The following is a 57671-nucleotide window of genomic DNA, read 5'->3' as shown; positions in this document are numbered from 1 at the left end:
CCTAGCTGATCATAATTATTCGATCTATGACGGATCGGGCAATAAAGTCACCGTGAATGCATCAACATTAAGGCAGATCAATGAAAATCCTTATAACTATAGTATAACGCAATCCTCGGGTCAGGAAAATGCGTTGGGCGCTGTTGTCTTTAGATTTGAAAATCCCTATGCCGTATACCTGCATGATACCGCTCAGAAACAATTTTTTGATCGCGAGAAAAGGGCGCTCAGCCATGGCTGTGTACGTGTGGAAAATGCGGATCGTCTTGCCGCCATGCTATTGGCTTACGATGGTTCAGAATATAAAGTTTCAGAGCTGGAAAACGCAATACTATCTTACGAAAAGAGAGATTTTGTGCTGAGTGAGCCCGTGCCTATTATAATTACATACCTGACCTGCCTTATAGAAAACGGAAAGCTTATTTTGTACACAGATATTTACCAATTTGACAGATCGCTGGAAGGCAAATTTAATCAAAATAGATAACGGAATGAGGACAGCATAACATCGCAGCTTATATGAGCTATGTCTAAAATAAAAAGATTACTGCATAGTCAAAAATAATAATGATCGTCGTAAAAGATTGCAGTGATCATGATCTGAAAATTTTTATAGATCTAAATTTAAGGTATCAAATCATAAAACAAACTCATTATGAAAACCACAGAAACCCCCGATCAACCAGTTCAATCTTCACTTGTATCGCAGATAGAAGATTTTTGGAGTGAAAACGAACTCACAGATGCACTGGAAAAAATGCAGCCAACGATAAATATCATTGAAAAGAGTGGTGTTTATAAACTAAGAGTTTCAGCCCCCGGATTTAAAAAAAGAGATTTTAGGGTGGCAGTCGAGGATCGGTCACTGATTATTAGTGCGGAGCACAATGTTGAGAAAAAAGAAGAAAACGAAAATTATGTAAGGAAAGAATTCTTCGCGAATTCATTCTCCCGTAGCTTCCGCTTACCAGATAATGCTACCCTGGATCGCATAAAAGCCACTTATAAAGACGGATTGCTAAACATTACCATTAATAAAGCTAATGCGGAGGAACCAGAGATAAAAGACATCAAAATCCGATGAATTAAACTGATTGATATAGAAACACATGAGTATTTATTCTTTTAAGGTACCTATTTTCTGATTTTTTGGAATATCTTAAAATATTGGAGAAGGGTACCAAAAGTTAGTCGATGTTTGTCTCATAAATATTTTGAAACAAATTGCCAGGCAAACATGTTTGTTTTATAGCTACTTTGTTTTTGTGATAGATAATTTAGCCTATTTATTATTTGTCCTATTGGACCAACAGACATGAAGATTATCATTCAAAATATGGTGAGCCGTCGTTGTAAAATGATGGTAAAATCCGAACTTGACAAATTGGGGATAGTCTATACATCAATTGAATTGGGCGAAGTCAGATTAGCACAGCCTATTTCTGAGAATATCAAACTAAAGCTCCAGGAAGCATTGCATCAATCGGGGCTGGAATTGCTCTACGACAAGAGAGCCGAATTGATCGAACGGATAATCAGTATTATTGTCGAAATGATCCATTATTCCAAAGAAGTCCCGGAAGTTAATTTTTCGACTTTATTGAGTGACAGGCTAAAAAAAAACTATCATTATCTGGCCGAGATATTCTCCAAAACAAAAGGGATCACGATCGAACATTTTATCATACTGCATAAAGTAGAAAAAATTAAGGAATTGATCCTTTATGGGGAATTGAACCTCACAGAAATATCATACCAGCTTCATTATTCGAGTGTATCGCATCTCTCCAGGCAGTTTAAGCAGGTCACGGGGCTGACACCTACATTTTTCAAAAAGCTTCCACTAAGAAAGCGAACAAACCTAGAAGATCTTTAATACTCCTCGGTCTACCTACCAATTATACAACAATCCATGCGAATTGTATAACCTATATTGTTTTATTAATCAGAACTTTATTAGGAAGCAATAATCTAGTTGTTTCGTAAATTTTAAGCTGATGAAAACAGATGCAGAATTGCAGAGAGATGTCGAGCGGGCAATCCAATGGGAACCCCAGTTGCATTTGGCGGAAATCGCTGTTACGGTTGATGAGGGAATTGTTTCTCTCGCTGGTTATGTGGACAGTTATGCAAAAAAACTGGAAGCTGAAAATGCCGCAAAAAGAGTTCATGGCGTGCGGGCATTGATTGAAAATATTGAAGTTCAATTTCCAACTAACTGGGCAAAAACGGATGCTGAAATCGCAAATGAGGTGTTGGCTTCTTTGCGGACTGCCTGGCTAGTTCCGAAAGACAAAATCGGGATTAAAATTGAAAATGGATGGGTCACATTGGATGGTGAACTGCAATGGAATTATCAACGGGAAGCGGCGAAAAATGCTGTAATTTACCTTATGGGTATCAAAGGAGTAACCAATAATATAAAGGTTAAATCCGATACGAACAGCGCGATTGAGAAAAAAGATATTGAAGATGCTTTAAAAAGAAGCGCTATTGACGGTAGTAATCTCCTTGTGATGGTTTCAGGCAGCACGGTAACCTTAAGTGGAAAAGTAAATTCCTGGTATCAAAAAGAAGAGGCAGAACGGATCGCATGGAACACCCCCGGTATATGGGAAGTGAATAATGAGCTTTCTATTGATTATGAATATGCCTTTAGTTAATAAGAGATTGTTTACAAGAACAATCCAATAGAAAAGAGCCACCATATATACATAATACTAAATGCAACTATATTTAAGAGCATCCGTAAGCGAGATGCTTTTAAGTATATTGTTCAACAACTGTTAACTTGATCTTTCATGCTATCCACTAGTGTTTTTGAACTACTTTACTAAAAGTGCGGCACTCATCCTATCTCTTGTCTACGATATTCTTTTATGATCGGTAAAGGAAACACCTCTAATGGTATCATGCCGTTTTTTATTTGAGCTGTGTACGCTATTAAATCCTTTGCAAAAATTATTTTTTTTAAGAAAATGAAAACTTTAACACTATTTCTGATTGCCATAATGACCTTATTGGGGTGCAATCAGTCCGCCGACAGGCGAGCCACAATGGTAAAACAAGAAACCAAAGATATCGAGACTGGCTCCGATACGGTTAAAACAAAAAGAATAGCAGTCTGGCACCGATTTAAACTGGAGTCTGACAGTGCTATTGCGAAAATGGACAATGACCTTTTGAATCTACAGGCTAAGTTGGCCAAGGCAAATTCGAAAGATAGGGCTAAGCTCGATGACGATTATAACAAATTAAAAATTGAAATCGCAAGATTGAAGGAGAAAATTCGCCAAAAGAATGTAGCATTCGACAACGATATGCAACATGCTAAAGATATGACATTACAAGAAAATGAACAGTTTAAAAAAGATGTGAAAAATGATATTGATAAACTCGGAAAATCTGTCGATCAGCTTTTTAAAGATGACAAAAAATAAGCATTATTACTAGATGCTGATGCACTGAATATGATAGCAAGTAATAAAAAGCTATTGGACGAAATTTCTCCAGAGACAATTATTACACCTCATATCGACAGAGTTTGACAGGTTGTTTGGTGAACATCAGAATAACGATGAACGAATAAACACGGCCCTAGAGAAATCAAAAGAATCGATTATCATTACGGATATTATTAAAAATTTTGGAAATGGATTTAAGAAAATAAGAACGTAAATTATTTACAACTATTCCCGAAGATTTTGTCGGAAAATTACAGATATAGAAAATTATAAAATAAGATGGAAACCAGCCATATAAGTAAAAAGGAAATTTTACCTGGCGAAGAAATACAATGTAAGGACATCAGAACAGGTATTTTGAGTTTGCTGAAATCGGATTTTCCGGATATGTATAACGATGATTATATTTCTATAGATGAATTAAATCAATATAGAAGGCTTTATCTTACTTCGCTTGTTGTTCAGGAACGAGGAGAACTGGCGATTATAGATAAGGATGTAATAACAGCGATCCGAAACAATTCGATTCTCTCCGAAGATATTCAAGAAGAGTTGGAGGCACAGCTAACTGTAGGTCAAAAACTTGCTGATAGCGTTGCAAGATTTGGAGGAAGTTGGATATTCATCATTACCTTTTTTTCATTTATCCTTGTATGGATGATTGCTAATATTATTGTTCTAAGTAGGCAACCCTTTGATCCGTTTCCTTTCATTTTGCTCAATCTCCTGCTTTCCTGTTTAGCAGCAATTCAGGCTCCGATCATTATGATGAGCCAGAATAGGCAGGAGCAAAAAGATCGTGTCAGGGGCGAACATGATTATAAGATAAATCTAAAAGCAGAACTGGAGATAAAACTGCTCAGTGAAAAAATAGACCATCTGCTCATTCATCAAAGCAAAAAACTGTTGGAGATACAAGAGGTACAAACAGATTATTTGGAAGATGTACTAAAAGAGCTAAAGAAAAAATAGCTGTAATCGTCGCGCACCCCGACGATGAGAACTTATACCACTGAACTGATAAATCCCGTTATGATAAAGATCAAACCTGTACAATACAAAAACGTTGCATCATTTCTCTGACCGACTATGTACCTTTTGTGGGACCTGAGCTTTTTTGCAAAGTATAATTGAGCTTTTTTACCAAGTTGAATAAAAAGGGTACCGCTAAATTTGTGCTATAAATAATAACAAAATGAAAACAGTCAATACGATTTATAGCAACGGGGAATTTGTAAGCCCGCACGGAACGGATATTTATGAGCTCATCAATCCGTCTACGAATCAAAAGATCGGTGAAGTCACTTTAGCAGATGTAACCGACACAAAAAATGCCATTGCAGCGGCTAAAGCTGCCTTCCGAACATTTTCAAAATCCACCGTTTCGGAACGTATCGGTTATTTAACAAAACTGAAAACTGCGATTGAAAAGAGAAAGCAGGATTTTATAGATGCGATGATTGAAGAGTACGGCGGAACGTATCAATTTGTCACCATGAGCAACGCACATACCGGAGCCTGGTTTGACAGTATGATCGAAGTGCTTAACAATTTTGAATTTGAACGGACAATTAACGCCGCATCGGTGCGATTGCAGCCTGTCGGTGTTGTCGCTATCATTACGCCCTGGAATGCCAGCAACAGTTCGGTGGCCAGTAAAGTCGCTACCGCAATCGCAGCAGGATGTACCGTAGTCGTCAAACCCAGTGAAATGAGTGCTTTGCAGACGAATGTGCTCATGGAAGCTTTTCACGAAGCCGGTTTACCAAAAGGTGTTATCAATGTGGTAACAGGTCTCGGAAATGTAGTGGGCACGGAACTTACCGAGAATCCAGGAATTGCCAAAATTTCGTTTACGGGTTCTACAGCCGTAGGAAAATCCATCGCTAAACGGGCGGTCGATACCATGAAACGCATTACGCTCGAATTGGGTGGAAAATCGCCGAATATTATACTGGATGATGCAGACCTCGATAAAGCAATTCCGATGGCCGTATACGGCGCTTATATGAACAGTGGCCAGGCCTGTATTGCGCCGACAAGGCTTCTGGTGCCGCGGCATAAGCTCGATCAGGTTAATGCCTTAGCAAAGGCCACTGCCGAAAGTATGGTTGTCGGCCCGCCACAAAATGCCGATACCAACATCGGACCGATGGTGAGCGTGAAGCAGTTTGATAAAGTACAGCAGTATATAAAAACGGGAATTGAGGGAGGGGCAACCTTGTTGACCGGCGGATTGGGAAAACCTGAAGGTCTGGAAGAGGGTAATTTTGTGAAAGCCACCATTTTTACAAATGTCAGCAATGCGATGACCATTGCGCGGGAAGAGATTTTCGGTCCCGTTTTGTGTATTATTCCTTATCAAACCGAAGCGGAAGCCATAGAAATTGCCAATGATACGCCTTATGGACTAGCTGCCTACATCTCATCGGCGGATAGCGAAAGGGCAAAACGTGTGGCCGCAGAGATCGATGCTGGGCGGATCTGTATCAATGGATTCAGTCACGACCCGATGGTTCCGTTTGGCGGATTCAAGCAGTCGGGAATCGGACGGGAATATGGCGTATATGGTTTGCAACCTTACCTTGAAATCAAAGCCGTACTAAGCTAAATTTTTATACATTTGACAAAGCGTTGTCGTACGAACGGCGCTTTGTCTTGATCGATAGTCTTATGATAGAAAATTCGGATATTGTCTATTCCTGTTACCACCAAGTGAGCAGAAAAGGGGAAAATTTTGTGGCTCAGCATACGATTTCATATCAGCTTTCGGGAAGTTTTATATTGTCCGACAATAAAGATAAGCATATTGCGCATCCGGGCGATTTTCATCTCATCAGAAAAAACCAGCTGGTGAAATTTGCAAAGATTCCACCACCAAACGGCGCCTGTGAAAGTCTGAATATCTATTTGAGTGACGAAACGCTAAAGAATTTTGCGCATGAGTATCAGCTAAAATCCGAACACTCAACCGTGACGGAAGCGCTGGTTAAAATTGATGTCAATTCGGTTCTCGAAAATTTTATCGTGTCGCTGAAGGCCCTTCTTCAAAGTAATTTGAATAATAAATCACTCACCGACCTCAAAATCAAGGAACTTTTACTAATCCTCCTTCAGACGAAACCAGCGCTCAAAAATATCCTGTTTGATTTTTCTGAACCGCATAAAATAGACCTTGAGGCCTTTATGAATCAGAACTACAGGTATAACGTCAATTTAGAGCGTTTTGCCCGTCTAACAGGCAGGAGCCTTGCTACTTTCAAACGCGATTTTGAGAAAGTTTTTCAAACCTCGCCGCACCAGTGGATTCTGAAAAAAAGACTGGACGAAGCACATTATCTGCTAAAGGAAGAAAAGCGGTCTGCTTCGGATATCTTTGTTGATCTGGGCTTTGAAGATCTGTCGCATTTTTCCCATGCTTTTAAGAAACAGTTTGGCTACAGTCCGAAAAGCCTACCTAATACCGAAAAGCCTACCTAATATTTAGAGAACTAAGCGGCGTTCTGAACTTCTTTCTTTATTGATATACCCCTTAAATTGGCTCCGTCACTTGGTTTAATTTTGAAATACTCGATTAAGGATAGGAGTGATAAGACAGCAATTAACTGCAAGGCCAAGCTGAAATCCCGCATCTGATAAACCGTATCCTGATAATAACTGCTTGCCAGGTGTAGTGTCACTGCGCCTAGGGCGATACCCATACCAAGTGCCATTTGTTGTGCCGTATTGTACAGCGTATTTGCATTGCTCATCTGTTCATTGGGCACGTCTGCATAAGCCAGGGTATTTAGGCTGGTAAATTGGAGCGAGCGTGTAAGGCCCGAGAAAAAGAATACAATCGCCACCAGCCAGATCGGCGTTTGTACGGAAAGCAGGGAGAGTCCAGCGGTTACCAGTGTTAAAATAATACCGTTGCCGATCAGGACCTTGCGGAAATCATACCGCCGTGTTATCCACATGGCTACCGGTTTCATACTCATACTACCGAACATGTTGGCCATATAGAGGAGTCCGGCGTGAAAAGGGCTCAGTCCAAAACCCAGCTGTAACATAAGGGGCAATATAAAAGGAGCAACATTGATCACCATACGGGTGATGGAGCCAGAAAATACCGTAACCCGGAAGGTTTTTACGTTGAGAATACTGTAATCAATCAACGGATACTTGATCCGTTTGGAGTGCCAGATCGAAACGGCCATCAGCGCAAAGCTCGCCGCAATAGTTGCCAGTGGTTTTGTATAATCGCCTTTGGCTGCGCCGATCATTTCAGTTCCCAGCATAATTCCGGCAAGACCGATACCGCTGATAAAAAAACCGATGATATCAAGGGGACGGTTATTTTCGGAATCCATCGCTGGAATAAATTGATGCACTGCCCACAGCGCAAATACACCGACGGGTATATTGATAAAGAAAATCCAGTGCCAGCTAAAATAGGTTGTAAAAAATCCACCCAGCACTGGGCCGATAATAGGGCCCAATAACCCAGCCCAGGCAATATAACCGATCGCTTCAACCAGATCTTTCTTTTCGGTGTGCTTGAGTACAATAAGACGTCCCACCGGTACCATGAGGGCTCCGGCAGTACCCTGGCAAATACGTGCAATGACGAAAGATGTTAGGTTGGTACTCAGTCCACATGCGATTGAAGAAAGTATAAATCCGATAATCGCCAAATTGAAAACTTTTTTTGCGCCGTAGCGGTCGGCAATCCAGCCGCTGATTGGAATAAATACAGCTAACATGACGGTGTAAGAGGTAATACCTGCACTGAGGTGTACAACATCACTCTCAAAATCATGTGCCATTTTGGGTAAGGCCGTCGATATCGCTGTGGTGTCGAGCATCTCCATAAGTAAAGTGCCACCAACAATGAGCGATATGATGCGCGATTCTTTCTTCATCTTGCTCTTCTTAAATCCCGAACGGGAAACATTTGCGACAAAAGTAAGCCTATCGTAAAAAAGAAAAGTCATTTAAAGGCAATTAAATGTCCAACATGTCCGCGTATGTGTTTTCCGAAGAACCGAAGAAAAGAATTTATAATATTAAGATTATTGAGCGGGAAGCCGTACCTTAAATGTGGTTCCGCCCGCTGAATTGCTCTCCACAGCGATATGTCCGTTATGCAGTTCTACAATTTCACGGCAGAGATAAAGGCCTATGCCAAATCCCGAAATTGTTCCGACCTTATCTTTTCCTGCCCTGTAAAATCGCTCGAATATCTGATCCCGGTCTTCTTCGGCAATACCCATCCCTTGGTCGCTGACAAAAATTTCTATATCCTGATTTACCGTGGGCAAATAGCCAAATGTAATCTGGGTTCCTATCGGTGAATATTTGGCCGCATTTTCCACAAGATTTTGGACTACCTGCGAAATTTTATTCGGGTCAGCAGCAATGGACAAACTTTGCGTCAGGTCAGCGACAATCTGATGGGAGTTTATCCTCAATTTAAATTCATCTTCAAGTTCGGCAAATAATTCCTTCAGATCAAACACTTCTCTTTCTATCATCATTCTGCCGGAGTCGAATCGCGAGATGTTCAAGAATCCATTGATTAAGTTCTTCATATTGCGGACTTGTCGAAGGGATTTCATCGTAATGTCTTGATAGCTCGTGTTTGCTGTAAGGAATGCCTGACGCTGCATCAATTGAAGATAGGCGTTTATAGAGGTTAAGGGTGTCTTCAGTTCGTGGCTAACGATGCTTATGAAATCATTTTTCCGCTGTTCCTCAGCTTTTTGTTCGGTAATATCCCGTAAAGTACCGTTCAGACTTACTGCTTTTCCCTTGGCATCGTAAAATACTTTACCACGTGCCTGCACGAGTCTAACGTTCGGGTACTGCGAATGGACAATACGGTATTCAATAAAGTAATTGCCGTCCGACTCTTCGCGAAGTGCATCAGTTATGGCAGCCATTACACGTTGCCGATCCTCTTCTATGATGGAAGAAATAGCGGCTGATAAATCCAATTGTTCCTTATCGGCTAAACCAAACCATGATTTTAACAGGGCATTTCCGGAGAACAGATTATTTTTGGGCTCATAATAGAACGTCGCAAGCTCTCCGGCATCAATAGCCATGGACAGCATGTGTTGATCTTTTTCACTTTTCCGCCGTTCAAGGACTTGGTCGGTAATATCTTCAAGGATAATCAGAATTCCAGTGACTTTGTTGTCAGTTGAAAAAATAGGTTGATAGATCGAGTTTACGATAGCCTCTCGCAGTCCGTCATTGTGACGCAGCAATATGGAAAGTTCATTGTTTGTTTTCCGTACGCCTTTTTCGAACGCTTCCCGGAGCCACTGGTTCATGGGCTGGCCTTGCAGTTCGGGCCTTGCGATTTCGTGGGGCCGGCCCTGCACATCCGCTAATCGATGGCCCCAGATTTTTAATATGGTCGGATTGGCTATGTCAATAATAAGTTCCGGACCCTTAAGCATCGCTATGCCAACAGGTGCCTGCTCAATAATTGTCCGCACTTGTTCACGGCTTTCTGCCAGAAGTTGTAAGGAACTGTTGAGCTCATCATTTGTAGCGGTCAATTCTTCGAGCGTTGCCGCCATTTCCTCCATAAGCCCTTGTTCCTTTTTTTCTTTTTCCTGTATCTGTTGCTGATGCTGCCTTCTTAAAGTAACGTTGCGGGCAGTGTTTAAAATACACCAGGTTTTATTGTTTTGGTCTAATAGCGCTCTATATTCATAATCAAAATAATCAGTCACCCGAACACCGTTTTTAACGAGTCTGGCTGGTGCCTCGGTAACGGAATAGGATTTCCCCGTTCGCCAAACCTCTTGCAGAATAGCTAAGAACGGCTGATCTTCCAGTTCGGGGATAGCACTGATCAGCGCTTTGCCAATAACGGATGCGTCTTTGCCCCAAAGGGAAAGCATGCCTTCATTGGCAAACTGAATGGTCATCTCTGTTCCAGTATAGATTGATGTAGGCTCTGGAGAACAGCTCAGTGCCTGTAAGATAAGGTCTTCGCCAAATGAGGCACTACCAAATTTTTTCTTGATGTCCATTAGACCAAAGATAAAGAATACATTCTATAGCGTAACACATTATCTTCCGCTCTGGGAAGTAAAGTCTTGAAGAAAGCCGAACCGTCTGCTTTCTTTATAAAAATCCCAGCGAAAGGTTGTCTAAGGCTTCGCATAAGGTAATCGTTCAATCCGGCTTGTGGTATGATAGCTGTCAAGACCGCTAGAGGTAACTGTCCCGGCTTGTTCGATATCGATATAACCATCCTCTTTTAAACAGTTATCGGGCACGAAAGCTGTTTTTATTTGGCCGATGATCAATGTTGTGCCGTTCAGCTCAATGGCTGTTTTCTGAACAAAGCTGCAGGCGAATTTTATTTTGCTTTCTTGGACAAAAGGGACCGGAATATTTTCCAGGTATTCAGGGCTTAGTCCGACCTGTTCAAATTCGCTAACACCTTTTGGATATTTTGCACTACATTGGTGTGCCTCATGTACAAATTCGGGTGAGACATGATTAATCGTATACCATTTCTGCTCCAGGATATTATCCAGGGTGCTGCTAAAATCTGTCGCCGGCCGAAGTATAATGCCACAGAGTGCCGGATCTGCGCCCAGGTGGAACAAACTGCTGAACGTGGCAAGGTTTTCATTTCCGTCCCTGTTTTTTGTACCGATCAATACCAGGCTTTTAAAGCCGCCCAGCGAGTTTATAAAATTAGCTCTGTATCTTCTTTCAAATGCAGCAATTGCGTACTCATTATAAATCATCGTTTATGAATTCTTATTTTTAAGGTTTAGCTATTCTATTTATCATGCCCCTAAATATGAAGCCGTGAAAAGGCCATACGGCATACCAATAGAGCCTTCCGGCAAGGCCCAGGGGCCTAAAGGTCGCGGTCTGCAGCAGGATATTATCTTCGATTTTAAATTCTAGCCATGCTTCTCCAGGAAGTTTCATTTCGGCATAGAGCAGTAATCTTTTCGTGGTTCTATCGGCGATCAGTACGCGCCAAAAATCAAGTGCATCACCTGCAGCCAGATCACTTTTATTTTTTCGCCCCCGCCGCATACCCACTCCGCCAACTAATTGATCCATGAATCCACGGATTTTCCAGAGCCAGTTGCCATAATACCAGCCAGAATTACCTCCAATGGACCAGATTTTGGTCAATGATGCTTCACTATTGTGGAGGGGAACCGAGCGGACATCCTTAAAGCAACCATAACTGGGCACTTCCAGCAGCCTGCTGAGCCCGCCCGATAAAATGTGACTGGTCTGTGCGTCTTTCCAGCTGGAAACCACATTGTCGCTTTCAATTTTTTGAAAAGCTAATTGGATGGATTTCCTGTAATTGATCAACGTGATACCGAGTTCGTCCGCTAGATTATTGGGTTTACAGATCACTTCTACTTTCATGCTATCGACCAGGTTTTTGGCCAGGTTATAGGACGTCGAGGTAACAAAATAGAGCCAGTAGGAGGAAAGCCGCGGCGTCATGAGCGGGATAACAAAGATCTGTCGCCTAAGTTTTCGTTCGGCAGCATATTGCAGCAGCATCTCTTTGTAGCTAAGGATGTCTGGCCCCCCGATATCATAGCTTCTGCTAAAGGTATGCGGGTTGGCGATAACACCGATCATAAATTCGATCACGTTGCGTATGGCGATGGGCTGACATTTCGTCTGCAACCATTTGGGCGTAATCATAACCGGGAGTTTTTCCACAAGATCCCGAATGATCTCGAAAGATGCGCTTCCCGAGCCAACGATGATACCGGCCCGCAAGGTGGTGATCGGAATCCGTCCGCTGGCCAGGATGTTTTCAACGTTTCTTCTCGAGTCGAGATGCTTCGATAAGTGATCTGAATTAATTATTCCACTCAGATAAATGATCTGTTGCGCGCTGGTTTTTTCTATAAAGTTGCGGAAGTTGGTCGCACATTGCGCTTCCATTTGCTGGAAATCACCTGACTGCGTCGCCATGGAATGGATCAGGAAATAAGCAATATCAATTTCAAGTGGAATTTCTTTCAGACTTTCGTTATCTAGGAAATCGACTTCAACAACTTGAACATGCCCCGGAATTGCCGAGGTATCAAAACGATTCTTATCTCTTACACAACAAATAATTTCATGCCCCTGTTCTAACAACACAGGCAAAAGACGTTTTCCAATATACCCGGTCACTCCGGTTAATAGAATTTTCATAGCCTGATTTGTTAAGTTCAGCCGTTATTTAGTGTATACAAATATACCAAAATGCAGCCTAATTTGTTTTTATTTGGTGTGTTTTTATTCTATTTTGTCAAAAATTAGCGCAATTGCTCTAGAGGTAGCTTGTTTGGGTTTGAACCATTAAGGCGACAGCGGGCATCAGTCAAAGTTGACTGACCGGAAGGTCTTTTTAATGATAATCTTGGTATTCTCGGCCAATTCATCCAGTGTACAGTGGATGGATCGTAATTGTGTCCTCTGAATCGTAGCGTCGCTCAAGAGAAGATTAATGCGAAGACGTCTGCTGTCTGAGGCTTCAAGCTCACCGCGCAGTTCATCAAACAGTTCATGAATAATCTTTTCGCAGCTTTTTTGGTCAAAACTGGCGATAGTGATATATTGTCCGTGGCTGTACATCTGTAATTCAATATAATAATTGGATGTTTTCATAATCCTAGTATTAAAGATTGAAAAATAGGTTAGCCTCCAGCGGAGGCTAACCAAGTTAATGTTGCTATCTGGATTTTTAGGATATTTCGATCATCCGAGGTTCTTTCTGTTTGGCTTCTTCTTTCTTTGGTATTGTCAATCGGAGCATACCATTCTCATAGCGTGCCTGAATATTGTCCTGATCGACAACCTCCTTCTGAAGTTCGAAGCTGCGTTGGAAAGATTGGTAGCTGAACTCCCGGCGTGTATAGTTGTCGTGATGTTCCTCGTTTTCTTCTTGCTTAGCCGAAGATATAGTCAAGAGATTGCCGTCGAGTGTCACCTTGAAATCGCCTTTGGCCATGCCAGGTGCGGCGACCTCCACTTCGAAGCTGTCTGCGTTTTCCTTGATGTTGACCGCCGGAACGGTGGTACTTGTTGATGAGTAATTTTTGTTGTCCCAGTTTAAAAGCTCGCGGTTAAAATTATCAAACATGGGCGAAAAAAGTGAAAAATTGTTCCAGTTTCTTTTTGCAAGTTTCATAGTAACCTCCTTTTAATGAAGTATAACAATAATTTAAATCTATCAGCCGGCCGACTGTATTAAAAATCCCACAAAAAAAGTACCGAGCTTAAAAAACTGAAATTTTTGCAGCAAAACTGTCAAATTTTACCTGATAAATTGACAGAAAAGATAGACGCTCTGTACAAAATACCGAAAATTGATTTTTTTTTCAAACGATGTTCAGCTCAATATTGTCCTTATAATAATCCATTTGATGGATAACTTAGTTAGAAAAGACCGGGCTTCTTAGAGGTTTCTGGTCTTTTCTTTTTGGTGGAAGCTACCAACTTCTATGGCACATAAAGGCCATAGGGAAGGGACAAAGAAATGAAGCGACGCGCTAATAACTAGGTTATTTTGACAAGGCCTCCAGCACTTTTAAATGCGATCTAAATGCTGTCCAGAAGCTCCGAAACTCGTTGTATTGTATTTTATATTCCTTGCAGGTCTGCTTCACAATCCTATTGAGCGCAGGATAATGAACATGGCTGATCTTTGGAAAAAGATGATGTTCAACCTGAAAATTGAGACCGCCAAGCAACCAGGTAAGTACCTTGCTGCCCGTAGCAAAATTTGCGGTGGACTGAATCTGATGAATCATCCATTCTTCTTCGACCTTTGACTGGTCAATGGTTTTGAATTCGGTTTCTTCCACCACATGGGCCAGCTGGAATACTGTGGCCAGACTCATACCACACACAGTACCAGAAATCAGCAAACCGATAAGTGTGGGCAGCCACCCGACGAAAATGATCGGAATAATGATAAATAAGCTGAAGTGAATTAGCTTACTGACCCAAAAAATAATACGCTCTTTGACCGGAAAATGAAATTGCTCAGTTTTATGTCCCATGCGCCCACGGAAATATTTCTCATAATCCTGATAAAAGATCCACGCTAAATAGGAGATTCCATAGAGCAATGGAAAATAAAAACGCTGATAGCGATGGTGTTTCCGAAGTTTCTGGTCGTGGTGTATACGCATAAACTTTACTTCGATATCGTGATCTTCGCCATCGATATTTGTATAGGTGTGGTGTGCAATATTATGTTTGAGCTTCCAAAAGTAGATATTGCCGCCCAGAAGATTGAGCGAGTAGGAGAGCACAGTGTTCAGGTTTTTATTGTCTGAAAAAGAATTGTGCCCAGCATCGTGCATAATGTTAAAACCAATCGCAGCGAGGTTAGCTCCGAAAATGATACATAATGCTATTGCAATACTCCAATGCAAAGGTGCGAATACCAGAAGGAGGTACAATACCGCAAAGCTGATCAGGAGGATAGCGGCTTTCAGATAGATCTTACGATTCCCGGTTCTTGGCTGAAGTGAATTTTGAAAATAGTTATTGATTTTTTGTTTTAACGTTTTAGAGAACAATGTATTTACATTGCTGAATTTTACAGACTGGGACATTTGGATTTTTACTCGAGAAATATGCTTAATATTTATTACGTTCCATCTTGAGCGATAGAACAATGTAAATATACGCTATAAAATTTGAAAGATCGCGGTAGTAAAGTTAAAGATTGTTAAAGGTCATTCTGCCATCCTTGATTTCCCATGGCCAGGAAGATATACCTTTTGAATTTTTGAAGCCTCCGAAAACAATATTATGACTCCCGATAAATTCCTTCAGACCCAATAAAATAGATACATATTGCCTCCGGTATTTATCCTAAGGTCGATGATCCAGGCTTTATTTTATAGACCTTCCCTTCTGGGAAGCAAAGGTTGTTGTGCGTCCAAGCTGCATAAAGCAATTAGCGGTGGATTTGATTAAACTATTTTAGGCTGCACGCTGTTCTCAGAATAACTGTACATACATGTGACAGGCAGGATTGAAAACAAAAAGAACACCATATGAATGGATTCAATAAAAATATGCTGGGCGGACTGATCGGTGCGCTTGTACTCAATGTCGTCCATAGCGCGGCTAAAAGGTTTGATAATCAAGCGCCTGAAGTCGATAAAGTAGGCGAGGAAGCAATGAAAAAAACAGTTCGTTTTGCCGGATTTAAACCGCCAAAAGGCAACGCGCTGGTGGCAGCAACTTTTGGCACAGACGTAGCTTCCAACGCCATGTTATATACCCTCATCAGCTACGGCGGTCAGAAAAATCTGCTGCTCAAAGGAGCACTGCTCGGAACAGTGGTAGGCCTGGCGACATTGACCATTCCTGAGCAGGCAGGTCTGGACGCTACGCCGATAAAAAAGACCGACCGTACCAAGTTGATGACCGTGGCCTGGTATGTGATCGGAGGATTGGCCGCAGGGATGGCCATGAAAGCATTGGGGAAGCGCAGGTTTCTTTAAATGTAACACACAATACGCACTAAAATTTATTTTATACTGTTTTGTCAGTTAAACGATTGTCTGAACGCTAAAGGTGAAACATTGGTTTTTTTCTTAAACAGTTTGTTGAACGATTGCGGATGCTCAAAACCGAGCTTATAGGCAATTTCGGCAACGGAAAGGCTTGTCGCCGTGAGTTGTTCCTTGGCTTCTTCAATTAACTTGTCGTGAATGTGCTGCTGTGTGTTTTTACCGGTAACTGAACGTAGTAAATCGCTTAAATAGCGTGCTGATACATGGAGGCTTTCGGCTAAATACTCTACGGTTGGAAGCCCTTGTTTTAAAGTTTCTTCGCTGTCGAAATAATCGTCCAGCAATTTTTCCAATTGGGTCAGCAGCGCATGGTTAACCGCTTTCCGAGTAATGAATTGACGCTCATAGAAGCGGTTGCTGTATTGCAAGAGCATATCAATTTGCGACAAAATAATATCTTGGGTATGCTTGTCGATATGCTGATATTCTTGTTCGATTTTAAGAAAAATTTCTATAATGTCTTTTTCTTCGCGTTCGGAGAGATGTAATGCTTCGTTAAGCGCATATGAAAAGAAATTGTAGTTTTTTATTTTAGTGGCCAGGGGGTGGGTATACAAGAAATCAGGATGGAATAGCAGCATGTAACCTTTTCCGCATTCGACATTCATCTTTCTGATTTCGGCAATCGTCAACGATTGAATCTGCTTGGGCGCAATAAAGTTCATTGTTCCTTTGTCGAAATCGTAATATTGTTGGCCGTACTTTATTTTTGCAGTAACATCTTTTTTCAGCGAAATACTGTAGAAATTCACGCAGAACTGCTCCCAGATGTCGCTTTCATCGGGTTTTATTCCAGCTACATCAATTACGCTGACGAGCGGATGTAATGGGGCCGGCAAGGACAATTGCCGATGAAATTCGGATATGGAATTGATACTATGCATCCTGTTTTTGTTATACAAATTTACAAAAAACAACTGCCTCGCAAGGCAGTTGCTGATTTAAAAAATTAGGCCTCAAATTGTTTTGCAATTTCCTGCCTGAACGCTTCTTTTCCGATTTGCAATCGTCTTTCATAGAGTGCATGTGCATCTTCACCTGCCAGATAACGTACCTGATCTTTATTGTCCGTGGCGGCTTCATACACCACTTGGGCAATTTGCTCGGCTGTGGATGCATTTTGCATCATCAGACCCATTTGTTCGAACAGTTTGTCTTCGATGTCCTGATAGTCCGAAGCTCGGTTTAGATCCAAAGAACGACCTGCAAAATCTGTCGCTATTCCTCCCGGAGCAACTGTTTTGATGGCTATTCCAAATTTTTTCAATTCAAAGGACATGCTTTCGCTCCAGCCCTCCAGGGCGAATTTTGTGGCATGATACATCGAATGTAACGGGAACCCCATAAATCCACCAATTGATGTGGTTGAAATAAATAAACCACTTTTCTGTGCTCTAAAATGGGGGATAAAGGCTTGTGTAACCCGCAATACACCCAACAGATTCGTGTTGATTTGGCGAAGTATCTTTTCGTCGCTCAACGTTTCAAACGCACCCATTAAACCATAACCTGCATTATTGAAAACGACATCAATGTTACTTGTAGCGATTGCTTTTGCTACAGTTTCTTTGATCTGGGCCGGATCGGTAACATCCAATTTTAATAGCCTGATGTTTTCGATCCCGGTAAGTTCGGTTTCATTTTCGGGATTTCGCATGGTTGCGATCACATTCCAACCCGCCTGTTGAAATAGTTTGGCAGTTGCTTTTCCCAAACCGGAAGAAGCCCCTGTAATGAAAATTGTCTTTTGCATGTTGTTATTGTTTGATTCCATACCACAAATGTCTGAAGAAGGCATCGGGTACCTGTTGCCAAATTGAGCTTGATTGTAGCCAAAATGACGAAATCAAAATGTGTGAAAAAAATCATCGCCAATGCAGCAGGAAATTTATCGACTTTGGCACGATTATTTGTTGATATTCGTTATAAAAACGATGCAATGTTAAGTTGATTTTTGCTCGATTTTAAACTTTTTGGCGTATTCGTATTGGCGTAATTGCTGTATTTTAAAAATTTTAGAAGATCTATATTTATGCAAGGCACAATTGACGGGATAAGCGGGGAACCACATCGTTCACAGGTGTTCCGTTTAACTTACAAAGGACAGGATTATCAGCTGGTGTTGTTGAAAAAGTCTTTATCAAAGCTCGATACGGAATTGCCAATTTCGCTTGATGGAATTGATCAAAAAATCGTAAAAAAAGGCGACCACTGGTTTTTTGAAAATAGGCATTCAGATCAGCATTTTGCGACAGAAATCTGGCGCAATTTATCGCTTCGATATCGCCTCTAAGGCCAAAAGTCTGCTATATGGTGGTCCGCAGCTCAATATACAGCAGATTTTAAGGATGTTATCTTAGCTTGTAGCCATCTTCCGTCTAAACTCCAATGGTGAGAGCTCCGTTTTTTTTTTGAATAAACGATTGAGTGACTGCGGTTGTTCAAAACCCAGCTGATAGGCAATTTCGGCAACGGAAAGCTCCGACCTGGACAGCAGATCTTTCGCTTTTTCAATGAGCTTATGTTGGATATGGTTCTGCGCACTTTCACCGGTCTGCAACCGTAATAAATCGCTTAAATAGTTTTTCGACATATTCAGCCGCTCAGCAAAGTAGCCCACCTGCGGTAAACCCTTGCGTTCGGTTTCGGCTTCAAAATACTGATCCAGCAATTGTTCAAACCGGCTCACCAAGGGTACATTGTGTACCTTACGCGTAATAAACTGCCGGTTATAAAACCGCTGCGAATACACCAGCAACAGTTCGATGAAACTGACAATGGCATCCTGGCTATAGCTGTCGATCGGACTGTCATATTCGCTTAAGATCCCTTTTCCGATATTTCGGATCTGCTCTTTTTCCCGGTCGGACAGAAAAAGTGCTTCGTTGACTTCGTAATCGAAAAAACTGTAGCTGCCGATTTTGTTTGCCAGGTCATAGGTGCGGATAAAATCGGGATGGAAAACAAGGGAATAACCTACTTCGGCATGGGCAGTATCGGGATCAACACTGATCGTCTGCCCGGGTTTAAAGAAAGTCATCAGACCTTCCCGGAAGTCGTACTGATGTGGGCCATAACCCAATACGCATTGTGCATCTTCTTTTATGGAAATGCAGTACAGGTTGAGCTGAAAGGTGGTCTCGACCGTTGGATGTATATGCTTGTTTTTGGAGAAATCCGTGATGCTAAAAAGCGGATGCTGCGGTTTGGGCAACCGTAGCGCTTCATGATAGTCAGCGATACTATTGATCCTGATCAGTACGGGTTCTTTCTTTGACATGCTCTTTTTGCCTGTTAAATGATAGCCTAATTTAAGTAAAATGCCATGCGCTTTCTGCTGGCATGGCATTTATATTTTTTAAGATTGCAGCGGAATACTTACATCGCGGGATCCGGTATCCAGTCCGACCGGCAGAATAGCCTCAATGCGTTGCAGCTCTTCGGCGGTCAATAGAATGTCTGTAGCTGCGATATTCTGCTCCACATAGCGCACTCTTTTTGTCCCTGGTATCGGCACGATTCCTTTTTGGATCAGCCAGGCAAGGGCCAGCTGCGACGAGGTAACGTCTTTTTCTTTTCCAATCTGTTCGAGTTCACGCACCAGATCGAGGTTTTTATAAAACTGTTCACCCTGAAACCTCGGGATAAGCCTGCGGAAATCATCTTCGGGGATATCGTCCGGCGACTTGATCTCACCCGTGATAAATCCACGGCCCAAAGGGGAGTAGGCGACCAGGCCTATACCCAGCTCCTGTGTCAGATCGTATACGCCATTGGTCTCCACCTCGCGTCCGAATAGGGAGATTTCATTCTGCACAGCCGTGATCGGGAACGTGGCATGTGCCTTGCGGATCTGCTCGGCACTGACTTCCGAAATGCCCAGGTACCTGACCTTGCCCGCTGTGACCAGCTCGCCCATGGCACCTACGGTTTCCTCAATGGGTACATTGGGGTCGGGGCGGTGCATATAATAGAGGTCAATCACATCGGTATCGAGGTTTTTCAGTGAGCGCTCGATAGACTTTCGGATATATTCTGGCCGACCGTTTATGCGCCAGGTCACCTGGTCGTTATCATCAATCTCAAAGCCGAACTTGCTGGCGAGGATGTACTCGTTGCGCTTGCCCCGTATGGCCCTGGAGATCAACCTTTCGTTTTCAAAGGGTCCATACAGATCGGCCGTATCCAAAAAGTTACCTCCCAGTTCCAATGACCGGTGGATGGTGGCTATGGATTCTTTCTCGTCGGCCTTGCCGTAGATATCGCCAGTGGACGCAAAACTGCTCATCCCCATACAGCCTAAGCCGATCATTGGAATTTCCAGTCCCTGCGTGCCTAATTTTCTTGTTTTCATCTGCTTCTTATTTTTGTTACCCAAAATTACGAAGCAGCGCCTGCAGCATGTTTACCCCAATTACGGAAACTTGTAACCGAATTACGGATCTAATCGCTAATTAAGCTACCCTGAATTTTTCGTTATAAGCATCTTCCAGGTACTGTCCCAACGTTCTTGTCCGCTCCGTATCAATGGTACTGATGTAGCGATGAAACATCTGCTCAGTACTGTGACCTGTAGCTTCCATCAGTAGCGGAGTAGGGATTTTACCGTAAAAATTTGAGGCAAAGCTTCTTCTTCCGATGTGGCTCGTGATCGCTTCCCATTTTTGCACAAACATTTCTACGGCCCGGAAGCCCTTTCTTTTGCGGACTTTAACAAGGCTATTGATACCGGCAAGTTCCGCGACTTCCTTGATCTGCAGATTATACTTTTGCGCAGTAAGCTTCTCTGGAAATACGTTTAAATTGCCCGACAATATGGTCAATGGTACCGGATGTAAAGGCAGCAGAATTTCTTTTTGCGTTTTCTGCTGGACAAATGAGATACAGGGTTTTCCCTTGATTATCTCGAGGTTCTGGATATCAAAATTCATGAAATCTGAAATGCGCTGGCCGGTGTAGCAGCTGATGATCAGCCAGTCCCGAGCTGCCTGGAGTCTTGGAGGGACATCCGTTTCCTTGAGTTTTACCAGTTCATCCTCACTGAGGGTGACAAAAAGATTAACTTTCTTTTCCTTGGGAAGTTCAAGTTCATAAACGTAGGTTCTGACCCCTCTTTTTTCCAGAAAATTGAGCACCGTGCGGACAAAATGTATGGTGCGGCCGATCGTACTTTTATTGTATTCTTCCAGCTCGCCAAATTCAAGGAACTCTTTGACAAAGGATGCATTGACTTCGTGCAGCAAAAGGTGTCTTTTGCGATGGCCTTCAAATCGCTCAAGCAAATGGAGGAATACCCGGTAACGCTTGGAAGTCGGTTCAGAAATAAGGTGGGCACGGCTCCGGATATAAGCTTCCACATAATCTAGAAGGCTGTTGGCGGGGCGACAACTCTTTGTGCCATCACAATTTTCTTTTATGATCTTGCGGAGTTTGATATGCGAAATTTTGCTGTTTTTTGCCGTGACATTGCTCAGGTATTCGGCGATTCCGATTTTTAGCCTATCGAGCTTGGCATTTAAATTTTTATTTTTTTTGAGGTAAATATTGTGGGGTCGCTGTTTTTCAAAATCCCATAAATCCGGGCAAATTTTAAGGGGAGTATTGATCACATGTTCCGTCTGAGAATCATCAAGGATCGTGAGGGATATTGTTGAAAAGGGGGAGGAATATAGCAGCGTAAATTTGAAGTTTATCATTGGACTTGAATCTAATTTTCTGAAAATAAATATATAAGTTTTCCAGAGAAGTCCAATTCAGACTACAGTTCCAATAATCAAATGTAACTATTTTACCTTACAAAAAATAATCTAATAAATATTATTAAAAACTACACCTTAATCGCTATTCATTTCATGACAAATCCTATTCAGACAGATAATTTCATTTTTTTATCCTTTATGAATCAGTTAATTAAAAAAAAGTTGTAGTCTGAATTGGACTACAGTACTATGTAACTAACGCATATATTTCAAACTTAAACAGAATCGAAAATGAAGGATCAATTAAAGGCCAAAAGAGAATACATACCACCTGCAATTCATGCAACCAGGGTGGAGATGGAGAATGCTTTCGGGGCTATACAGGTTACTTTCGTAGCAGGAACTGAACAGGACTATTTGCCATTGGATATTTTGCAGAAGGGAGAAGATGGCAACTGAGATCGGAAGAAAAATAAAAATAGCATTTGTGGACGATAGTCTCTTTCAGCGGACGCTCATGAAAATAGTGCTTGTCAACAATGAAACATTTGATCTACGTTTTAATTGCAGCAACGGACTGGAGCTCCTGAAAAAACTCGAAAGTACCGCCGAGCTGCCCGACGTATGCCTTGCGGATCTTAATATGCCTGTAATGGATGGACATGAGGCCGCTCTTCATATCCGCGATCGGTTTCCATCGATTAAAGTATTCGGGTATACGACCACAGATAATATCACCGAACTTGAACGGTTTAAGGCCAACGGTGCACTTTTCATTTTCAGTAAAACCAACCTGAGAATGACATTGGACGAAATTAAATATTGGCTTGATGATGACATCCGATCTCCATTAAGCAAAGGATAGATACATAGCATAGCTCATTTATGGACAGTAAAGCGGCTGAATTTGAAATTATACCTTTAAAGGAATGGCAGCAGCAGCGGTTTCCCCACTGGTATCATGGTCAGGATCTTTTCAATATTCTGGTACCATTTGATGACATTGAGATCCGCTTGGCGAATGATTCTTTTTGCATGGAAGGCAATACATTGATTTTTATTGGTCCGGCGAAAGATTTTACGCTCAGTGGATCGGGCACTCCGAACGGGTATCTGATCCGCTTTACTTCACGGTTTTACGAAAGGTCGGCCCTGGATAGAACATTGATCAATTCGGGACTATTTTTTGACAGTGAAAGATTGCTCAAGGTTGTTAAAAGCCGGATAAAACAGGAAGAGATGAAGATGCAGATTATCGGAAATATCCAAGGTTATCAATCAAGAAACGCCGCGGTGACTTCGCTGATCGTGCACAACTTCATCGAGTCGGTCCTTTTACAAGGGATATGGGAAACAGATTTCGATAAGGAACTCAGCAGGGGTACGGACAGTACGGTGCAGGGAATGGCCAACCGTTTTTCCATACTTGTACACAAACATTATAAAGAAAATTGCAACGTCAAATTCTATGCAGACAAACTACATATTACGCCAAGAAAGCTAACCAACCTATGTACGGAAGTCTGGAATAAAACGGCTAAGAATGCCATTATCGACATCGTTCTGAAAGAAGCGCTGCGCTATATTGAACATACGGATCTTTCTATTTCCCAGATCTCCTATGAAATGGGGTTTTCAGAAGAATCCAATTTTCGGCATTTTATCAAAAAACATTCGGGCTCCAATCCACTGCAATACCGTGGAAGAATGCGAAAGGCCAGCGGTCCATATGCGCATTAGCAGCTGTTTTTTTGTGCGGATTCGTGTAAAAAAAATACTGGAACGAATCCCTTCGCCCCAGTGTCCATTAATATTATATTAAATAACAACCCGCAAAAAAGTTGTTATCCAAAAGTAGGGCGATAAAAGGTGTGAAAGTATGTGAATAGCGGCAATAAACGTGTAAAAAGTGGAAATCGAAAGGAGTGTGGGGGCATGTATAGCGGATCGAAGAAATAGAGATTGGGGCGAGAAGACAGGGGACTGATTCGGTATTGAATGGAATACTTTAAAATAAATTAAATTATGGAAAAATTTGAAGATCAATGGCAGGATGGTGATGCAGATGTGGGACGTAAGATTAGAGAAGCCACATTAAATGATGAAGAGATCGGCCGGTTAAGGGAGAAACTCAAATCACTTCTGGTAAAATTTGCCGAGCATAAGTTGGTCGAAGGTGAGCTGCATCCATTCTTTAGGGATCAGAAGGTTCAGGAGGAATACGATCATACGGTTCTTCTGATCGAAAAGAGACATGCGGAGATAAAAGGGCAAAAATAACCCGTCGATCAATGGGATCGGCGGATTGGCTGCAGGGCTGCCCATCAAATTTACCGCCGCAGTTTTTTATAGGCGAGCTTAATATGCGTCTTGATGGTATTGACCGAAATATTGAGGCGTTCGGAAATGTCTTTATATTTCATGTCCGAACAGACACTGAGCTGCAAGATTTCACGTTGCCGGTCCGGCAATTGTTGAAGATCGCTGTAAAGCCGATCGAGCTGCTGCTCGTAGTGCGTTCGGTAGTCGGCATCTTCGCTCTCGTCCAGCAGCTCGTCGGGTAGGCTGCAATAGATAGTTCTGGAGCGTTTCTTTAAAAGCGTAAGGCAGCGGTTGCGAACCGAGGTTTTGGCATAATGCCCAAAGTCTCCCTGTATATTGCACAGCAGTTTACGCTCCCATAAGGAAAAGAAAAAATCCTGGACAATATCTTCGGCTTCGGCTTCATCTTGCATATACTGATAAGCAATCCGGCAAAGACTGGGGTAATGCTCCTCAAAATGATCCTTTAAATCTGCTACGTCTACACTTTTCTTTCGGCTAAACATCTCTTCTGTATTATTATATTAATTTAGATTAATTATAAATAATATGCAATGATACGATTTAATATCGGCTCAGACAACTTAATTTGGCAATTTAGGTCGTTCCACTGTAATGGGCTGGGCACTCAGCGCTTCCAAAAACCGAATAATCGCTTCACGTTCAGCAAGATTGATTGCTAAAGGTTTCAATAGCGGTGACTGCTGCGGGTAGAGGCTGTCGGCAAGTTGACTGGCCGAAGCCTTGGGTTGGGGCATTCCTGCCGTGTACTGGTTGAGCAGCATAGAAAGATCCGAGAAACGGCCATCATGGAACCAGGGGAAAGTACGGGCTGCATCGCGGAGGGAAGCTGTCTTAAAAGCGCCCACATCTTGTTTTTTGCCGGTCACCTCATAGCGCCCCAGATCGGCATTGGCTTTGCCATAGTTGCTGAAACCCAGATTGTGAAACTTGCCGTCTTGAAAAAATGGGCCATTGTGGCAGTTGAAACAGCGTGCTTTGGTACGGAAGAGGTGCATACCCCAGATTTGCTGGTCTGAAAGTGCGCGGTATCGTCCCTTGAGAAAATTATCAAAACGGGTGATATTACTTGATATCGAACGTTCAAATACGGCCAATGCTTCTTCAAGCTGCGGTGCCTTAAGCTGTTGGCTACCAAATGCCGCCTGTATAAAACTGCGATAACCTTCAATAGCATTGATTTGCGCCAGTGCAATGGGCAGCGGTGTATTCATCTCATTGGGGTCTTCAATAGGTGAATGGGCCTGCTCTTCGAGGTTCGAAGCCCGGCCGTCCCAGAACAGGAGTTTTTGTGACCATATATTCTGTAAGCTCGGGCTATGTCGTCTCCCTTGGCGGTGACTTTCTCCAATGGCGCGCTTGCGTCCATCTGCCCAATGCATATCGGGATCGTGGCAGGAGGAGCAGGAGATCTGTTTTGAGGCACTCAGCCTTGGATCGAAAAACAGGCGCTTGCCAAGCTCGATTTTCGCTCGGGTCTGTGGAGTCTGATCGCTCCATATCGGGGGAGCCGGCAGGGGAGCCCACTCCACATAATCAACTGCAGCATCCACTTCGGCCTTGGGCCAGTCGGCCAGAGGACGCTCATAGCGGGAACGTAGCCAGGTAAAGTTGGGCTGCTCTTCCTGCTGCTGTGAAAAAAAAGAAGAAAGCATTACGGTCGTTGCCAATAAGGTGAATAGCACAGTGATTTTCTTCATAGCGGGATTAAAAGTAAAGATGGAAGCTGAGGCTGCTCTGATTACGGCTACGCCCTCCGAGCAATGCGTCTGCATGGCCGGCCTGTAGCTGCTGCGTTTGTATGTAAGCCATCCATTGCATGCCGGCAAAACGAAAATATTGCTGAAAACCTGCCTGCAGCTGCCAATAGTTGGTCTTGTCGAGCGCGACATCGTGTTTGATAACCTGCTCAACAAAGGCATTGCTGCTGCGCGGACTTTCGCTAAATGCGGTATTGTAGGGATTTGAATAAGCTATTCCCAATTCCAACAGCTGGTCACGCCGCATGTTGAGGGGATGGCGCAGCTGGAGATTGGCCAGCTGCCGGCCTGCTTCCCGCCGGATCAGCATATTGCCATCCACTTGGTTGTGGTAGCTGAAGCTCTGGCGAAAGGTAAGTTGAGTAGGCCGTCCCCACAGGGGCAGGGTATAATAGAGCTGTAGCACTGCTGCGCGTCGCAACACCGCATAGTTGTTGCCCAACAGCTCTATGTTGTAGTCTTTCCCCTCGGATTGGGTCGCCTCCAGACGGATGCCCCATTGCTGCTGTACATCCTGCAACTCAATATAACCTTTCCATTGATCCACATTGTAATCCCCATACATGTCATAGCCGTCGTAGCGACCTGAGGAATTACCGCGGTCGTATTCTTCGTGGATATGTTCGTAGTTGAAGTTTGCACGACCCGTCCAGCTTTTATGCTTGTAAAAGATGGCCAGTCCGCCGCCCGTAAAGTCCTGGTTGTTGGTATAGACGCGATCGGAAAAAGAAAGGGCATTGCGCATGGTTCCATAACCATTGATGAGCCAGTTGAGGTATTCGGGATACTGTGAGGACTCGTAATATTCCTTATTTCGGTAATCGACCTGCGACTCTTGTTGTCCGTAGCCCCATAAACCACGGACTTCAACTCCAAGCTGTTTGTTTTTCCATTGAAGTGCGGGTGTCAGGCGGAGTTTAAAATGCTTGAGTACCGCACGTGGATCGTTGGTACTGAAATGATCGCCCATGCCGTAATCGCCAGATAAGGAAGCCGTGAATCCCTGGGTGAGGCGATGCATCAGATGGGTGCGTATGGCGTAGTCGGTTTGTTGATAATGTACCGCCCGCTGGGAGCCATAATAAAAAGGTGTGGTAAAATCGGCATCTTTACGATGGCCCCAACGGATGCTGTCGAGCTGGCTGTTGTTGTAGCTAAAGCTTCCCCAAAGCAGCATTTTAGCTGTTTGTTTACCACCTTCAGCCCTAAAATATGCGCCGCGCTTATGTTCGGCTTCCTGATAGGGACGATATTTGCCTTGTTCGGTTTGATATCCTAAAGTGCTTATGCTGATTTGTTTACCCATGTCCTGTTGTAGTAAGAGTACGCTTGATTCTTTACTGAGGGCATAATTGCTGCTGCGCAACATAGACTGTAGTAGCACCCGGGTGCTGCTATCGGGTAGGCTCCTGTTGTTTTGCTCCGCTGGAACGTCAGCTGTGTTATTCTGCGCCAGGAGTACCGGTCCATGAAACAGGATGCCTAGTCTTAGGCAAATAGGGATAATGCGAATGATAGTCATGTCTACTTACTTAATTTCTTTAAATCCTCCGGGAACGGCTGGCATGATCGATTCAAAGTCATTGCTTGAATTATTGGTATCCTCAAGGATACGACGGCCATCGCGGACTTCCTTTACCTTGCGGATCACCGCCTGCGAACTGTAAGAACCGAGTGGTGCAAAGGTGAAGCCTGCATCCAGTTCGGCACTCAGCTTTTTGGGTAGTCTTCTGTCTGCGGTATTAGGCTGTGTCTCCACGGCATCGATGATGTATTTTTTGGGTACGCGGGTGTAGAGTGTTTTCCCTTCGATGGTGCTTTCTTTGACTTCGGCATATTTGGGCCAGCTGCCCATATCTGCCGGTGCTTTGAAAAGGGCATAGCCAATACGGCCAATATTATCCATCATCATGGTCTTGCCGAATTTTTGGATCACAATCAGGCTCTTTTTCCCAGGGGTAGGGATATCGATCAGGGACGCACTTTCGCCTTCCTCGAGGTAAGGTGTGGTAATGACCTCAAAATCGGCCTTGCTCAGATCTACTGTTAGATCCGGACGGCTCACTTCGTATACTTTCCCGTTTTTATTGGTAAAAGGTGCCTGATGGTTGATGGCGCTGCGTGCTACGACAAGCCCCTGACCGGGTTGTACGGGGTAGCTCTTGCCGTCTCCCGGAAACATATAAATGGCCTGTGCATACAGGTAGTCGGTATTGGCATTGCTTGCTGCAGGTGCGGTGCCCACAGCCTTGGTCCAGTCAAACTGACCGCTTTCCAGCAATTTGTCGGCAGCACGGTAGGTGGTCGACATGCGACCGTAGACAAACATCATGCAGAGGCTGTCGGCATAGAGCACTTTGTCGGAATTGTTGTAAATCTCGAAAAAATTGTCCCGCAAGGCCGCGGCTTTATAGAGGTCTGAACCTGCATAGTAGAGTTGTTTGATGACCCAGTCGCCGGTGATTGAGCGGCGGAGCGTCAGTGTGAGCTTGGTGACCGAACCGCCCGAAATACCGATCTGATAGCTGGTGGCAGCGGCATTGAACGTCACCTCGCTGTCGACCTGTTCGCCGAACAGCTGCTGATAGGCTGCGGCAGAAAAACGCTTGGTAACCTGAATATCGTACTTGCCATTGCTCACATAGTCAAATCGCGCGATACCATCGGCATCTGTGCGGGCGCTGTCGACCTGATTGGTGATCAGGTTTTTGAGTTGCACGGTGTATTGATTACTATAATTGATAGCGAGTGTGTTATCGTAGGAAACCTGAACCTCCAGTGTAGTAGCTTTAAGCTCGGAATCGAGCTCGCGCCTACAGGAGCTTGCTGCAAAAAGGGCCAGCAGGATGCAGCAAAAAATAGGTAGGATTAATCTTTGCATAGGAATGTTATTAAAGTTTTAAACTGATCTCCCCACCGAATGAAGGGGGAGCATTGAGCACGACACGATTTTCAGTTCCCGGTACGATGTAGCTGGGACGCCAGTTGAGCATATTGTAGACATTGAAAGAAAAGCGTAGCTTTTTGTTGATGTCTTTGGATACGCGTAAATGGATATTGCCATATTTGATCGCATGGCGTTCGCTGTTCTTCGTATTGGTCTCACCGAGCACGGCCAGATGTCCATAGATGGGATTGTCGGGCTCGTAGTTTTCAATCGGATGGAAGTTAAACTTGTTGTCGTAGTAGCCGATGGGCTCGCCTGATTTTCCATAGCGTGTCGTATGGGTCATCAAGGGGAAATCTGTCACCAGGTTGATCATCAGCGCCAGGGATGGAATATGGGTCTGCGAAGACAGTGTGGCGCGTATCTGCTGATTGCGGTTATTGTCGGGCGCAAAGACACCAAAGATCGCTTCCTGCGAATAGTCTATGCCATCCAGCGACACGTAGTTTAAATAAGGGGACTTATCGTAATAATACGAGTTTGTATAACCAGAGCTCACGGTGAATGATGTAGCGAGCCAGCTGATGCGCGGTGTAGTAGCCATAAGCTCAATACCGTAATTGGTCGATTCAAGGCTATTGATAATCTGCGAATAGGAGCTTGTTTTTTTGTTGGCCAGGCCTGTTGGGCTATAGGTAGGTTTGCCATTGCCATCGAGTTTATACTGGTACTGCGGTATAATCCATTCCTTAAAAATACTTTTGGTCGAATAACCATTGCTGCTGACTTTACGGTAAGCAGTAAGCGAGAAATTGGTTTTCCCCTTGCGGTATTGATAGCTCAGTTCCTGCATATTGGAAGTCGTGGCCTTCAGGTTTTCATTATTGGCATAGGCAAGATCTGCATAGACGAGGTAAAGCCGTAAATTGGGATCATCGCTTGGGAAATCGATCACGGGAATCTTAAAATAGACGGGGCCGGGATAACGGTGTGCCAGGGAAGGTGCCTTGCTGGCATAGCCCCAGGCAAAACCCAGGCTCGAGGTTTTACTGAGCTCGTAACGCGCATTCAGCCGCGGAGATAGATTCCAGGCACCGGCCTGATGATCGGCACGCATGCCTAATCGGAAGTATAGGGGGCGTTCGGCGATTTTATAACGGAAGCTGTCTTCCAGGTACAGGCCGGTATTGAGCATGCTCGGCACCTGTTTATAGTTGTAGCTCTGTTCTTTCGAACTGCTGAACAGCGGTCGCTCGAGATCAATAATTTGACCGAGCCCCTTATTGGCCGAGTAATAGGCATTACCACCGATGCTCAATGCATGTACGGTATGGAGAAATGGTTTAAGCGCACTCAGGCTGAAGTTGGCATTTGCCGTAATCGGTTTGCCCTCAATAGCGGTAACGCCCAGGTAACTTCCATTGGCCCACTGGGCTTCATAAATGCCTGGCGATTTGATGTCTACATAAGGGAAGCTCTCTTCATTCATCAGGTACTGCATGGAAGAATACTGCCTTCCGGCAGAAACGCCGGCACTGATATTGAATTGGTCAAACCAGCTCTTTTCGGCAAAGGTATACTGATAACGATCGGTGATGCTTACGTTGAAATACTCGAAAGTCGACTTCCGCATGGCACGATCATCAAGATCCTCCTTGGCGCCGTCCAGGTTACCGGAGAGCGTCAGTGAAAAATTATTTTTGGAGCGTGGATTCAACTGAAGCGTATGGGTCAGTGAACCGGTGAGCCGTTTGTAAGCTTTGAGGTTGTCCCGCGGATCATTGTTGGCCAGTAGGTAATTACCATTAATATTCAGCGCCCCCCACTTCTTCGGAAGCAGGAAGCCTTTGCCCAGGCTATACTGTGTTGTCCCTTTGCGGAATGAGGTGCGGAAATACCAGGGGGAGCGCCCGGCCTGAGTGTTGATAATGACGGCTCCGTCGGCATAGTCTCCATATTTGGCCGAAGCAACTCCCGAGACCACTTCAATGCTTTCGATATTATCTACCCCGATACTGCGCATATCGATGCCACCATAGGCATTGTCGCCCGAGGTTGTGTTGCGGTTGTTAAGTCCGAGCCCGTATTCGCCAGCGATATAAGGGTTGAGAAAACCGTTGGCTCCGGGGTTTAGGCTTTGCATATTGGCATTGTTGCTCAGCTGAACGCCATCCATGTAATAACTGACCGAAAAGGCATTGTTGCGATTGAAGATGTCCGTATCCCAGCTATCACCGGAGACCGATCGAAGCGTCAGCATATTGGTTTTTGCCATATTGGTCTCCGTTACGGATTTCCCCGGAAGCATATTAAGCACATCGGCGAGACTAATGGCCTGCGTATTTTCGATCATTTCGCGATCGAAAATAATGGAGCTATTGGATGAACGGCGCATATCACGGTTGCCGTCTATATCTACCGATTCAAGCTTCAGGGTGGCATCTTTTAAGACGATGGAAATTTTATCCTTCAGCGCCGATGGACTGAGCTGGGTGCTTAGGCTCTGCTTGCCAATGTAAGTGAATTCGAGCAATAGGGCTGTATGAGCTGGTGCCGCGAATGAAAAGTTGCCCTGTTCATCGCAGTTGGCCCGCCATTGTAATTCCGGTACGGTGACTGTGGCAAAGGGTAAGGGGCTGTTGTTTTCATCACGCACCTGTCCCTGAACTTTTATTTTAGCAAGTTCCTGTCTTTTGGGTGCTCTGGTCTGCCGGGTAATCAATAGGGTATTGCCCTGCCATTCCCAATGCAGGACATTGGGATCCAGCACCGCATGCAGATAGTCATTCACATTTTCGTTTTTGGCCGATCTTCTGATGCGGGGATGGGCATTAACTTCCTGGGGTAAATGGATCACGTTGATCTGATACCGATATTGCAATATATTGATCAGCTCGGAGACGCTACGTTTATCACCGTCGAGGGTGAGCTTTTGCTGCTGGGCAACACTCAGCCCGTGGATACTGATGCTTAAAAGGGCTGCAAGGAGACTCTTCCTTACAACCTGGGATCGTATGTTCATTTTAATAGTATGCTTTTCTGGTCGAATTGAATAGTGGATTTCCCCATGCGCTGTAGGAGGGCGAGCAATTGGGGCAGGCTCATGCCGGCTTTATCCTGATAGATCGTGATTAGAGGGTATTGTTTTTCCGGTCGGCTATTGACAAAAGAAAGGTTATATTGTGCAGCCAGCTGAGCGAGCACTTCATCCAAGGGCATTTGCTGAAATACCCATTTGCCGCTGCGCCAGTCCAGTACTGCAAGAGCGTCGAGCTGCTCGCGGCTAGCTTTCTGGCTGGCCGGATCGAAAGAAAGACGTTCGCCGGGAACCAGCATACATTGAAATGAGTCTTTCTTAAAGCGGATGCTGCCTTCGGCGAGGGTAACTGCCAGCTTGGAGCTGTACGCATTGACATTGAACAGTGTGCCCAGCACTTCGATCTCGGCCTGTTCTACGGCAACACGAAAGGGGCGCTTGGCGTCTTTGGCAATGTCAAATGTTGCCTCGCCATGAAGTAGTTCCACTTTTCGCAGGTCTTTATCCAAGGGTTCGGCATAGCGTAGGCTACTGTTTGTATTGAGCACCAACGTACTGCCGTCCGAAAGACGTATTGTTTTTGTTTCCTTACTGGAGGTGGTCACTTCAATCAGCTGCTCGGGCGGCTGTATAAAAAAAGTAGGATAGGCGATATAGCCGACAGATAGACAGACAATCGCTGCTGCTGTAAATAGGCTGCGGGCCCTTTTTCTGCGTTGCGCGGTTTTGTGTGCTATACGTTGACTGATTTGTTGCCAAGCTTGCTTTTTGTCAAATTCCATAAATACGGATGCTGATTTATATAGAGGACGAGCTTTTTAAAAAAAGGGTGAATCAACATTCACCCTTTTTTTATTTTTTTAGTCCTATAGGCAGAACAATACCTCTATAAAAACAATGAAATATATCAACAAGCAGGTTATATACCTCACCACATTAGCCATTGCTTTAGGCAGTTGCAGCAAATCAAAGATCGACGAAACGACTACACCTGGACCAGATCCAGAACCTCAGCCACAGGAATATTATTGGGCTTCGGTATCTTCAGGACAAGCACATGCACTGGCACTGAGTGAGGAGGGCGGCATTTATGTGTGGGGTGATAATTCTGAAGGGCAGCTGGGCAATGGAAGTCAGGCCGTAATTGCTAAGCCGACTAAACTTACAGGTACCCAAAAATGGGTGAAAGCGACAACAGGATATGCACATAGCCTGGCGATTGCCGAGGATGGAACCCTATGGGCTTGGGGCAAAAATGACGAAGGCCAGTTGGGATTGGGTAATTTCGGTGATGACGTGCTTGTGCCGACGCAGGTAGGAACGGATAAAGACTGGACGACACTGGCTGTAGGCGGCAGTTACAGTCTTGCGCTCAAAAAAGACGGTACGCTATGGACATGGGGCAGCCACTCGAGCGGTAGTCTCGGTAATGGTCAGACCAGTGGCCGCACGACTTCACCGACAAAAGTGGGCGCCGATACGAACTGGAAAGCAATCTATGCCTTCAATAACTGGGGGGCCTCTTTTGCGATTAAAAGCGACGGGTCGCTTTGGGCATGGGGCAAAGGACAGAATTATATGCTAGGAACAGGCAGTACAAGTAATCAGCCTGCACCTGTAAACGTCGGGATTGGAAAAAAATGGAAGACCGTAGCCAGTGACCGGAGTAGAAATACCTTTGCCATTGCGGAAGAAGGTACACTATGGGCAGTAGGACGTAATAATAAAGGCCTATTACAATTGGGTACAACAGCGGCACAGACCGAATTTGCACAGGTAGGATCAGATACCGATTGGGAGAATATTGCAACGTTTAATCTTTCATTTTTGGCCACAAAAAAGAATGGCGACCTGTATGCATGGGGTGAAAATACGTATGGTGAACTGGGAAATGGTACGATTAATTCGACATCCAATGATGAGCTAGCTTTGAAGTCAATTACAAAAATTGCGAATCAATCTAACGTTAAAGCTTTGGCTGTTGGCTTCAACTTCTCTGTCTTATTGAAAGACAAAAGTAAAAGTCTGTGTATTGCCGGCAGCAATATCGGCGATTTTCCATCATTGGGTACAGGAACTGCGACCTCAGCACCGATATTGACACATCAATGTGATATCACCTTGTACTAAGCTAGTCGCGCAATGTTAGCTTGGTATCGACCGTTTAAGAAAATGCAATGGTTTATTGAACGGCCGATAGCGTAACGCTAGCTTGGTACCGACGGTTTAAAAAAAATGCAATGGTTTATTGAACGGCTGAAGATGCAGGTAAAGCCATTGAAAGGAGTGATCAAAGCCCGAGTTTTTATAGCTCGGGCTTTGATCACTCCTTTTTGGGTACTGTACGCTACGCGGCTACGGTTCAATGGTAGTTAGCTACTGCGCCGTAGCGCTATTGCCTTGAACTGATTAGCCAACTGTTGCGAATATGAATTAATATCCAACGGATTGTAAATGCGATTAGCTAAATATTTATCAATAGCAGAAAACAACTGACAAAAAGTGTAATTTACATTAATATTAGGTCTCAAGATCAGATTTTAATCGTTTTGAAATCGCTAAATTAAAACAATCATGATGAGAAAATATGTTGGTATAATGCTCTTTTTTATTGCTGCAGCGGGTAGCCTACATGGGCAAACGCTGACGACTAAATTGATCCCGATGCGTTTAGCTGCAAGTTTTGACCGCGTAAAAGAGGGCATCCCCGATATGTCCGGCCAGTTTGTCGACAGCAAAATTAAAATCACAGCCTTGGGAAGTACAGATTCGACTGCCCGCTTTGAAATCGAAGAGCAGGGGATAAGCATTGAAACGGTTGTGGATAACGAAAAAGAGTACCATAAATTGGTCACGGCTGCGGCAAAAGATGTTTCCAAACCAAGTATTCATATGCTGTATACGTACTCGTTAAAGAATAAAAAATTGAAAGTACCGCCGCCAAGAAAAGTCTTTTTCTCTCCGGAGTACGGGGTAATCTGGACTTTGACGTTAAAAAAAATAGCCGAAAATGAAACCGAAGTTGTACTTAACTACAAATCACTATCGCCTGCATTCGCCGAGAAAATCGAAAGTGAATTTGAAAGCGACAGCTATTACAGCCACAAAATCGTAAAAATCGACGTCAATGATAAGCGAATGAATCACCTGATCAAGGAGATTTTGATCAATCAGATGCATGTCGACAGGGATTATCCCGCGCCAACCTATCCCGCGCGCAATTAATCATTCCACATGAATTGAATTTTATCTATGGCTATTTCATTTCTTTATCTATTTAACTACTTTACCCATGATAAAGTGTCACGACGGGCAGATTGGTGTGGAAAGTAAACGGGAAGAAGGCGGTGAATTTTGGTTCACACTTCCCTTGCGTTAGCAGTATACTGTAAACCTTTATTTTATGTAATTTCTTTGCCGGTAGCTGGGTAGCAGGATCGGCTCCTTGCACCATAATTTGTGTATACGATAGTTTAAAAGCAGTTTATTCTTCCAATATGGCACTATTTGTGTGAATGTATTTGAACGATATTTCCATATTTTTTGATTTATTTTTACACAATTAGTTAATTATGATGCGCAACGATCAGTTTTTGCTGCCGATACTTGATATGTCTCCCTTGGCAACTGCTATATACAGCAGCCCCGATCTACATATAGCCTACGTCAATAAGTCTATGCTAGAAACCTGGCGAGCTGATAGCAGTATAGTCGGCAAAACGTTTTGTTCATGTTTTCCGAGTTTTCATAAAGAAGGGTTTTCATCCATATTGAAAAATGTTTGGAAGACGGGAATCACGTACACTGCAAAGGATACTCCAGCAGATATTGTCTGTGGAAATCAAGTTGTAAAGCGTTATTTTGATTTTGAATACAAAGCTCTCCTGGATGATAATGGGAATACCTATGGCATTCTTCATTCTTCGTGGGATGTGACCGAGCGAAAGCTAGCTTATGACATTGCCGAAAGTCAAAATGAGCAGTTGATCTTTAATAGAAAGCTTGATGCTTTTGCAAATACGTTATCTCATGATTTAAAAAATCCATTGTCAGTTCTAAAATTGGGAAATCATTTTTTGAGCAGAAATATTAACCTGCCACAAGATGTTAACCAAAAATGGCTTGAAAACATGAACATGGCTATACAGAATATCGAATCTATACTTGATAAAAAACTCCAGCTAAATAAAATAAGAGACCACAAACCTGTGATAGAGTACTTGGAGATGGATAAAAGAATGATGGAATGGACGGAAGAAGTCAATTTGATATATCCAAATTCGCAGGTGAAATTTAAATTGGGAAAGCTTCTCGCACTGCGTACAGATGCCAATGCTGTTTATCAGATATTTTTTAACCTTATTTCAAATGCCATAAAATATGCAGCACAGACAGCCCATGATTATCTACATATCTACAGTGAGGAGACAAGTAAAGGAATTGTATACTATTTGGAAGACAATGGCGTCGGTATTCCCGATGTAAATCTCAATCTGGAATTTATGGCCCATGAAAGATTACATCTCCAACCGGATCAGGTTTCAGGAATAGGCCTTCCTCTTGTAAAAGAGCTTATCGAGCGTTTAGGTGGATCTATTAATATTTCCAGTAAAATAGGGACAGGAACCGTTGTCCGTTTATTTTTTCCTACAATGCAACTCAACTGAAGTTTGTCAGGTTTGTAGGTTAGCGGTGAATTTATATCTACCCTTAATTTGGTTAGAAATATCCTCAATTCAGCTACAATTGACCGCCCATAGTTGCGGAACTTTGTCCTGTTACATTTAAATAAGTTTAACATGCAGACAAATGAAATAAAAGTAGCCCTAGTTACAGGTGCCAATACAGGTGTTGGTTTTCAGATTGCCAAAGCTCTTGCTGAAAATGGATATCATGTGTTTGTTGGATCACGAGATTTAGAAAAAGGAAAGGATGCCGCCAATCAGATAGGAGGTGAAGCGCATGCCATTCAACTGGATATTACCGACAATAATTCAATCAGGAATGCTGTCGGTAAAATAGAAAATGAGTTTGGGCACCTTACTTTGCTGGTCAATAATGCGGCGATTTCAAACGCAGGGATCCCCGGTCGTACAATGTGGGAAATTCTGAGTGCGCAGAAGGCAAGCGTCACATCCATAGCTGAAATGCGCCAGGTTTGGGAAACCAATGTCTTTGGCACGCTTGCCATAACACAGGCCTTGTTGCCTTTACTTCGGAATGCAAAACAATCTAGGATCGTAACCGTTTCAAGTTCTCTAGGCTCACTGACCCTGAATGCAGATCCGGACAATGCATTCCGTAGTGGATTTGATGCCGTATATGGCGCTTCGAAAACCGCTTTAAATGGTGTTTTCCTTTCTCTTGCAAATGAATTGGAAAATACCAATGTTAAGGTACATCTGGTAAGTCCGGGTTTTACAGCGACAGCCTTGAATAACTTTGAAGGTACAGATACAGTGGAAGAAGGCTCACTTGAGCCGATACGCGTGGCACTGGCGGAAGATATACCCAATGGAAGCTTTACGGGACCGGCTACCTATCGCACAGAACAAGGCGGTCGAGTGCCGTGGTAGAATTACACAAAGGAAGACCTGTAGCTATAAGCTACAGGTTTTTTTATAAATTTATTGTATGAAAAAGAAAGAGGATAAGTTAAAACGCTTTATATCCATATCCGAGAGTCACGCAGCTTTTGGCCTACCAAAACCGCAGCATCCCCTGATTAGCTTGGTCCATTTCAATCAGGATAATCCATTCAATACCGCTATGGCTCCAATATACGATGTCCTGAGTTTCTACAAGATAACTTTTATAACAAAAAACAGCGGAAAACTCAAGTACGGCAGGGGGTACTATGATTTTAATGAAGGAAGTATGCTTTTCTTTGCGCCCAATCAATTGGTGGGCAGCACAGAATATAATAGGGATACCTATGCTTATCTGCTGCTGATCCATCCTGACTTTTTCCTGGGTTCCGCTTTAGCCCATAAAATTAGGAAGTACGGCTATTTTTCCTATTCTGTGAATGAAGCGTTACATCTATCTGATCAGGAAAGAGAAACAATGATAGCGATCTTGAATTTCATGAAAAATGAACTTGACAATCGGATAGACGAATTTAGCCAAGAAGTCATTATCTCGCAGGTGGAGTTAATGCTGAGCTACGTCAACCGGTTTTACAAGCGGCAGTTCATTACGCGAAGAAATATAAACAATGATATTCTACTGAAGGCAGAAGCGCTGTTGGATGATTATCTGGATCATGATCATTCGGTAATTCAGGGAGTGCCAACGGTCCATTTTCTTTCGGAGCAGTTGAATGTGTCTGCGGGTTATCTAAGCGATATGCTACGGTCGCTCATTGGCCAGAGCACGCAGCAGTATATCCACCATAAACTTATTGAGCGAGCAAAAGAGAAATTATCAACGACACAACTTACCGTAAATGAAATTGCTTACGAACTTGGTTTTGAGCATGCACAGAGTTTCAGCAAACTTTTCAAAAAGAAAACGGCTCAGACGCCACTGGAATTTAGAGGGATGTTTAAGTCAAAGTAAAACGTTGATCCTTTATCCTTCTCGCTTTCCAGCTGGATCTTTGTGCCATGGCAGCGCAATATTTCAGCCACGATATACAGGCCAATGCCAAATCCTGATATATAAGAGGTGTTCAGATTATCTACGCGATAAAAAGCCTTGAATAAATTTTTCTGATGTTTCTTTTCAATGCCTAATCCCTGATCGCGTACAAAAATGCGAATTTTTCCATCGACGCTTTCCGCACCGATAGTTATTGTGCCACCCTTAGGAGAATATTTCACGGCATTGCTCAATAGGTTCCCCAACACCTGGTCTATCTTTGGCCGATCTGCGAAAAGTTCGCTGGAGGCATCGCAGCTCAGTTCAATGCGGTGGTTATGTGTACCAAGATCTGCTATGCAGTCTCGCATCAGTTCCCTTAGGTTGAAAGATGATCTGTTGAGCTGTAGTTTTCCCTGTTCAACTTCTGCAACACTGAGAAAATCGCCGATCATAAGCATCATCTTTTTTACCTGGTTTTCGATTTTTGATCCCATCGCCGCGCTCTTTTCCCCGAACAGTTCTTTATGTTGCTGCATAATTTGTGCGCTCAACAGGACACTTGTCAGCGGTGTCTTGAGTTCATGGCTGGCCATAGAGATAAAGACATTTTTGCGATGCTCTTCTTGTTTTTTCGCTGTGATATCCCTGGCGATCTTGGAAATCCCGATGATTTCTCCCAAATCATTTTTTATAGGGGATATCGTCAGTGATAAATCGATCAGTTTGCCTGATTTTGTCCTACGCACTGTCTCAAAATGCTTTATGGAATGTCCTCGGCAAAGACGGTCCAGAATGTAATTTTCTTCCGTATGTCTTTCTTCAGGGATCAATTTTAATATAGACTGACCGACCATTTCCTTTGAAGAATACCCAAAGAGCTTTTCGGCTGCTGCATTCCAGCTTGTGATGATTCCCTGTAAAGTCTTTCCGATTATTGCATCATAGGATGAATTTACGATCGCCACCAGTTCCGCGCTTCTTTCGACCGCTCTTTTCTGGTCTGTTATATCTATGATTGTACCGATTATTCTTCCGGCATGTTCGCTTCTACTAAAATAGGCCGATCCCTGTACCCGGATGAAAGCAATTAGACCATTGTAGCCGTTAATGATCCGACAGGTAAAATCAAAATGGCCGTCAGTTTTACGCTCACTTAGCTCTTTAATCTGTTTAAAGATCGTAGGCCTGTCTTCGGGATGTACAAGGTCGATAAGTTGTTCTTTAGGGCATAACTCATTGGGCAGGCCTAATATATGTTGCGAACGTTCGGAAATACTGACCTTTGCAGATGCTGAATCCCAGTCCCAGGTACCCATTCCTGAAGAGACAATGGCAAGCCGCAGGCGTTCTTCCTTTTCCCCCAACATCGCTGTGAGTTTATCTTTCTTTTGTTCAGCCAGAACAGCTTCGGTGATGTCTTTGGTGAAGCACATGGAGTGGACAAACTCCGAGTCTTTCATCAGTGCGCTCGAATTGATGTTGACATACTTCAGATCACCATTCTTGCAAATGAGTGTCGCACGGCGGTCTATAATGCGCTGATCTGCGGCAAGCATCTGCAAGATATCCGCAATGATCTCCTGGTCGGCATGAAAGTTCCTGATCGGCTTACCGATATATTCCTGCGGAGTATAACCGAGCAGATCAAGTTCTGCCTGATTGGCCCAGATGATAATCCCTTCGCTGTTGACCCAATGCAGGGATAGGGAGGCTTTGTCAATAAATTCAGACAGTTCAGAAACGCTGTTCCTCAGCTTCCGGTTTTCCTGTTGCAACCCTTCAATGGTATTGATGTCCGCCATAGATCATTCAGATAGAAAATTTTATTAATGAGCCTAAAATAGGTATTACAGTCCAGTTTTGAATGGGTAAAATTACGTACTCTGCAAGGGTAATAATAACGTTAAATTGTGCTATAAATACAGGTTTTAGCTAATACATATGACAATATTATGTTTTGCACAATATAAAATTACTTTACCTTTGTTTTGTATCAAAGCACCATAATCTTGTTCTACAAGATACAAAACACACTAGACACTTTTACTTTATTAAAACAAACAGTTTATGCGCTATGTGTGTTTTAAAATGCATAAAATCACAAACAAATGACTACAGAAATTAAAAACAGAATAAAAGAAGTATTCGAAAAACAGAAAGACTTTTTCGGCACGCAAGCAACGAAGGAAATCACATTCCGTAAAAGACAGTTGCAAAATTTCCGTAAAGTTTTTGCGAGTTATACGGATGCGATCTGTGAAGCAGTGAATATCGATCTTGGAAAAAGCAGGGCAGAAGCGGAATACGTCGAAGTTCAGATTGTTCTCGATGAACTCGACGATATGATCGAAAATATGGAAGAATGGGCAAAACCAACCTATGTCAAATCAAAACCGCATGCTTCGGGAGCGGAAGTCATCAGTAAGTACATTTATGAGCCCTACGGTGTAAACTATATCATAGGTCCCTTCAATTATCCGGTGCAGTTGACTTTCAGTCCGCTGATCGGTGCCCTGATGGCCGGAAATACGGCTATCATCAAACCTTCTGAAAACACGCCCCATGTTGCCCAGGTTATTGAAGATATTGTTAGCGAAGCTTTTGATGAAAAATATGTTGCCGTTTTTCAGGGCGCTATTGAAGAAAACACCTACCTATTGAGCCTTCCTTTTGATTACATCTTTTTTACGGGAAGTCCGAATGTTGGTAAAATTGTCATGAAAGCCGCTGCCGAACAGCTGATTCCGCTTACCTTGGAACTGGGCGGAAAATCCCCAACGATCGTACACCATGATGCGGACATCGAAAAAGCAGTTCAGCGCATTTCTGCCGGCAAATGGATCAATTGCGGACAGACCTGTGTTGCTCCGGATTACGTTTATGTGCATGAATCTGTGAAGGGCGCCTTTATTGATCAGTTGAAATCTTATCTTAAAGCTACATACAACGACGAATCTTTAGGGAAAATCGGCAAGATTGTAAGCCAGCATCAGATCGGGAATTTAGCTGGATACCTGGATGCCGCTCCCGAAAAAGTTATTTATGGGGGGAAATATGATTTGGAAACTCGCCATTTTGAAGCAACTTTGATGGACGATGTCAACTGGAATGATGCGGTGATGCAGCAGGAAATTTTTGGTCCGATCCTTCCTATTTTAACTTACAGCAATATTGATGAAGTACTGAAAGAGATCAATAGCAGACCCAAACCATTGGCGCTGTACGTGTTTTCTGAAAGTCAACAATTTGCCGATGACGTGATCGCAAGAACCACCAGCGGCGATGCGGAGATCAATAGTACATTGATCCACGTCGGATCGCATTATCTTCCTTTCGGTGGCGTAGGTGCTTCGGGAATGGGAAAATATCACGGCAGATTTAGTCTGGAAAACTTTAGTCACCAGCGTTCGATCCTGCAGGTAAAATAGCGATAATTTACGCAATGGCTATAATTCACGCATACAATTAATCAATTAATCAGGACCACCTCAACGGGTGGTCCTTTTTTTTGGATATTTACGGACGTTATATTTCCGTTCCAACCTCAGATCGGGTTAGTTAACTGTTTAATGAAAATCACTTTGACCTATCTACTCTTTCTAGCTATCGAAGCATATGGATTGATAACCACGGGACTACCTGCTATTTTGATAAGTGTGATAGCATTGTGAAACCCTGTTTTTTTTGATTGGCAGCTCAATTATTGATATTTGGTTTGAGAGATTCTAGCGGGGTAAAATGGCTTTGAGAGGCCAGAATAAGCGCTGATAGAATCTAAACCTGTAATCCAGCGCATCCACGGCAAATCAGTGGGCGATGGATTCAAATTTTCAAATTTATGGCAAATCAAGAAGTAAATGGAAAAGTAGTTTTGATCGCAGGTGGTGCGAAAAACTTAGGGGGGCTTTTGAGCCGGGATTTTGCGGCACAAGGAGCAAAGCTTGTCATTCACTACAATAGTGAGAGCACAAGAGCCGAGGCAGAAAAAACATTGTCGGATGTACAGGCGTTTGGTGCCGAGGGACTGCTTGTTCAGGGCGACCTTACACAGCTATCAAATATAAAAGCGCTATTTGACAGAGCCGAAGAAAAGTTCGGTAAGGTTGATATCGCAATCAATACGGTCGGTAAAGTACTGAAAAAACCGTTTGTAGAGACGTCAGAGCTTGAGTACGACAGCATGAGTGATATTAATTCGAAGGTCGCTTATTTTTTTATTCTCGAAGCCGGCAAGCGGATCAATGATAACGGCAAAATCTGCACTGTCGTTACGTCTTTATTAGCAGCCTATACAGGCCTTTATTCGACATATGCGGGAATGAAAGCCCCTGTAGAACATTTTACAAGGGCTGCTTCTAAGGAATTCGGATCGCGTGGAATTTCAGTTACGGCAGTAGCTCCTGGTCCGATGGATACACCTTTCTTCTACGGACAGGAATCTGAAGATGCTGTAGCCTATCACAAGTCGGCGTCTGCACTGGGTGGACTTACCGATATTAAGGACATTGCACCACTGATTGAGTTTCTGGTAACGGATGGCTGGTGGATAACCGGACAGACTATTTTCGCCAATGGCGGGTATACCACAAGATAAAATATGTAGGCAAAAGGCAGTCAAAGCTGACTGTCTTTTGATACACAGATAACAGCGCATGATAACATAGCACAGCTTCCAATCCGATGTGGGTTCCAAACAGGATCAGCTTACGATCTCAGACAAGTGAAGATGATCTGCAGGAGGTTCTAGTGCTGATAACTGTATAAACGCTTATTGAGACGAAGATGAATAGTAACGACCTAGAAATAGGGCTACAGGATTTTGGGATTTGTACACTCGCCGAATTCCAACAAACTGAAAGTGATATAACAAGTGATACTTATTACATCATAAAAATAGATGAACCGATCGTCATTGCTGTAAATAGGGAGTTTTATACGCTGGATAGCGGACAGCTACTATTTGTAGGGCCGAGAAAGCGAATCAAATTCATGAACGATGCGCCAATAGGGGGCTATGTGCTATCATTTACCGCAGCGTTTTATCTGAGATCGAAATCCGACGTGAAGATTCTCAACTCCATATTGTTCTATGGCATTCAGAATGCCATACAGATTGAGGGTAAAATGGGAAATCAGGCCTATTTTGATACGGCTATTATTGAACGCATAAAAATGGCGCGGGTACAGGGACCGGAAATATTGGATCTGGTCGCTCATCACTGTGTCGAGTCAATTTTGCTTGAAGGGCATTACAGGCTCTCTCTTCAGGGTATCTTATCAAAGCTGTGCAGTTCATCGGAACAGATCGTGTTTAATAGCTTTAACATTCTGGTATACAAGTATTATCGTGAAAGTACCTCAGTCAGTTTTTATGCCAATAAATTAAAACTTACAAGCAGAAGGCTTTCCGAGCTCTGCGCAGCGAATAGCGGGAAATCTGCAAAAGCATTTATTTCTGGAATTGTAGTCGGGGAGGCTATTCGTTTGATCAGACATTCGAATTTATCCATTTCGCAGGTTTCTTTCGAAATAGGTTTTAGTAATGTCGCAAATTTCAGAAGTTTCATCAAGAAACATACCGGCAAACAACCCCATTTGCACCGTAACGAAAGAGATCAATAATTTTGGATAACGTGTATCATTTGCGGTCTAAGGGCTGGGATGAGTATAAACCGGACAGACCGGTGAGGGTAGGCAACCGCAAACTCTAAGCGGCATTTCGCAAAGACTATTTTTTCAATGACGCAGCCCCCGAATAAAAATAGCGATCCCATCGACATTCCCAATAATAACGCTGTGTATATTTCTTAGTTAGGAAGAGGATCGAATTATTCGGGACAATGGTTCAGTTGCACAGTAAACACGCTAAAAATTACTGGATCCGTCGAAAATGCTTCCTTCAGTATGCAGCAGAAAACAGTAAACGACACAGCGACGGCGGCGCCATGGTACAGGCGCGTTCTTTCGATTTCCCTTCGTTGCATTGCTGAAAATTAAATGCTGGGATAAAAATTTTGAAAACAGGAATTGTCCTAACCTTTCGCAGAATCGTCCTGATTTTGCGTTTATCTCCGTAATACTTTTGCAGCGGTAAAAAATTCATCGTCCAATGTACGCTACCATTGGACTTTTGAAAAAGCCTTGCCTAGCTGACCTAGATTAACAATTAGGATACTGTAAACTTTATAAATAATAAAATGAAAAACGGAAAACAGAAAAACAAGTACATTCCGCCAAAGATCGAGATGTTTCAGATTGAACTGGAGCAGTCTGTGGCAGCGGGTTCGGCCAACATCAATACGGGCTCGCAAAACGCCGGTCAGACCCCATCAGAACGGGAATTTGAATCGGGATGGTCTAATAATAAAGATTACGATATTTAATAGCAATGAAAAGATATTTTAGCAATTACAGCATGGCGCTGATCCTCGGAGTGAGCTCCCTGGCGGCGATGTCCTGTTCAAACAAAGAAAATACAGAAGATATACAGGCCAATAAAGGTAATGTCTCCATCCGTTCGGTCCGTTTTGTCAACGACGACGATGTGATCGATGTGAACGCCACGGCAAAAAAAGGAAGTGTTTCGACCAGCCAGCAAAGTGCAGTTGCATTACAGGCAAGCATGACTTTTGAGTCAAAAGCAGTCTCCCCATTGAATATACAGTCTGCCAGCGAATTTGACTTCGCTACGGATATGCAGAGCAATGCGCTGACACAGTCGGACAATAACCTACGCGCATCGACAAACTCAAATAAGCTAAGGGCTGCAGATGTCCCTTTGAGCGACAAGAAAAAGTTCCGCCTGATCTTTATCAAAGATGGCGCTTCCAAACCATTGTATAATGAGTTGCTCAATGCTGGCCAGGATCCCGATCTTAAGGTAGAAGCCAATTCCAAATATAGATGGTATGCCATTTCGATCAATGATGTGTCTACTGCACCGGATATCGATGCCAATGGTCGTATTGCGGGCGCAGATCTTGCAAACAAGGATTTTATGTTTGCTTCCGGTGAGATCACCACGCAGACAGACAACAATTACCTGGATATCCTGTTCTTGCGCCAGATGGCAGCAGTGGAGGTCGATATCAATACCCGGGGAGCCTTTGGTGGCATCACCGACAATTCCGCTTTCTCGCTGGGTAAAGGTGCAGGCAACACTTTTGCCAACATCATTCAGACCGGTGATTTCAGCATCTTCAATGGAACGTTTTCCAATCTGCAGGATGTAGCGCCGATCAAGGGTTCAGAAATGATCGTAGTGGACAGCCGCTGGGGAAATGCTGAGAAAAAAGCGTATTTCTACACGGCCAATACAAGCGCTATCTCGGCCAATAATTTGCGTGTACGTCTTAATAGCCTTCATATTGCACTGGATGATAATAGTATACGTAATTTTTCGGAAAATACCATTGTACCGATCAGTCACAGTGAGGCACTGAATATGACTAAGGGGACCCTGTCCAAAACCAATGTACGGTTGATTGAATCTGGAGTGAGTGTGAACGGGCTGGTATGGGCGCGGACCAACCTCGTATACGACAGCCAAAAGCTATATGGTGGAAGCTATACAGCGGGAGCCTCTGACGCTTACCGATTCCGTACAGATAACAACTATTCTTACCCAAGCATCAATACGGAATACTGGAACTTTGGTGCAACAACACCGCGTGGAACAGACTACCGTACAGTCGATCAATGCAAAAGGGTATATCCCGAACTGACCTGGCGATCGCCACTTGAAGGTGATCCATCTAATCCAAAAGCAGAGTATACTAAACTTACAGAGAATAGCAACCGAAAGACTTCCATCACCAAGGTGCCTGACGGTTATAGACATACCATTACCTGGATAGGTACGCAGGCAGCCAATTCAGCTTATCCGGATAATGATCTGGTCTTGGGTTTTTATGGCTATATTGATGCCAATGGTATCCGTCAGCAGATTCCTTCAGGAAGTTCTGCCGGTACAGGAATCCTTCGCTACAAAAGTGCAACTTATAATACGGGCAGTAACGAAAATCGTATTCTTTATGTGGAAGTCAGTAATGGAACCTTTCAGAATATGTCCATTCAGTTAGTAGCTTTTAACCAGGGCAATACCATCCGTTGTGTGCGTAATGTGGTTAATAATTAAATGAAGATTTTCCTAGGAGAACGCCGTTCTTTAGGTTGTTTAATGGTTAGTGCACCGTCTTTCGATGGTCTATGTTTGAGGGTGGATCAGCTATGCTGGTCCGCCTTTTTTTGCTGCGGTATTAACGCTGGCTGAGGATCTTTATTTTTTGCGGAGGTATGAGCCCTGATGGCGGATCTGCTTGCTGGTCATACAACTTTCCAAACCAGTGGGCCACCCGATTTTTCTGCTTTCATACAACAGATTTTGCCGCTATCGCTCAGGTTTAGAAAATATATTTCTATTCCAAATCATTACTTTACTTATCCGTATTATAACTCGTTTAGACTTTTTCTGTAAAGCTCTTTAAATTTCCACCATTAAATATAAAGAATAGGCAAACGCTAGGTGGTTCAGGCTATGGAGCTGCACTTGCTGGCGAATAATTAAACATTTAATTCAAGTAGGATGATGTATTCCAGGACGGGTTTTGAAGTCTTAAACAGGGAAATTGTAACGGAAGAGGAAGTGATTTTTTTCCCGCTAGCGGAATGGGAAAACTGGACGAAGGCCAAGTCGCATGATTCTTTTATGCTCTTGCTTTTTGAATCGGGAAGCGGTACGCATCGGATCGATTTCAAGGATTTTGAGCTCTGCCCTAAACAATTTCACCTGCTGCAGCCTCAGCATACGCATGAGTTTAAATTCAATAAAGATGTGAAGGGATATGGTTTACGGGTACACCGGAGCATTTTTGAACTGTTTTCGATCGGTTTTCATTTTGCGCTGCCCATGTTTATAAAACATCCTGTGCTGAAAATGAATTTATTAGAATTTGAATACCTTCAAAAGGAATTTGAGGGAATTGCCGAAGAAATCCATTCGAAAAAAATTAAGGATCTGATTATCGCGCGCCTCTTCGTCATTGCTTTTCTGGTCAGCCGAATCTCCAAAGCCTATTTCAGGGAACTGACGCAGGTTAATGAAAACCCCAAAGTCTATACTTTTTTGAAACTCATTGATCTTTTTTATCAATCTACCCGGGCTGTTTCTTTCTATGCGGAAAAACTCAATATCACCACCAGCCACCTGACCATCCTCTGTCAGCGTTATTTTGGTAGTACAGCGACACACCTGATCGACGCCCGCATCCTGTTGGAGGCGAAGAAATTGCTGGCCTCAGGCATATCGGTCAAAGAAACGGCTTATGCACTTAATTTCCGTGATGTCTCGTACTTCTCCCGATATTTTAAAGTACACACTAAAATCACGCCACGGGAATTTATAGCCGAATGCCGAATTGATTAGCATTGCGTTTTGCCTCGAAACCCTTGTTCTTGGCGATGATCCCCTTGGATGCCTTTACGGTAGACCGGCCTAACCACGCACTAGTGGAGCCTGCATGCTGTGCTGGCTTCTCTTGTGATTTATGGTGGTCTCGTGCGGAGCATTTTCAACGGGCAGGTTAGGTATTAAATGACGCATAAATGGGGCCTTCCGATCGCTTTGGATAAACGCATTTGTGGTACATATGGCAAGAGTAATTTCTATAAACCGATATTTGTCTACTAATTTTATTAGTATGTTAATCGCTTTTAGTATATTTGTTTAGTCAACGAAACGTTTCCCCGGATGCAATATCACGCTCAAAGCATTAGGAATGTACATAGCGCAAGGGTGAGGGGCACGAATAAAATAGATACAATGCACGCAAAGTTTATTCAGCTTATCAAACAACACAGCAAGTTATCGGAGCCAGAGATTGATCTGTGTAAGAACTATATGGAGCCAGTGCGCTATGCCAAACATCAGATCATCGAAGAGGAGGGAAAGGTACCGGCTTACCTCTATTTCGTTGTGTCGGGCTTTGTACGTCTGTTCCATTACAACGATAAAGGCGACGAACTGACGACACATATTAACTGCCCCCCGGGATTTATATGCTCTTACCAGAATTTCAGCAATCAGACGCGTTCTGAAGATAATCTGGAAAGCATCACCGACTGCGAACTGTTGCGTATCTCCAAAGCAAACCTCGATCTGCTAACAGCACAATCGTCTGCATTTAAAGATTTTAGTATGTATGTGTTTCAGCAGGCCTTAAGCTACAATGAGAAGAGATCGAAAGAGCTAGCCACGCTTACGGCCGAAAAACGCTACCTCAAGCTCTTGGCCGAACAGCCAGATCTGCTGCACAGCGTACCCATGCAATATATCGCGTCGTTCCTCGGCATGAACCCCAAAAGTTTGAGCCGTATCCGCAAACAGATCATTAGGTAACATTTGTGAACTGGTTTTGAATGGTCAAAGTAGAACTTTGTGCTATCATTTAAAATCAGACACATGACAACAAAAAAATTGGTACTGGTATCGGGCGCAAATGGGCACCTGGGCAACAACTTGGTGAGACTATTACTTTCACGGGGTTTTCAGGTACGCGCTTCTGTGCGAAATCTCGACAATAGCGCTGCACTAAAGGATTTGCCCTGCGAGCTTGTGGCGGCAGATATCACCGATAAGGCTTCTTTTATACGGGCGTTGCAGGGAGTGGATACCTTCTATGCCGTAGGTGCAGCGTTTAAACTATGGGCCCGGGATCCGCAAAAGGAAATCTACGACGTGAATATGCAGGGGACCCGCAATACCATCGAAGCGGCTGCGGCGGCAGGCGTCAAAAAAATCATCTATGTAAGTTCCATCGCAGCACTGGATTATACGCATACCCCCACACGGGAGAGCAATGGCTATAACCCCGACCGGAGGGATGCCTATTACAATTCCAAAAACGATGGCGAAAAGTTAGCCTTTCAGCTAGCACGTGAATTGGGGATCGAACTGGTGTCGGTCATGCCCGGTGCCATGATCGGCAGCGAAGCCGCTCTGCCCCTCAATGTATCGTACGATGTGCTACGCCTTATTCTGACCAAGCAGATTCCTGTCGATACGGGGATAGCCCTCAATTGGGTAGACGTCAAAGATGTCGCTGAGGGCTGCTACCTTGCCGCCCTAAACGGGAAAGCGGGAGAACGCTATATCCTCGCCAATGAAAAGTGCATGAGTATTAGCGATACGACCCGGCTGGCACAAAAGCTATATCCACAACTTCAGCTCAAGATTCCGGCAGCTGTTCCCAAAATATTGCTTTATACGATTGCCGGCCTGATGCAATTTGCGGCACGGCTGCAAGGGAAAGCTCCGGTGATCACCACCAAAGATATTGCGATGTTTTCGGGGCTGCAACAGGATTTTAACATCAGCAAAGCGCGCACGGAACTCGGCTTTAATCCAAAAAGCAGCGAGGAAGCCGTACGTGAGGCATTGGCCTACCTGATGGAACACCAGGAATTACTTTAGTGCAGATCTTGAAAATTGAATCCCACACGGATCGCTTTCAGGCCAACTAGTCCCTGTAGATCTTCCACCTCAAACTGCTCGATATTATCGTCTAGTAATCCTTTGTGCTGTAGTAGGTTGATGTATCCCAGATATTCTGTTTCTTCATGTACATTGGAGTAGACAATAACCAGTTTGCCTTTTTGTGTGATGCGCTCCGTCGAGCCCTTGATCTTGGCTTTATCAATGCGTTTCTTGGCAATCTCGTAGCGCACATTGTAGGAGCCGTCGATATCGAACTGCTTCTCGTCCATGCGAAAGCGGATGGAAATGGGGGTGGCAAAGACCAGCACCAATGAGGTCACCTCCAGCTGATGCGGAAGGGCGGGCTGGAGCTGCCTAAACTCGCGTTCCATCGCACACATCACCTGCAGCTGCCACAGCCGTAAATTGCGTAGGTAGTAGAGTTCAAAATTCCGACCGGGAGCGATGGAGGCCCCGATATACATGTTGTGCTCGATACCATCTGTCTTGTAGCGCTCATAATAATGAGGAAAGTATTCTTGGGCTTCCACCTGCTTTTCGTCGAGGATGGCTACCAGCTTTTTGTTGATCAGCGTGATGGAGTTGTCATAATCCTGTCGGGCCTCGTAAAAACCGCCGATAGAGAGGTTGATCCGCTCAAAATAGCGGCCGATGGCTTCGGTGGCGACGCTATTTTTGTTGTTTTTCCTGAAATTCTCCAAAATAGGGTGAATATCCTGGTTAAAATAATCGAGCATAAGCTGTTCCGTATCGGTCAGCAGCGCTTGCTGCAGCGTCGTCAGGTTTCTTTCCAGGTCGAAGACCTTTTGCTCAAAGAGCGGTAATCGCTGCGTTTGGTTGACCGCCGTGAACAATGCGATCAGTTCCTTGCTCTGATTGATGAGGTCCTGACGGATGGCCTGATTGCGGGATTCTGAGGAGCCCTGTACGTCGATCTGTCCATAGAGCGGATAAACATGGTCAAAGACGATTTCCTGCAGGGCATAGTCTTTTCCAAAGGCGCGGTCGTTGAGGAAATGCATGGCTTCTTCCTGAAACCGCCATTTGACACTCGGGTGTATAGCGGTATATTCCTTTTGGATCACCGCTTCGATCTGATTTTCAGTTTCTGCAAAGGCTTTCGAGACTTTATCTTTGATAAAGGGCAAGATGAAGTTGAGCTTGTTGGCATTGACCGAATTGAGTTCCCGCACCTTGGATGAGGACATTTCCAGTAGACCCAGCACTTTGTCGCCTTCGACGAGGGGAACAAAAATAAAGCTCTTTACCTGTTGCTGCTTGAGCTTGTTGATAAAATAGGCCTGCTTTGGATCATCCAGTGGCAGCTTGTCAATATCCGGTACAACAAAATATTCGTCCTTGGTGAGCAGGTTCTCCAAGGTCTCGCTGCAGAGCATGTTTTCACATTCCTCGATCGTCGAGTCGTAAAGCAGATGACTGTACAGCTGTTTTTCGACAATCCGTAAGTTGTACTCGTTCCTGACCTTTTCAAAGGAGGTCAATCCGATGCGCAGATCATTTATTTTATAAATCGACCTGAAAATGCTTTCTATTTCTGCCAGCTGGACAGCGCTTTTTTCGCGCAGCAGATTGCTCTTGAAGCTGGATACCGCATTTTCAATGGTCGCATCAAAAAGCGTCATAATGGAAAAGCCTTTCAGGATCCAGCTCTGCTCGGGGAATTTGGACTTCCATAGGGCAATATCCGAAAAGTTGTCGACCAGTTCGGTAATATCTTCAGCCGTAAGATCGAGCGCCCATTCTGTCGGAAGGACATCGATAAAATCGGCATTGAATAGGACGCGGTAATGATGGATGATATTATTCTTGTCTGGAATATCCAAGAAGAGGGGAGCATCCATGGCATCCACCTTAAAGCCATAATACTGACTAATGATAACGCAACAATTGAGAATATAATAGGTATCGGGCGAGATATCACGAAGGCTAAATTCATAGTGATCGCCGGCATCCGCTAATATTTTTTCCAGTCTTGCGGTATGGTTGAACGTATAGAGATGGAAGGGAATGGTGACGGCCTTGATCTCATTATGTGTCAGTGAGCTCGGGAACAGGTCGGCCAGCAGCACCTTGATAATAGGCTCATAGCGCAGCAGGTCTTCTGCTTTTTCGACCCCATTGATAAGTTCGGGGTATTTGCTGATTTCTTCCAGCAGCGCTCGGGCATAGCTGGCCTGAAAGCCAACCGGTGATAGGGCCGCTGCTTCAAAGGATGGTATAATCTTATGAAAAGCGATCAGGGTTTTAAACGGACTGGAATCAAAGGCGAAGTTAAACTGCATAATGGTTGTTCCCGACTAAATTAGATTATTGCTGGAAGATGTACAAAAATATAAAATAATCGGCGAAAAGAAAACCCAAAGCGGACGGATAAAAACAATTCAATGACATTGACGCCATTGAACTGTGCTGCTTTGCCGATACCGTCTTTGCTGCTGTTGGTCGGGTTGTTGCCACCGACAATGGTGGTCACTACACCATAGCTATTGACAACCCGGATACTATAATAATGGTTGTTGTAGTCGTTATCACAGACGACAATATACTGGTCTGACCACAGGGCTATACCCATCGGACTGCCAAATAATGCGGCATTGCCCTGGCCATCCTTGGCGGGTTTATGGTTGTTATTATTGGCTCCGGCAAGCAGGTAAAAGCAAAACTGCACAAATTTGTTGTCGGACGGCGACGCTAGCTATTCGGTAAGCCAAGTTCGTCTGATGTTATCCTTCAGTTCAGCTAATCTGTCCTGGCCGCTACTATCGTTTGCAAGGATGATAATAGCGGTATTCTTTTCGGGGTATAGGTAGCATAGTGCAGTGAAGCCACAGCCGTCGCGCCCTGTGTGCATAAGATAGGAGAGACCATCTTCCTCCTTATCCATCATCCAACCCAATCCCAGGTCCATACCGTCGGGCCTTGTAAACGTAGTTTTATGGCTTAGTGCGATGGCTGCATGGTTGTTATTTAGATTAGCGGATGCATACTTGAGCATATCACCGATTGTTGAAAACATGGAGGGAGCAGCTCTGTAACCATAGTCTGGAATAAAGGGCAACGCTTTTCCACGGTCGTCATGACCGGCGATGAGCCGCCGCTCATCCTTTGCTGAGAGTTGTGGTTTTGTATCCTTCATGCCCAGTTGATCTTTTAAATATGATGTTACCAGATCGTTGTAGGGTTTGTGATAAACGCGTTCCAATAGGGCAATCAACACCATCATCGCATTTCCATTGTAGCGGAATTTTGTGCCAGGAACCGTATCAAGCACAAATCTGTGCATATCCCGGAACAGGCTGTCGGCGGTATAAACACGGTAAAACTCCCGAAATGCTTTGTGGGGCAATTTGGTGATGCTATCGAGATATTTATCATCATAATTTCTCGACATCGAAGGTAGGGCTGAAGTGTGGTTTGCCAGATCTACCAGTCGAACAGGATGTCCCTTATACTGCAAATTTGGATAATCCCCAGGCAAATATTTTCGGATATCATCCTCAAGATTTACTTTTTTTTCGATGACCGCCTGTGCAAGCATTATGCCGACGAACGTTTTTGCAATGGAACCTAAACCGAAAATGGTATTGGTACGACTCAAGTTGCCCGTACCACGGTGAAAATCGTATTGCTGTGCTAAATCGCCCGTTATTATTCCGATCGATAGGTCAACGGTAATCGGGGATTGTAGATAGTGTTCTGCCGACCGTTGAACTAAGCTATCCAGCGAAGTTTTCAAAGGGTTGCTGCTTAAAATCGAGTCCTGAGAAGTTTGTCCGAAACAGAATTGTATCGTGAGAATGAAAAAAACAATAACTTTTAAAGGAGTTGATTTCATATAGATCTAACAATGATAGCATAAATATAGCCAAAGAATTCGTATTCAATAATTCCGCAAACGAAATTAAGATTTCTAGACTGTTCGTTGTCAGGGAAATAGAACATACAGACTGAGCATGCTACTGACCGGAATGCTTATATTGTCGTAACCGTCTTTGCTACATGCTTCGGCTATGGTCACGGCAAGAGCCAGGGTACATATCATGGTGATTTCGCTCATGTGCAAGCTTGGCTCTTGCATATAGTGTCCAATTACAACCACGGTAATCAAAGCGCATACAAAGAACACTGCGGACCCTAGTAGTGTTTTTCGCGCACCAAATAGGCGGTAAGAACCATAAGGCCATTTTTTGCCAGATAATGCTGCCATCGGATCACATATTGCCAAGGTGAGCAAGGGCAAATAATAAAAAATAGACCCTTTGTCCAACAATACCTGTGCGAGAAAGCAAAGATAGACTGCCGCAGGATAGGCCAGGCTACCGACAGATTTTCGGTCGATTGCATGGATAGATTTCAATAAATCGAACTTGATGGACAGCAATAAAATCAAAGTGAACAATCCGCATAGGGTGAAAACAGACCAGTGGCTGCTGATCAAAATCGGGAACGACATGCAGATTATCCCTGTACCTACATGGACGAGTTTTCGGGTAAACTCAGCTTTGACCTTAAACTGTTGATACAATAGTTCAGCAAGTCCGAATAGCAGCAAGAAAAGGGTGCCTAATAGGAGCATGTTCTCTAAATCGTTTTTCATAATGTTGTTTTTAAAGATAAATTAGTCCGTACATGGCTCCACTGAATATAAAGCTGTCAAATCGATCCAGTATTCCGCCATGCCCTGGAATGAGGGTGCCGTAATCTTTAATTTTACAGCTTCGTTTGTACCACGAAGCCAATAGATCGCCCAGCAATGCGGAAAAGCAAATAAAAAGGGCGGTCTTTAAAGTTTGCGTGATGGACAGGTCGATGGATGGAAAGAGGAAAAGGCTGGTACCAGTGGCAATGACCAAAGCGCCAATTAGACCCTCAACAGTTTTATTGGGACTAACCGAGGGAATAAGTTTTCTTTTGCCGAATAATTGACCGCAGAGCTGGCTGAATCCATCAAAAATCACCACCATAAAATAGATAAAACAAACCTTTTCTGTCGATGCCCTGTGCCCGAAGTTTATAAATGCAGCGATAAGAGCGACGTAAAGGACCACTACGGGACATAAGAATAGCAGTGGTCGTTCTGAATATAGGTGGGCCTTGACAATTTCGTAAAAACCGGCTATTCCAATGCAAATAGCCAAAAGTCTGACATAGTCCATATAAATGGAAAAAAAGACAAGGATCAAAATCAGGAAGTAAAAACCTAGTTTTAACCAGCGTTCCCTGGCTTGTGCAACTTGGCTATTCTTATTGAGATAGCCTGTGACCAATGCCCCGATGCCAAAAAATAACAACGCTATATTCGCCATCAATACATACATAATCAAGCTTTTTTTTGTAATTGGATAAGAAATATACTTTTCAGATTGGATTGCAGCTTCGGGAGAATAATCACGAGGACCAATTCTTCCAGGTAGGCCAAATAACTTACGGTTAGCATCAGGTGGAAATAAAAACTGTTAAATCCGAAGACAAAATAGCTAAAGATAAATATGCCCTGGAGATAGCCCGTTAATTTATAGGACCATAAATGGAAGCTGGGAAAGCGTTTAAATCGGATAAGAGCATAGATCTGGGGAACAATCCACAGGGCAATAAGTAGGATAAATTCGATTTTATAGACCATTACAAATCCTTTTTCCAATGTTATCATGCCGATGAATGCCATGAGGTATGTTCCGATATCTGCGATCGAATCTATTTTGGCGCCAAATTCCGTCTGAAGGTTAAATAGCCTGGCGATTAATCCATCGAGGATATCGCTAATCAGGTTGATGGACAGCAATAGGATAAAGAGATCCCTGTCTGCTGTTAAAAGGGCATAGCTGATAAAGGGTAATGCCAGTATACGGTAGGCGGAAAGTGCATTGGGCACATTCCATCTGTTTTCTTTTTTAGTTTCCATTTTATAGTGATTTTTTTCTGCCTAATTTTTGATGTGCCTGTGTAAAATGACCTGCGGAAAGGGCCGCGGCAATAGATAATTCTCCTGCGAGTGCAAGGGCTGCAGCTATTTCGGCATATTTTATGGCCTTCCCTTCGCCATAACAGTCCATCATTTCCAGACACTCTCTTTGGGTCGGAAGTGCTGTTCCACCACCGATAGTGCCGACAATAAGATTGGGTAAAGTGACGGCAGCATAGAGTGATCCGTCTTTATTCTGCTCCATTCGCGTGATACCCGTTGCCGCTTCGGCAACACAGGCGACATCTTGGCCCGTTGCCAAAAACAAAGCGGCCAATCCATTGGCATAATGCCCCTGTGCACCTATAGCTCCACTTTGGATAACACCCATGGTGGACGTACGCCAATAGCGATCCATCAGCTCGGCTGAAGTTTTAAGGATTTCGGACACGATGTTGGCCGGTAATGTTATTTCAGCTGTTACCTTTTTACCCCTGACATGATTGAAAGCTGCGGCGGTCGCTTTTTTGTCTCCCGAGCTGTTTCCCTCAATAAACCAGTGACTGGGCTTAATAGGACAAGAGTCAATCATAAACCGGCAGATGGCCTCTGTGCAGATGGTAACCATATTCTGGCCAGCCGCATCGGCAGTGAAATATTCAAAGGATATGGTTAAATGGTTGCCTTCAATCTGTATGCGGGTATCGGTTAACTTAGCAAATCTGCTTGTGCGTTTGACGATTTCCTGAAAGTTTTCTTTCTCTGCGAGGAACCAGGAAACGAAAAGACTTAAATCCTTGATGTTCTCAAATTTGAATACGGGGCTTCTCTGAACTCCTTCTTGCAGACAGATCGAGGTAATCCCGCCGGCGAGCAAACAGGCTTTAGATCCGCGGTGATAGGATGCAACCAATGCACCCTCAGTTGTGGCAAGGGGAATATGGTAATTTCCGTTGGCTGAAGTGCCATGAACTTTAAGGGGGCCGATGACCCCTGTAGGGATTTGACTCATGCCGATGAAGTTTTCAATGTTGCCATGGAAGAGTGATGGCGCTAGGCGGGTGTTTGTCAAGATCGGGAATTGGCTTGCGAATTCCTCTTGTTTATTTAATACGGTTTTCATAGCTGGCTTTTAATAAAATAAATGTGTATTGTCTTTCAAAGTTATTGTGATAATCGCAGTTAAAATTGTGAGAAACAATAATATAAATTTTTATTTTTGTGATTATCACAAAAAAATAGTTGGCTTATGTATCAGGAAAAGTTGATTCAGGAAATACAGCGAAAAATTGATCCCTCGAAATCTCTTATTGAGGTGATTGCTGACGCGCTTGATATTAGTTATGATGCGGCGCACCGCAGAATTTCAATGAAGAGCAAATTTTCAATAGGAGAGACGGTGCAGCTTGCAAATCGCTTTTCACTTTCTTTGGATAAGCTATTTCAGCAAAGTGATCACATCTTAGTAAAAAAAACAGCGGAAATCCAGTCCTTTAATGATCTGTCAAATTATCTGGAGCATTCGTTTAAATCGTTAACGGAGTTTGAACCCAATCTTCAGACTTACGTGTATTACTCGGCAAAGGATATTCCGATCTTTTACACCATCAATACAGGGCTTTTGTCCATATTCAAAAAATATGTATGGCTCAATTTATTGAGTCCAGACGGTTTGGAATTGTCTTTCGAATCTTTTTTGTCGAAAACACCGATCGATAGTAGGGGGCAGAAGCTTTATGATTATTATTCGTCCATCCGGGTGAAAGAGATCTGGAATGATACCACAATTAACAGTACACTCCAGCAGATCATCTATTTTTCCCAGGCCGGCTTACTGACCGCCGAAAACGGAAAGATGCTCTGTGAGCAGCTTAAAGAACTGCTGTTTTCACTGG

Annotated in this window: 54 protein-coding genes (2 of these 54 only partly in view); 28 read left to right on the top strand and 26 right to left on the bottom strand. The window is 43.6% G+C overall.

Going from position 1 to position 57671, the window contains the following annotated elements:
- From A9970_RS07735 to A9970_RS07695, 8 genes are all read left to right on the top strand, one after another.
- On the top strand, nt 1-487 hold the end of the coding sequence (locus A9970_RS07735) for a L,D-transpeptidase family protein (protein WP_182981859.1). The gene continues 893 nt to the left of window position 1, outside the view; only the last 487 of its 1380 coding nucleotides appear in the window; the start codon falls outside the window, past its left edge; the stop codon is at nt 485-487.
- A gap of 168 nt (nt 488-655) precedes the next feature.
- Entirely contained in the window at nt 656-1084 is a 429-nt protein-coding gene (locus A9970_RS07730) for an Hsp20/alpha crystallin family protein (protein ID WP_159726315.1), read from the top strand.
- Nucleotides 1085-1315: 231 nt separating this feature from the next.
- Nucleotides 1316-1876, top strand: coding sequence for an AraC family transcriptional regulator (locus tag A9970_RS07725; RefSeq protein ID WP_182981858.1), 561 nt, complete (start codon nt 1316-1318; stop codon nt 1874-1876).
- A 121-nt stretch (nt 1877-1997) separates the two neighbouring features.
- The gene (locus A9970_RS07720; RefSeq protein ID WP_159726319.1) at nt 1998-2663 is read left to right on the top strand and encodes a BON domain-containing protein; all 666 of its coding nucleotides are present in this window, start codon (nt 1998-2000) and stop codon (nt 2661-2663) included.
- A 315-nt stretch (nt 2664-2978) separates the two neighbouring features.
- Nucleotides 2979-3440, top strand: coding sequence for a hypothetical protein (locus A9970_RS07715; RefSeq protein ID WP_159726321.1), 462 nt, complete (start codon nt 2979-2981; stop codon nt 3438-3440).
- A gap of 303 nt (nt 3441-3743) precedes the next feature.
- The gene (locus tag A9970_RS07705; RefSeq protein ID WP_182981857.1) at nt 3744-4436 is read left to right on the top strand and encodes a DUF1003 domain-containing protein; all 693 of its coding nucleotides are present in this window, start codon (nt 3744-3746) and stop codon (nt 4434-4436) included.
- Between the two features lie 223 nt (nt 4437-4659).
- Entirely contained in the window at nt 4660-6075 is a 1416-nt protein-coding gene (locus tag A9970_RS07700) for an aldehyde dehydrogenase family protein (protein WP_182981856.1), read from the top strand.
- A 62-nt stretch (nt 6076-6137) separates the two neighbouring features.
- Nucleotides 6138-6944, top strand: coding sequence for an AraC family transcriptional regulator (locus A9970_RS07695; RefSeq protein WP_182981855.1), 807 nt, complete (start codon nt 6138-6140; stop codon nt 6942-6944).
- An 11-nt stretch (nt 6945-6955) separates the two neighbouring features.
- Here the strand turns inward: A9970_RS07695 and A9970_RS07690 are convergent, their stop codons facing one another.
- From A9970_RS07690 to A9970_RS07660, 7 genes are all read right to left on the bottom strand, one after another.
- Nucleotides 6956-8440 carry an MFS transporter gene (locus A9970_RS07690; RefSeq protein ID WP_220801538.1) on the bottom strand — a complete coding sequence of 495 codons (1485 nt, stop codon included), beginning with the start codon at nt 8438-8440 and terminating at the stop codon, nt 6956-6958.
- Between the two features lie 78 nt (nt 8441-8518).
- Entirely contained in the window at nt 8519-10495 is a 1977-nt protein-coding gene (locus A9970_RS07685; RefSeq protein ID WP_182981854.1) for an ATP-binding protein, read from the bottom strand.
- A 120-nt stretch (nt 10496-10615) separates the two neighbouring features.
- Entirely contained in the window at nt 10616-11224 is a 609-nt protein-coding gene (locus A9970_RS07680; RefSeq protein ID WP_182981853.1) for a flavin reductase family protein, read from the bottom strand.
- Nucleotides 11225-11243: 19 nt separating this feature from the next.
- Nucleotides 11244-12662, bottom strand: coding sequence for an SDR family oxidoreductase (locus tag A9970_RS07675; RefSeq protein ID WP_182981852.1), 1419 nt, complete (start codon nt 12660-12662; stop codon nt 11244-11246).
- A 165-nt stretch (nt 12663-12827) separates the two neighbouring features.
- Nucleotides 12828-13118, bottom strand: coding sequence for a hypothetical protein (locus tag A9970_RS07670; RefSeq protein WP_182981851.1), 291 nt, complete (start codon nt 13116-13118; stop codon nt 12828-12830).
- Nucleotides 13119-13194: 76 nt separating this feature from the next.
- Nucleotides 13195-13641, bottom strand: a complete 447-nt coding sequence (locus A9970_RS07665; protein ID WP_182981850.1) for an Hsp20/alpha crystallin family protein — start codon at nt 13639-13641, stop codon at nt 13195-13197.
- Between the two features lie 373 nt (nt 13642-14014).
- Entirely contained in the window at nt 14015-15076 is a 1062-nt protein-coding gene (locus A9970_RS07660) for an acyl-CoA desaturase (protein WP_182981849.1), read from the bottom strand.
- 447 nt (nt 15077-15523) lie between these two features.
- Between A9970_RS07660 and A9970_RS07655 the strand changes: the two genes are divergently transcribed.
- Nucleotides 15524-15976 carry a hypothetical protein gene (locus tag A9970_RS07655; RefSeq protein WP_159726341.1) on the top strand — a complete coding sequence of 151 codons (453 nt, stop codon included), beginning with the start codon at nt 15524-15526 and terminating at the stop codon, nt 15974-15976.
- A gap of 44 nt (nt 15977-16020) precedes the next feature.
- Here A9970_RS07655 and A9970_RS07650 read toward each other — a convergent pair whose 3' ends face one another.
- The gene (locus A9970_RS07650) at nt 16021-16932 is read right to left on the bottom strand and encodes an AraC family transcriptional regulator (protein ID WP_182981848.1); all 912 of its coding nucleotides are present in this window, start codon (nt 16930-16932) and stop codon (nt 16021-16023) included.
- 65 nt (nt 16933-16997) lie between these two features.
- A complete protein-coding gene (locus tag A9970_RS07645) occupies nt 16998-17801 on the bottom strand; it encodes an SDR family oxidoreductase (protein ID WP_182981847.1) in 804 nt (267 codons plus the stop codon).
- A 279-nt stretch (nt 17802-18080) separates the two neighbouring features.
- Between A9970_RS07645 and A9970_RS07640 the strand changes: the two genes are divergently transcribed.
- The gene (locus tag A9970_RS07640; protein ID WP_112376336.1) at nt 18081-18341 is read left to right on the top strand and encodes a hypothetical protein; all 261 of its coding nucleotides are present in this window, start codon (nt 18081-18083) and stop codon (nt 18339-18341) included.
- 63 nt (nt 18342-18404) lie between these two features.
- Here the strand turns inward: A9970_RS07640 and A9970_RS07635 are convergent, their stop codons facing one another.
- The 3 genes from A9970_RS07635 to A9970_RS07625 all read right to left on the bottom strand — a co-directional run bounded on the left by A9970_RS07635 (nt 18405) and on the right by A9970_RS07625 (nt 21744).
- A complete protein-coding gene (locus A9970_RS07635; protein ID WP_182981846.1) occupies nt 18405-19328 on the bottom strand; it encodes an AraC family transcriptional regulator in 924 nt (307 codons plus the stop codon).
- Between the two features lie 78 nt (nt 19329-19406).
- Nucleotides 19407-20402, bottom strand: coding sequence for an aldo/keto reductase (locus A9970_RS07630; protein WP_182981845.1), 996 nt, complete (start codon nt 20400-20402; stop codon nt 19407-19409).
- A 100-nt stretch (nt 20403-20502) separates the two neighbouring features.
- A complete protein-coding gene (locus tag A9970_RS07625; protein WP_182981844.1) occupies nt 20503-21744 on the bottom strand; it encodes a site-specific integrase in 1242 nt (413 codons plus the stop codon).
- Between the two features lie 294 nt (nt 21745-22038).
- On the opposite strand from A9970_RS07625, the gene A9970_RS07620 reads away from it, so the two are divergent.
- From A9970_RS07620 to A9970_RS07605, 4 genes are all read left to right on the top strand, one after another.
- Entirely contained in the window at nt 22039-22206 is a 168-nt protein-coding gene (locus A9970_RS07620; protein WP_182981843.1) for a hypothetical protein, read from the top strand.
- Complete coding sequence (locus A9970_RS07615) at nt 22196-22612, top strand: response regulator (RefSeq protein ID WP_182981842.1); 417 nt, start codon at nt 22196-22198, stop codon at nt 22610-22612. The genes A9970_RS07620 and A9970_RS07615 overlap by 11 nt, the downstream gene beginning before the upstream one ends.
- Before the next feature lie 20 nt (nt 22613-22632).
- On the top strand, nt 22633-23487 hold the full coding sequence (locus A9970_RS07610) for a helix-turn-helix domain-containing protein (protein WP_182981841.1): 855 nt from the start codon (nt 22633-22635) through the stop codon (nt 23485-23487).
- Nucleotides 23488-23772: 285 nt separating this feature from the next.
- Complete coding sequence (locus tag A9970_RS07605) at nt 23773-24027, top strand: hypothetical protein (protein WP_182981840.1); 255 nt, start codon at nt 23773-23775, stop codon at nt 24025-24027.
- Between the two features lie 50 nt (nt 24028-24077).
- On the opposite strand, the gene A9970_RS07600 is transcribed toward A9970_RS07605, so the two are convergent.
- The 6 genes from A9970_RS07600 to A9970_RS07575 form a co-directional block, all read right to left on the bottom strand.
- Nucleotides 24078-24575 (bottom strand): RNA polymerase sigma factor, encoded by a 498-nt coding sequence (locus A9970_RS07600; protein WP_182981839.1) that lies wholly within the window; start codon nt 24573-24575, stop codon nt 24078-24080.
- A gap of 78 nt (nt 24576-24653) precedes the next feature.
- Nucleotides 24654-25790: a cytochrome c peroxidase gene (locus tag A9970_RS07595; protein ID WP_182981838.1), complete on the bottom strand. Its 1137-nt coding sequence runs from the start codon at nt 25788-25790 to the stop codon at nt 24654-24656.
- 7 nt (nt 25791-25797) lie between these two features.
- On the bottom strand, nt 25798-27219 hold the full coding sequence (locus tag A9970_RS07590) for a DUF6850 family outer membrane beta-barrel protein (protein WP_409079949.1): 1422 nt from the start codon (nt 27217-27219) through the stop codon (nt 25798-25800).
- Nucleotides 27220-27378: 159 nt separating this feature from the next.
- A complete protein-coding gene (locus A9970_RS07585; RefSeq protein WP_182981836.1) occupies nt 27379-28731 on the bottom strand; it encodes a DUF4876 domain-containing protein in 1353 nt (450 codons plus the stop codon).
- Nucleotides 28732-28741: 10 nt separating this feature from the next.
- A complete protein-coding gene (locus A9970_RS07580; protein ID WP_182981835.1) occupies nt 28742-31759 on the bottom strand; it encodes a TonB-dependent receptor domain-containing protein in 3018 nt (1005 codons plus the stop codon).
- The gene (locus tag A9970_RS07575) at nt 31756-32379 is read right to left on the bottom strand and encodes a FecR family protein (protein WP_182981834.1); all 624 of its coding nucleotides are present in this window, start codon (nt 32377-32379) and stop codon (nt 31756-31758) included. The genes A9970_RS07580 and A9970_RS07575 overlap by 4 nt, the downstream gene beginning before the upstream one ends.
- 292 nt (nt 32380-32671) lie before the next feature.
- On the opposite strand from A9970_RS07575, the gene A9970_RS07570 reads away from it, so the two are divergent.
- The 5 genes from A9970_RS07570 (at nt 32672) to A9970_RS07550 (ending at nt 38335) form a co-directional block, all read left to right on the top strand.
- Nucleotides 32672-33904, top strand: coding sequence for a hypothetical protein (locus A9970_RS07570; protein WP_182981833.1), 1233 nt, complete (start codon nt 32672-32674; stop codon nt 33902-33904).
- Nucleotides 33905-34348: 444 nt separating this feature from the next.
- Nucleotides 34349-34999: a transcriptional regulator gene (locus tag A9970_RS07565; RefSeq protein ID WP_182981832.1), complete on the top strand. Its 651-nt coding sequence runs from the start codon at nt 34349-34351 to the stop codon at nt 34997-34999.
- A 347-nt stretch (nt 35000-35346) separates the two neighbouring features.
- A complete protein-coding gene (locus A9970_RS07560) occupies nt 35347-36441 on the top strand; it encodes a PAS domain-containing sensor histidine kinase (RefSeq protein ID WP_182981831.1) in 1095 nt (364 codons plus the stop codon).
- A 132-nt stretch (nt 36442-36573) separates the two neighbouring features.
- The gene (locus tag A9970_RS07555; protein ID WP_182981830.1) at nt 36574-37350 is read left to right on the top strand and encodes an SDR family NAD(P)-dependent oxidoreductase; all 777 of its coding nucleotides are present in this window, start codon (nt 36574-36576) and stop codon (nt 37348-37350) included.
- 58 nt (nt 37351-37408) lie between these two features.
- Entirely contained in the window at nt 37409-38335 is a 927-nt protein-coding gene (locus A9970_RS07550) for an AraC family transcriptional regulator (protein ID WP_182981829.1), read from the top strand.
- On the opposite strand, the gene A9970_RS07545 is transcribed toward A9970_RS07550, so the two are convergent.
- The gene (locus tag A9970_RS07545) at nt 38293-40161 is read right to left on the bottom strand and encodes a PAS domain S-box protein (protein WP_182981828.1); all 1869 of its coding nucleotides are present in this window, start codon (nt 40159-40161) and stop codon (nt 38293-38295) included. The genes A9970_RS07550 and A9970_RS07545 overlap by 43 nt on opposite strands.
- A gap of 306 nt (nt 40162-40467) precedes the next feature.
- Here A9970_RS07545 and mdlD point away from each other — a divergent pair, with 306 nt between their 5' ends.
- The 8 genes from mdlD (at nt 40468) to A9970_RS07505 (ending at nt 49829) form a co-directional block, all read left to right on the top strand.
- Nucleotides 40468-41787, top strand: coding sequence for an NAD(P)-dependent benzaldehyde dehydrogenase MdlD (mdlD, locus tag A9970_RS07540; RefSeq protein ID WP_182981827.1), 1320 nt, complete (start codon nt 40468-40470; stop codon nt 41785-41787).
- A 410-nt stretch (nt 41788-42197) separates the two neighbouring features.
- Nucleotides 42198-42953, top strand: coding sequence for an SDR family oxidoreductase (locus A9970_RS07535; protein ID WP_182981826.1), 756 nt, complete (start codon nt 42198-42200; stop codon nt 42951-42953).
- 188 nt (nt 42954-43141) lie between these two features.
- Complete coding sequence (locus A9970_RS07530; protein ID WP_182981825.1) at nt 43142-43981, top strand: helix-turn-helix domain-containing protein; 840 nt, start codon at nt 43142-43144, stop codon at nt 43979-43981.
- A 575-nt stretch (nt 43982-44556) separates the two neighbouring features.
- Nucleotides 44557-44742 (top strand): hypothetical protein, encoded by a 186-nt coding sequence (locus A9970_RS07525; RefSeq protein ID WP_182981824.1) that lies wholly within the window; start codon nt 44557-44559, stop codon nt 44740-44742.
- Between the two features lie 5 nt (nt 44743-44747).
- Nucleotides 44748-46496: a hypothetical protein gene (locus tag A9970_RS07520; protein ID WP_182981823.1), complete on the top strand. Its 1749-nt coding sequence runs from the start codon at nt 44748-44750 to the stop codon at nt 46494-46496.
- A 447-nt stretch (nt 46497-46943) separates the two neighbouring features.
- Nucleotides 46944-47783 (top strand): helix-turn-helix domain-containing protein, encoded by an 840-nt coding sequence (locus tag A9970_RS07515; RefSeq protein WP_182981822.1) that lies wholly within the window; start codon nt 46944-46946, stop codon nt 47781-47783.
- A 396-nt stretch (nt 47784-48179) separates the two neighbouring features.
- Nucleotides 48180-48755: a Crp/Fnr family transcriptional regulator gene (locus tag A9970_RS07510; protein WP_182981821.1), complete on the top strand. Its 576-nt coding sequence runs from the start codon at nt 48180-48182 to the stop codon at nt 48753-48755.
- A 63-nt stretch (nt 48756-48818) separates the two neighbouring features.
- Nucleotides 48819-49829, top strand: a complete 1011-nt coding sequence (locus A9970_RS07505) for an NAD-dependent epimerase/dehydratase family protein (RefSeq protein ID WP_182981820.1) — start codon at nt 48819-48821, stop codon at nt 49827-49829.
- Here A9970_RS07505 and A9970_RS07500 read toward each other — a convergent pair.
- The 7 genes from A9970_RS07500 to A9970_RS07470 form a co-directional block, all read right to left on the bottom strand.
- Nucleotides 49826-52156 carry a GAF domain-containing protein gene (locus tag A9970_RS07500; protein ID WP_182981819.1) on the bottom strand — a complete coding sequence of 777 codons (2331 nt, stop codon included), beginning with the start codon at nt 52154-52156 and terminating at the stop codon, nt 49826-49828. The two genes, A9970_RS07505 and A9970_RS07500, sit on opposite strands and share 4 nt — an antisense overlap.
- A gap of 20 nt (nt 52157-52176) precedes the next feature.
- Entirely contained in the window at nt 52177-52542 is a 366-nt protein-coding gene (locus tag A9970_RS07495) for a hypothetical protein (RefSeq protein WP_182981818.1), read from the bottom strand.
- Nucleotides 52543-52569: 27 nt separating this feature from the next.
- On the bottom strand, nt 52570-53709 hold the full coding sequence (locus A9970_RS07490; protein ID WP_220801537.1) for a serine hydrolase: 1140 nt from the start codon (nt 53707-53709) through the stop codon (nt 52570-52572).
- A 90-nt stretch (nt 53710-53799) separates the two neighbouring features.
- Nucleotides 53800-54471, bottom strand: coding sequence for a phosphatidate cytidylyltransferase (locus A9970_RS07485; RefSeq protein WP_182981816.1), 672 nt, complete (start codon nt 54469-54471; stop codon nt 53800-53802).
- Nucleotides 54472-54481: 10 nt separating this feature from the next.
- Nucleotides 54482-55192 (bottom strand): phosphatidate cytidylyltransferase, encoded by a 711-nt coding sequence (locus A9970_RS07480; protein ID WP_182981815.1) that lies wholly within the window; start codon nt 55190-55192, stop codon nt 54482-54484.
- A gap of 2 nt (nt 55193-55194) precedes the next feature.
- Complete coding sequence (locus A9970_RS07475) at nt 55195-55776, bottom strand: CDP-alcohol phosphatidyltransferase family protein (RefSeq protein ID WP_182981814.1); 582 nt, start codon at nt 55774-55776, stop codon at nt 55195-55197.
- 1 nt (nt 55777) lies between these two features.
- A complete protein-coding gene (locus A9970_RS07470; RefSeq protein ID WP_182981813.1) occupies nt 55778-56899 on the bottom strand; it encodes a hydroxymethylglutaryl-CoA reductase in 1122 nt (373 codons plus the stop codon).
- 126 nt (nt 56900-57025) lie between these two features.
- On the opposite strand from A9970_RS07470, the gene A9970_RS07465 reads away from it, so the two are divergent.
- Nucleotides 57026-57671 carry the 5' portion of a hypothetical protein gene (locus tag A9970_RS07465; RefSeq protein WP_182981812.1) on the top strand. It continues 308 nt past the right edge of the window, so 646 of the gene's 954 nt are visible here — the first part of the coding sequence; it begins with the start codon at nt 57026-57028; its stop codon lies off the right edge, out of view.

Source organism: Sphingobacterium sp. UME9, from assembly GCF_014170215.1.
In the GTDB taxonomy this organism is placed as follows: Bacteria; Bacteroidota; Bacteroidia; order Sphingobacteriales; family Sphingobacteriaceae; genus Sphingobacterium; species Sphingobacterium paramultivorum.
Note: the sequence above shows the minus strand (reverse complement) of the source record. Positions and strands in the feature narration are given on the sequence as shown.

What these genes read in the sequence shown, in the direction of transcription:
- A9970_RS07730 (WP_159726315.1), top strand. Translation starts at nt 656, where the DNA reads ATGAAAACCACAGAAACCCCCGATCAACCAGTTCAATCTTCACTTGTA.
- A9970_RS07725 (WP_182981858.1), top strand. Translation starts at nt 1,316, where the DNA reads ATGAAGATTATCATTCAAAATATGGTGAGCCGTCGTTGTAAAATGATG.
- A9970_RS07720 (WP_159726319.1), top strand. Translation starts at nt 1,998, where the DNA reads ATGAAAACAGATGCAGAATTGCAGAGAGATGTCGAGCGGGCAATCCAA.
- A9970_RS07715 (WP_159726321.1), top strand. Translation starts at nt 2,979, where the DNA reads ATGAAAACTTTAACACTATTTCTGATTGCCATAATGACCTTATTGGGG.
- A9970_RS07705 (WP_182981857.1), top strand. Translation starts at nt 3,744, where the DNA reads ATGGAAACCAGCCATATAAGTAAAAAGGAAATTTTACCTGGCGAAGAA.
- A9970_RS07700 (WP_182981856.1), top strand. Translation starts at nt 4,660, where the DNA reads ATGAAAACAGTCAATACGATTTATAGCAACGGGGAATTTGTAAGCCCG.
- A9970_RS07695 (WP_182981855.1), top strand. Translation starts at nt 6,138, where the DNA reads ATGATAGAAAATTCGGATATTGTCTATTCCTGTTACCACCAAGTGAGC.
- A9970_RS07690 (WP_220801538.1), bottom strand. Translation starts at nt 8,440, where the DNA reads ATGACTTTTCTTTTTTACGATAGGCTTACTTTTGTCGCAAATGTTTCC.
- A9970_RS07685 (WP_182981854.1), bottom strand. Translation starts at nt 10,495, where the DNA reads ATGGACATCAAGAAAAAATTTGGTAGTGCCTCATTTGGCGAAGACCTT.
- A9970_RS07680 (WP_182981853.1), bottom strand. Translation starts at nt 11,224, where the DNA reads ATGATTTATAATGAGTACGCAATTGCTGCATTTGAAAGAAGATACAGA.
- A9970_RS07675 (WP_182981852.1), bottom strand. Translation starts at nt 12,662, where the DNA reads ATGAAAATTCTATTAACCGGAGTGACCGGGTATATTGGAAAACGTCTT.
- A9970_RS07670 (WP_182981851.1), bottom strand. Translation starts at nt 13,118, where the DNA reads ATGAAAACATCCAATTATTATATTGAATTACAGATGTACAGCCACGGA.
- A9970_RS07665 (WP_182981850.1), bottom strand. Translation starts at nt 13,641, where the DNA reads ATGAAACTTGCAAAAAGAAACTGGAACAATTTTTCACTTTTTTCGCCC.
- A9970_RS07660 (WP_182981849.1), bottom strand. Translation starts at nt 15,076, where the DNA reads ATGTCCCAGTCTGTAAAATTCAGCAATGTAAATACATTGTTCTCTAAA.
- A9970_RS07655 (WP_159726341.1), top strand. Translation starts at nt 15,524, where the DNA reads ATGAATGGATTCAATAAAAATATGCTGGGCGGACTGATCGGTGCGCTT.
- A9970_RS07650 (WP_182981848.1), bottom strand. Translation starts at nt 16,932, where the DNA reads ATGCATAGTATCAATTCCATATCCGAATTTCATCGGCAATTGTCCTTG.
- A9970_RS07645 (WP_182981847.1), bottom strand. Translation starts at nt 17,801, where the DNA reads ATGCAAAAGACAATTTTCATTACAGGGGCTTCTTCCGGTTTGGGAAAA.
- A9970_RS07640 (WP_112376336.1), top strand. Translation starts at nt 18,081, where the DNA reads ATGCAAGGCACAATTGACGGGATAAGCGGGGAACCACATCGTTCACAG.
- A9970_RS07635 (WP_182981846.1), bottom strand. Translation starts at nt 19,328, where the DNA reads ATGTCAAAGAAAGAACCCGTACTGATCAGGATCAATAGTATCGCTGAC.
- A9970_RS07630 (WP_182981845.1), bottom strand. Translation starts at nt 20,402, where the DNA reads ATGAAAACAAGAAAATTAGGCACGCAGGGACTGGAAATTCCAATGATC.
- A9970_RS07625 (WP_182981844.1), bottom strand. Translation starts at nt 21,744, where the DNA reads ATGATAAACTTCAAATTTACGCTGCTATATTCCTCCCCCTTTTCAACA.
- A9970_RS07620 (WP_182981843.1), top strand. Translation starts at nt 22,039, where the DNA reads ATGAAGGATCAATTAAAGGCCAAAAGAGAATACATACCACCTGCAATT.
- A9970_RS07615 (WP_182981842.1), top strand. Translation starts at nt 22,196, where the DNA reads ATGGCAACTGAGATCGGAAGAAAAATAAAAATAGCATTTGTGGACGAT.
- A9970_RS07610 (WP_182981841.1), top strand. Translation starts at nt 22,633, where the DNA reads ATGGACAGTAAAGCGGCTGAATTTGAAATTATACCTTTAAAGGAATGG.
- A9970_RS07605 (WP_182981840.1), top strand. Translation starts at nt 23,773, where the DNA reads ATGGAAAAATTTGAAGATCAATGGCAGGATGGTGATGCAGATGTGGGA.
- A9970_RS07600 (WP_182981839.1), bottom strand. Translation starts at nt 24,575, where the DNA reads ATGTTTAGCCGAAAGAAAAGTGTAGACGTAGCAGATTTAAAGGATCAT.
- A9970_RS07595 (WP_182981838.1), bottom strand. Translation starts at nt 25,790, where the DNA reads ATGAAGAAAATCACTGTGCTATTCACCTTATTGGCAACGACCGTAATG.
- A9970_RS07590 (WP_409079949.1), bottom strand. Translation starts at nt 27,219, where the DNA reads ATGTTGCGCAGCAGCAATTATGCCCTCAGTAAAGAATCAAGCGTACTC.
- A9970_RS07585 (WP_182981836.1), bottom strand. Translation starts at nt 28,731, where the DNA reads ATGCAAAGATTAATCCTACCTATTTTTTGCTGCATCCTGCTGGCCCTT.
- A9970_RS07580 (WP_182981835.1), bottom strand. Translation starts at nt 31,759, where the DNA reads ATGAACATACGATCCCAGGTTGTAAGGAAGAGTCTCCTTGCAGCCCTT.
- A9970_RS07570 (WP_182981833.1), top strand. Translation starts at nt 32,672, where the DNA reads ATGAAATATATCAACAAGCAGGTTATATACCTCACCACATTAGCCATT.
- A9970_RS07565 (WP_182981832.1), top strand. Translation starts at nt 34,349, where the DNA reads ATGATGAGAAAATATGTTGGTATAATGCTCTTTTTTATTGCTGCAGCG.
- A9970_RS07560 (WP_182981831.1), top strand. Translation starts at nt 35,347, where the DNA reads ATGATGCGCAACGATCAGTTTTTGCTGCCGATACTTGATATGTCTCCC.
- A9970_RS07555 (WP_182981830.1), top strand. Translation starts at nt 36,574, where the DNA reads ATGCAGACAAATGAAATAAAAGTAGCCCTAGTTACAGGTGCCAATACA.
- A9970_RS07550 (WP_182981829.1), top strand. Translation starts at nt 37,409, where the DNA reads ATGAAAAAGAAAGAGGATAAGTTAAAACGCTTTATATCCATATCCGAG.
- A9970_RS07545 (WP_182981828.1), bottom strand. Translation starts at nt 40,161, where the DNA reads ATGGCGGACATCAATACCATTGAAGGGTTGCAACAGGAAAACCGGAAG.
- mdlD (WP_182981827.1), top strand. Translation starts at nt 40,468, where the DNA reads ATGACTACAGAAATTAAAAACAGAATAAAAGAAGTATTCGAAAAACAG.
- A9970_RS07535 (WP_182981826.1), top strand. Translation starts at nt 42,198, where the DNA reads ATGGCAAATCAAGAAGTAAATGGAAAAGTAGTTTTGATCGCAGGTGGT.
- A9970_RS07530 (WP_182981825.1), top strand. Translation starts at nt 43,142, where the DNA reads ATGAATAGTAACGACCTAGAAATAGGGCTACAGGATTTTGGGATTTGT.
- A9970_RS07525 (WP_182981824.1), top strand. Translation starts at nt 44,557, where the DNA reads ATGAAAAACGGAAAACAGAAAAACAAGTACATTCCGCCAAAGATCGAG.
- A9970_RS07520 (WP_182981823.1), top strand. Translation starts at nt 44,748, where the DNA reads ATGAAAAGATATTTTAGCAATTACAGCATGGCGCTGATCCTCGGAGTG.
- A9970_RS07515 (WP_182981822.1), top strand. Translation starts at nt 46,944, where the DNA reads ATGATGTATTCCAGGACGGGTTTTGAAGTCTTAAACAGGGAAATTGTA.
- A9970_RS07510 (WP_182981821.1), top strand. Translation starts at nt 48,180, where the DNA reads ATGCACGCAAAGTTTATTCAGCTTATCAAACAACACAGCAAGTTATCG.
- A9970_RS07505 (WP_182981820.1), top strand. Translation starts at nt 48,819, where the DNA reads ATGACAACAAAAAAATTGGTACTGGTATCGGGCGCAAATGGGCACCTG.
- A9970_RS07500 (WP_182981819.1), bottom strand. Translation starts at nt 52,156, where the DNA reads ATGCAGTTTAACTTCGCCTTTGATTCCAGTCCGTTTAAAACCCTGATC.
- A9970_RS07490 (WP_220801537.1), bottom strand. Translation starts at nt 53,709, where the DNA reads ATGAAATCAACTCCTTTAAAAGTTATTGTTTTTTTCATTCTCACGATA.
- A9970_RS07485 (WP_182981816.1), bottom strand. Translation starts at nt 54,471, where the DNA reads ATGAAAAACGATTTAGAGAACATGCTCCTATTAGGCACCCTTTTCTTG.
- A9970_RS07480 (WP_182981815.1), bottom strand. Translation starts at nt 55,192, where the DNA reads ATGTATGTATTGATGGCGAATATAGCGTTGTTATTTTTTGGCATCGGG.
- A9970_RS07475 (WP_182981814.1), bottom strand. Translation starts at nt 55,776, where the DNA reads ATGGAAACTAAAAAAGAAAACAGATGGAATGTGCCCAATGCACTTTCC.
- A9970_RS07470 (WP_182981813.1), bottom strand. Translation starts at nt 56,899, where the DNA reads ATGAAAACCGTATTAAATAAACAAGAGGAATTCGCAAGCCAATTCCCG.